We start from the raw sequence: 55622 nt of genomic DNA, 5'->3' as shown, positions 1-55622 counted from the left end.
ATCATTTTTGGCATAATAAATGGCAGAAACGTCGACTATTTTTGGGTTTATGAAGTACGTTTCTGCCACAGATATTTTATCAGATTTTAAAAAGACTGTCGACAGTCACTTTGTCAACAGTCTGAGAGATCGAGAAATCGATCTTTTTTTTCTGTTTTAATATTGTTTTCACATGAAAGGATTAGAATGAAGGTGTATGTGAAATTTTGTGATTTGTAGGTTGATTTGATAGGTATGTTATAATTAGTGATGTAGGTGATAAAAATGTTACTGTTTTTTAAGAGTTTACCAAGATTAGTACGCAGTGCCAATAAAGACATGCACCGTCATTTCTCGATGACCTTTTCTTCCATTGTATCGATTGGCATTGCTTTATTGATGGCTTTGTTTATATTTGTGATTTATATGAATGTCGGAAGATTTACGAGTCAAATTGAAAGTGAATTTATGATTCAAGTCTCTTTAAATCCAACACTAGAAGATGAAGGAATTAGTGAATTATCCGATTCAATTTCATCGCTTGCTTCCGTAAAAAAAGTAACGTATTCAAGTAAAGAAGAGGAATTGGATGCGTTGATTAAAGAAAACGGAGCTATGTTTAAACAATATAAGGGAGAGGACAAGAACCCTTTATATGACGTTTTGAATGTGGAATTAAAAGACAACACAAAAATTTCAAAAGTGACAAAGAAAATTGCTAAAATGGATGGTGTTGTTCAAGCTACATATGGAGGTAGTGCTATCAACACGACGATTCAACTGTTTAAAAATATCCGTGTATGGGGAAGTGTCTTTGTTGGATTGATGGTTTTGATCGCCGTATTCTTGATTCGAAATACTATTAAAATGACAATTTTAGTACGAAAAGATGAGATTGCGATCATGCGAACAGTTGGTGCCTATAACTGGTATATTTCTTTACCGTTTGTATTAGAAGGAATCTTTATCGGCTTTTGGGGTGCATTAGGCCCTGTTTTGATTTGTATATTTGGCTATACAGGACTTTACCACGTAATGAATGGTATGTTTTTTAGTGACTTGATGAGTATGCTGAAACCATATCCATTTGTATTGTGTACTTCAGGCGGCATTCTTTTGATTGGAATGGTTGTAGGAATGCTAGGAAGTTATTTAGCCGTTAGAAAATATTTGAGGTGGACAAGATGAGAAAATATAAATTCTGTGCAGGTTTTCTAAGTTTAGCTATGGCCTGCTCATTAATCATGCCTGTTTCAGCAGAAGACTATTCGGATACAGAAGCCTGGTATGCCAAGTGTAGTCAGGCACAAACTTCACAAGCTGGCGTAAAAGCTTGTCAGGGATTTCAGGAATATCAGAAGAATCGTAAACAAAGTCTGCAAAACAGTATTGAAGCTTATACTTCAAGCATCGCTTCTTTGCAGAGTGATACGACAAAAATGGAGCAGCTTGCCAAGGAACAAAAAGAATTGGTTTCCAATCTACAAACGCAGATAAGTGAAAAAGAAAAATCGATTGAATTGATTGAAAACAACATTAAAGAATTGGAAGAGAAGATTCAGGCAAAACAAGCTGAAATTGATGCTTGGAACGAACAAATCGAAAATCGTATGAAAAATGAACAAACAACGATTGGAACCAATATGATTATAGACTTGATCATGGGATCGGATAGTTTAAGTGATATGCTTCGCCGTATTTCTGGAGTTGAAAGAATCACAGAAGATGATCAGTCACAAATTAAAAAGTTAAATAAATTAAAGAAAGAACTTGTTTTGCAGCAAGATGAACAAAAACGTTTAGATGAGGACGCAAAAAGTCAAAAGGCAGAATTAGAATCGCAAAAACAGCAGGCCAGTGAATTAGAGGAATCTTATAATAAACTAGTTGAAGAATATCAGAAAAAAATTACAGAATTAGAAGCACAGAAACGTTCCGCACAAGTGGACATGAATAGCATTCGAGACTTTGTGATTTCAACAAACTTCTCAGGATCGATTGAATCCGTATCTGGATTTATACATCCTATACAAGGTGGAAGTAAAAGTGCAGGTACATGGGCATATCCTGGTGGAGGCATGCACTTAGGACTCGATTGGGCAGCTCCAATTGGTACAACTGTAGTAGCTCCGGCAAGCGGTGTTATTTTATATGCCGCAGCCCCTGTAGGAAGCAACTCAGGCTATTTGGGTAACTGGTCAGGATATCCTTATGGTGGTGGAAACACAATAGAAATGTTGTGTAATGTGAATGATACACTTTATGCCGTAAGTTTCTGTCACTTGTCGCAAACAATCTACGTAAGTGCAGGACAAAGCGTTTCACAAGGACAAGCAATCGCATTATCGGGAAATTCAGGAAATTCAAGTGGGCCACATACACATGTTGAAGTCTATAATCTAGGTTCAATGTCTGTAAGTGATGCGGTAGCTCGTTTTAGTGCGAGTGCTGATTTTGCGTGGGGAACAGGCTGGTCAGGCACAGGTACTTCTTGTGAAGCTGGCAAAGCAGCGCCTTGCAGGGAAAGACCAGAAAAGTTCTTTAGTTAGGAGGAACATTATGATTGATTTAAAAGATGTTTCAAAAGCATATCCCAATGGAGTACATGCTTTAAATCATGTCAATTTACATATTGATAAAGGTGAATTTGTTTATGTGATTGGAGCCACAGGTTCTGGTAAATCTACATTGATCAAAGTGCTAAATGGAGAAGAAGTTCCAGATGAAGGTACAGTTATTGTAGATGGTATTAATGTAGGGGCTTTAAAACATAGAAAAGTTCCATACTATAGACGTAATGTTGGCTGCGTATTTCAAGATTATCGTTTACTTCCAAAATTAACTGTCTTTGAAAATATTGCCTTTGCCCTAGAAGTTGTGGGTATGCCACGCAAACAAATTCGTAAACGTGTAATGGAAGTATTAGAGCTTGTTGATTTGAAAGAAAAGGCTAGAAGTTATCCAGACGAATTATCTGGAGGACAACAACAGCGTGTAACGATTGGCCGTGCCATTGCGAATAAACCAAAAGTTTTGATTGCGGATGAACCAACAGGAAATCTAGATCCCGAAAAGAGTTTAGAAATTATTTCATTATTAGAAAAGATCAACCAAAAACTAGATACAACAATCATGATGGTTACACATGATAAAGTATTGGTTGACCGCTTTAAAAAACGTACGATTATGTTAGATAAAGGATATGTGATTCACGATTCGAATAAAGGTGGGTATAAGAGTTTATGATGAAAGGTTTACGTACTTTTTTATACGAATTGAAGTATGCCTTTCTCCAAATGAAAAGACATATTATGTTGTGCTTTTCTGCCATTAGTGCCATTGGCATTACCCTACTTTTGATTGGTTCGATATTGATTATTGGATTACACGTTAATTATTTTTCGAATGATGTTCAAAAAGATTTGAGTATTCACGTTATTTTAAATGAGAATATTGATGATGAAACAGCTATATCAAGTATTCAGAGTGAAATATCTAAATTGAAGAATGTTTCAAAGGTAGAAGTATCCTCTAAAGATGATGAACTTGAACTTATGATCAAAGAAAAGGGAGATGCTTTTAAAGCCTATCGAGGAGAAACAAATCCCTTATCCAATGCTTTCTTTGTTTATGTAAAGAATGCTTCTTCTATCCGTAAAACAAGTGCGCAGATTCAAAAAATTGATGGCGTATCCAGCACGGCTTTTGGAGGAGACAGCGTTACAAGTTTAGTAGACATGTTGAATATGATTCAAAAGATTGGTTTAGGCATTGTTGCTTTATTGATTCTATTATCATTATATTTGATTTATAACACGATTCGAACGACAATTGATTCAAGAAGTGAGGAAATCATTATTATGCGTACAGTAGGTGCAACGAATGGTTTCATCAGTAATCCATTCATTGTCGAAGGTATTTTTATTGGACTACTTGGATCTATCGTTCCATATTTATTGGTGCATTTTGGATATGAAAAGCTGTACGAAAGTTTAGGCGGAAAACTATTCACACCTATGTTTGCCCTATTTAAACCAAGTACAATCAGCTTTCAAGTAGGACTCTCTATCATTCTTGCAGGAGCCTTGATTGGTGGGTTCGCATCCTTGTTTGCGGCAAGAAAATATTTGAAAATGAGACGATAAAAACATTGCAGAATAAAGGATTGTTTCGTATACTTTCTATATGGAATTATTGGGGCGAATGATTCGTCCCATTTTGTTTTAGAACAGGATGAGCTTATGAGAAAAAAAAGTCAAACAATATTGATTACACTACTATGCATTGCATGTTTTGGCGCAGGCATAAGTATACCAGTTATTTTAAATAAAAAAACGACAGGAAATAGTAAAGAACAAGAAAAATTTGATACCATTTATTCAATTTTGAATTCAGATTGGTATTATTCGAATAAAATCAAAAACTTGGATTCCAAACTTATGGAACAAGCTATTGATGGAATGACAACTCTAGACCAAGATGCTCATACAAACTATTTTGACTTAGAACAAGCCAAAGCCTTTTCGAGCAGTCTTGAAGGAAGTAATGTAGGATTAGGAATCTCCTTTTATTTAAATGAAAATAAAAACTTCGTCGTATCCAACGTATACATCAATTCAACAGCGGATAAGAAAGGCTTAAAACCCCAAGATGAAATCATTTCATTAGATGATTTAAAATGTAGTGAAAATGATTCGGACACAATCATTAAATATATTAAGGCGCATGAAGGACAGAATGTTAAGACAAAATATCTTCGTGATGGAAAAGAATATACGACAAATTTGATTCCAGGTACTTTTGATTCAACGGTCGTATGTAACGTATACGAAGATTATGGAGAAATTATTCTAACGAGTTTCTCAGAAAATAGTGGCAAAGATTTTTCAAAGGCAATGTCTAGCCTACAAGAAGTGGGGATCAAAAAGTTGGTCTTAGATTTACGTAATAATGGTGGCGGCTATTTAAATGCGGCATTGGAAATTTCGAGTTCTTTGATTCCGAAAAAGTCAGTTGTTTTCAAGGAAAAAGATAAAGATGGCAAGTTCACTAAACAAATGACAAAAGATGAATTCAATCAAGTAAAAATGGATAAGATTGTTGTTCTACAAAATGAAAATACGGCAAGTGCAGCCGAAGTTCTGATTGGTGCTTTAAAAGATAATTTAGGGGATACAGTGATTACGGTAGGAACAACATCTTACGGTAAAGGTACTGAACAAGTTACAGTACCATTCTCAGATGGAACAAGTTTTAAGTATACAGTGGCACGTTGGTATACGCCAAAAGGTACAAGCATCAATAAGAAGGGTTTTAAACCAGATGTTGAAGTAAAACTTGGAGAAGTGAAGACAACATCCTATTATAAAGTCAAGAAAAAGGATGTCATCAAAAAAGACAGCGTGGATGATAATGCCCAAGCTTTACAAGTATATCTGAAGTATTTAGGATATGATGTGGATCGAACAGATACATATTTTTCAAATACCAGCTCTCAAGCTTTGGCAAGTTTTCAACAGGACAATCGTTTAGAAGTAACGGGAGATTGTGATAAAAAGACGTGGGATCTTTTGATGGAAAAAGTATTGTTGAAGATGAATGAAACACCAAGTGATGATACGCAAAGACAAAAAGCGATAGAAGAGGCACAAAAGTAGGTATAAACCTACTTTTTGTGTATTATATATATATGAAGGATGTGAGCGTATGAAAAATCAGTTTGAATTAGTATCTGAATATAAACCGAGTGGAGATCAGCCAGAAGCTATTAAGGAATTGGTTTCTGGTTTAAAAGAAGATAAAAAGTTTCAAGTATTGTTGGGAGCTACAGGAACTGGAAAAACATTTACAATTTCGAATGTGATTGCCCAAGTGAATCGACCAACCTTGGTGTTTGCACATAATAAAACTTTGGCGGGACAGTTGTATTCTGAATTTAAAGAATTTTTTCCACATAATCGTGTGGAATATTTCGTCTCTTATTTTGATTATTACCAGCCAGAAGCCTATTTGCCAAAAACAGATACATATATTGATAAAAACACAAAGACCAATGAAGAATTGGATATGCTTAGAATGGCAGCAGTAAATAGTGTTTTAGAACGAAGAGATACGATTATTGTAGCCAGTGTTGCCTCTATTTATGGTGCTAGTAATCCAGAACAATATCGTCATATGATCTTTACTTTAAGAAGTGGACAGATCATTGAAAGAAATGAATTGATGCTAGCGTTAGTACATCAACAATATAAGCGTAATGATACAGATCCATTAAGAGGGACTTTTAGAGTACGTGGAGACGTCATTGAAATCACACCAGGTCATACGGATCGTTATTTAATCCGTATTGAAATGTTTGATGATGAAGTGGAAAGAATCTGTGAAGTGGATCCAGTAACAGGACATGTCAATCAATCTTATCAGCTGTATATTATTTATCCAGCTAACGGCTATGCGACAAGTATGGATATCATCAATCATGCAGCAGACACAATTCAAGAAGAATTGGATGAAAGATTGGCTTATTTTGATGAGCAGGGTAAACCATTAGAAAAAGAGCGTTTGGAACAACGATGTCGCTACGATATAGAAGCATTAAGAGAATTTGGCGTATGCCCAGGTATTGAAAACTATTCAAGGCATATTGATGGCAGAAAGCCAGGCGAAAGACCGTATACACTCTTTGATTATTTTCCAGATGATTTCTTACTTGTGGTAGATGAAAGTCATGTTTCCTTACCACAAATTCGTGGCATGTATAATGGAGACCGTGCAAGAAAACAAATATTGGTAGATTATGGCTTTAGACTTCCAAGTGCTTTAGATAATCGACCTTTGCGTTTTAATGAATTTGAGGGGTTGATTAAAAATGCCATCTTTGTATCTGCAACACCAGGAGATTATGAACTGGATCAAACGCATGGGGAAATTGTTGAACAAATCATTCGTCCAACAGGTCTTTTAGATCCGGAAGTCGAAGTGCGTCCTATTGAAGGCCAAATTGATGACTTAGTAGATGAAATTAAGGATCGTATTGAAAAACATGAAAGAACTCTGATTACGACGCTAACGGTTCGTATGGCCGAAGATTTAACTTCCTATTTAAAGAATATGGATTTAAAAGTAGCATGGCTACACCATGAAGTTACAACGATTGAACGTACGGAGATCATTCATGATTTACGCCAAGGTAAATATGATGTGCTTGTAGGTATCAACTTATTAAGAGAAGGTTTGGATATTCCAGAAGTCAGCTTGATTGCGATATTAGATGCGGATAAAGAAGGTTTCTTAAGATCAAGACGATCATTGATTCAGATTATTGGTCGTGCGGCACGTAATGCCCAAGGTAAAGTTATTATGTATGCCGATAAAATTACGGAAAGTATGCAGGAAGCCATAGATGAAACCGCAAGACGTAGATCGATTCAGATGGAATACAATGAAAAACATGGCATTGTTCCTAAGACAATCATCAAACCAATCCACGATGTAGTTCGTTCTAAGGAAACTAAGGAAATGGCGGCTAAGTATTTGAAGAAGAAAAAGTTGCCGGCAAAACAAAAGGAAAAGATGATCCAAGAATTAGAGCAGGAAATGAAAGAGGCAGCTCGTACTTTAGATTTCGAAAGAGCGGCGCAACTAAGAGATATCTTATTTGAGATGAAAGGTGAAAAATAATCATATTGTGAAAAAAATAGACGAACTAGTTACATAATGAAAATAAGTGTGTTATTTTATTTGCGAACATAGATTCAATGAGTTCTTCGGGGCAGGGTGCAATTCCCTACCGGCGGTAAAAGTCCGCGACCCACGCAAGTGGCTGACTTGGTGTAATTCCAAGACCGACAGTATAGTCTGGATGGTAGAAGACACAAAAGTATTTTTTGTATTTTTTAGACCCCGGGAAGATTTTTCTTGGGGTTTTCCTTTTGGAAGAGCTTATCCGAATCAAAAGGAGGTAAAAAGATGAAAAATAGAATGTTCAAACGATGGTATTAACGGCGATGCTTGTAGGTCTTGCAGGAGCTTTGATGTCACTGGAATTCTCTTTACCAATGATGCCACCATTCTACAAGATTGATTTTAGTGATGTACCAAGTATTATTGCTCTATTTAGTTTAGGTCCTGTATTTGCCGTTTTAGTAGAAGTTATTAAATTAATTGTAAAAGTTGTGACAGTAGGAACAAACACAGATTATGTGGGTGAACTCGCAAATCTTTTAGGCATTGTTCTATTTATTTTACCAACATGGTTTGTGTACAAGAAGATGAATAAGACAACAAAACTTTAATTGTTGGAATTCTAATTCGTACCGTATTCGCATGTTTCTGTAATGCATGTATTACCTTGCCACTATATGCCAAAGCTATGGGAATGCGTTAGATTCTGTTGTGCAGATGGTAGGTTCTGTAAATCCAAGCTTTAAGTTGATTTATGAGGCAAAATAAGTATGATTTATAAGTATCAAGAATTAACACGTTTAGAAATGGAACAAGTCGATCGAGAAAACACAATTGTTTTGATTCCATTAGGGGTGCATTAGAACAACATGGAAATCAAGCACCACTTGGTTCGGATACACTCATTGCCACAACTATGTGTGACTATATTGAAAAAGAGTTAAAGGCCGAGGACATAAATTTATTGTTGTTTCCAGTCGGATTGAGTACGGAACATAAAGAGTTTTATGGCTCCATTACATTTAAAACTATGGCTTACTATCATATGTTGTATGACATACGTGAAAGTCTAGCTTATCATAGCTTTAAAAAAATGGTTTTTCTTGTATGTCATGGTGGAAATGCACCGGTCGCAAATTTGATTTCTAGAGAAGTAAGAAGTGATTTTAAAGTGTATCCATTTGTATTAAACTCAGGAATCTTAGATCATCCAGCTGTAAAGGCAACGTTTTCTAAAGGGAAATACTTTTGGTTTTCATGGTGGTGAAATGGAAACATCTATGGTTATGGCAATAGATGAAGACTTGGTTAAATTAAAGACTAGTGAAAAAGGAATTCCCAAAAATACGGCAATGCAGACACATTTGTCATGGTTAGCTACAGATTGGGTCACAGAAAAGGGAAAACCAATTGGGATTGGTGGAGATCCTAGTAGAGCCATAAAGGAAAAGGGTAAAATCATTTTGAGTGTTAGCGCAAAAGAATTTGTTAAGGATTTGATTTTAATTCGTGACTTTAAAGAATAATATTTTGAAATGGTTTACATTTGATAAAAATGCGTTCACTCTTTATAATTATAAGTATGATAAAAGTAGCCCTATTAGAATATGAAAAAGAAACTAAGGACATCGTTTTTCAATTATCTAAATTGTTTACGCATGAGGATTGGTGTTTTCGTCATTACTTAAAGGCGAGTGATCTGGCAAAACGGATGAAGGAAGAAGAGTATCAATTATTTGTGTTTGATGAAATGTTTAAGACGAGTCGTATTGAAAGCGTATTTGTACATGATAATTCCAATGCGATTGTTATTTATGTTTGTGAAAATCCAATTAAGACGCGCGGCGATGATGAAAGAAGTCGTGTGTTCTATATTTCAAAAGAAAATATCGCAGCCGACATTTCAGCTTATGATCAAATGATTCGTTCGCAATGTATTCAAAGTCATGTGTATGAATTTAATTATGATGGAGTTCGTATGAATCTTTCGTATGAAGATATCTACTATTTGGAAAAGAATGAAAAGATGGTGTATTTCTATACAAAAAAAGGCATTTTCCATAAGCGTGACAGTATGAATGCATTAGAAGATATATTTAAGGAATTTGGCTTTTTACGAGTACACGTATCCTATATTGTGAATTCTAAATATATTGTTGCTTGGTATAAAGATGAAGTTGAGCTTATAAACAAGGTTCTGATTCCTGTTTCGAGAGGAAAAAAAAGAAAGATATCGATGAAATAACCGGTTTTACCAGTAAAAAGGCGAGTTTTACCACTTGCCTTTTCTTTTTGATTTTGTTGGTTATAATGAAAGTGTAAAGAGAAGTAAGAGCAGAGAAAACTTCTCTTAAGACAAAAAGAGAGCGGTGAGAAGATGACAATAACATAGAGTTGAAACGGAAAGTTTTAACTATAAAAAGTTGAAGCTATGGAGAAAAGACTCCAAAGGTTAAGCTAGAGGAACTCTAGAAAAAACATTCAATGGGACTTAACAAGAAAAGGAAATAGGATTTAGATAAAGGGTTTTTATCGAGTGAATAATCACAAAAAGGATAGAGTACTTGAAATGTTAAGGATATCATCCAATCTAGATCATGGAACTTAAAGATACTCATATATGGTCATGCTTGAGAAAATGCTTTAGGAAAATGAATAGAATAAAATCATAATGTGGATGATAAAAAAATTGGATAAGGTAGAAAAGTTATCCGGTTTAAAAAAAGTGAATAAATAAATCAGAGCAGATGGAATGTCTGCTCTAATTTTTGTATAATTGTCTCGGTGATGAAGATATGGAAATTAACTATTATGATAATCCATTCGTATCCAAAAGAACGAATGTGATTGCACGAAACGGAGTTGTCTGCACAGGAAATAATTTAGCTACACAAGCTGGCTTAAGAATGCTTATGCAGGGCGGAAATGCCGTAGACGCGGCCATTGCGACGGCAGCTTGTTTGACGGTTGTAGAACCATGTTCAAATGGGCTTGGATCCGATGGATTTGCGATTGTATGGATGAAAGATAAGATGTATGGTATGAATAGTTCAGGCCATTCTCCATATGCGATTTCGGCTGATAAAGTGGATGAAATTCCAAAACGAGGATGGATTCCAGTTACGGTGCCTGGTGCAGTCAAGGGTTGGAAAGCTTTAAGTGAAAGATTTGGTTCTTTGCCGTTTAAAAAGTTATTAGAACCTGCCATTGATTATGCAAGAAATGGATATCCAGTCAGTGCAGAGATTGCTCGTATGTGGAAAAAAGCATTAAATGCGATTCCAAATAGTGAGGAGTTTAAGAGCTGGCATGATACTTTTACTTTTGATGGAAAAACACCTGAACCAGGACAGATGATTTGCATGCCAAAACTTGCGGATGCACTAGAAAAGATTGCTGATACAAATACAGATGCTTTGTATTATGGAGAGTTGGCAGATCGTATTGATGAAGAATCTAAAAGATTTGGTGGATTCTTACGAAAACAAGATTTAGAAGATCACAAGGTTGAATGGGTCAATCCAATTCATGTAGATTATCATGGCTATCAAGTGTGGGAATTACCTCCTAATGGACAGGGCATTGTGGCTTTAATGGCTTTGAATGTTTTAAATAATTTTCAATTTAAAGATAGAGATGTCGATTGTATTCATACGCAGATGGAAGCTTTAAAAATGGCTTTTGCGGATGCCAAAGAATATGTTACAGATCCTAAATGTATGAATATGTCAGTGGATGATTTGATAAGTGTTGATTATGGTAAACAAAGAGCGAGTCAAATTGGTCATTCGGCTTTGCCACCAAGGGTAGATAAGCCGCATGGATCTGGTACAGTCTATTTGTGCACGGCAGATAAAGATGGCAATATGGTTTCATATATTCAATCAAACTATATGGGATTTGGTAGTGGCATTGTCGTAGATGGAGTTTCCTTACAAAATCGTGGATATGATTTTAGTTTAGAGCCATCTCACGTGAATTACTTGATGCCTCATAAAAAGACGTATCATACAATTATTCCTGGTTTTTTGACAAAAGATGATAAACCCGTAGGGCCTTTTGGTGTAATGGGAGGTTATATGCAGCCACAGGGACATATGCAAGTTGTCACAAACATGATTGATTTTCATTTAAATCCACAGATGGCTTTAGATGCCAAACGATTTCAGTGGATAGAGAATATGAAATTTATTGTTGAGCCAGGCTTTGATGAGAATATAATTACTGAATTAAAGAAACGTGGTCATGAAATTGAAATAGAGTCCGAATTATCAATGTTTGGGCGTGGACAAGTCATTATTCGATTAGAAAATGGTGTCTATGTTGCAGGATGTGAATCAAGGACGGATAGCAATATTGCTTGTTATTAAATGTATGTGATAAAATTATGATAAATAGAAAAGTTGAGGAACTACACATGAAGCTTTTAGCTACAGATTATGATGGTACATTGCGTTATGCACAGGATGTAATGCCAGAAGATTTAAAATCGATTGAAGAATGGAAAAATAAGGGGAACAAATTTGTGATTGTGACGGGTCGTTCTAAAGAATCGATTGATGCGCAAATCAAATTATTTAATTTACCATGTGATTATTTGATCACAAATAATGGTGGTATGGTTTTTGGTGAAAATGGAGATGTCTTGTTGTCGAATTATTTGAATTTTGATGTTTGTTTAGACATTTTACATAATGTAAAAAAAATAGACACTGTGATTAGTTATGTTGTAAACGATGGAATTCACCGTCATCGTATTGTATTGCAGCCAAATGCAGTGGATCATCGTTATCCAAATTTAAAACCAGATGTTACGGAAGCCGAATTGTTGGATATGACACATTTTGCGCAGATCGTATTATCAATGGAAGATACAGATTCAGCTTTAGAAGTGGCAAGTAAAATCAACGATTTGTATTATGAACAAGTTGTTGCTTATCCAAATAATTTCGTTGTTGATATTGTACCAAAGGGGATTTCTAAAGCGACAGGTTTAGATTTCTTGATTGAATATGCGGATATCAAAGAAGAAGATGTATATACAATTGGTGATGGGCATAATGATATTCCGTTGATTGAATTTGGTGTGCATGGTTCAGTTATGTCGTATGCAGATGAAGATGTAAAAGCACATGCTCAAGTTGAGTATGATTCAGTAAGTGATTTAATTTCAAAAAATTTATAAATAAAATAAGGGGGTATTTTAGATGAGTTTCAGCTTATCTGATATTACATTCCTAATTCGATTATTATTGGATATTTTAGTAGTATGGGGATTGATATATTCTGGACTAAGAATTGTGCGTAATAATTCACGTACGATCCAACTTGTGAAGGGTGTATTGATTATTGTTTTAATTAAGGCTTTTGCTGTATGGCTAGGCTTAAATGCTTTAAATTATTTGATTGAAATGTTCTTGAATTGGGGAGTTGTCGTTATTTTGGTTGTTTTCCAACCTGAAATTCGTGGTATGTTGGAGAAAGTTGGTAAAACAACAGCCATCTTAACAACGGATGTCTCCGTTTCACAAATTCAACAAATGATCAATGAATTGGTAGAGGCATGTACAGAAATGTCAAAATCAAAGACAGGAGCCTTGATTTCTATCGAAAGAACACAGAGCTTGTCCGATTTTATTCGTACAGGAATTGTGATGGATTCAGAAGTTTCAACTGAATTATTAGGAACAATATTTCAGTATGGAACACCAATGCATGATGGTGCCGTTATTATTCAGGGGAATAAAATAGCGTGTGCAGCCGCTTATTTTCCTCCAACCACAAAGGATCTTCCTAGTAAGTATGGAGCAAGACATAGAGCGGCTGTTGGTATTAGTGAAATTACAGACTCAATCACAATTATTGTGAGTGAAGAAACAGGAAATATTTCAGTTGCGGTCAATGGCCAGTTAACGCAATATCCACCAGAAGGTTTACAGCGTTATCTAACAAATATGTTAGTGACAGAATCAAGTCAAAATCCGTCTTCAATTCTTGTTCCCATGTTGTCTCAGGCCAAGTCCATGGGGAAACGTGCTAAAAAGCAGACTGAGGACGCAAATAAGGATGAGCGTGTGAAGGCAATTGAAATTGTGAATTTATATGAACAGAAAAAGGAGGGCAGTCAACATGGAATCTCCAAATAAGAAGAGCCCTTCTGTATGGTTTAATGAGTTGCGTGGTTTACTGACTTTGATATTTCAAAAAGTTAGTAAACTCGTAGACCGTGTATTATTTGATAAAAAAGGATCTGTAATTATTTCTTTGGTTTTATCCATCATGATTTGTGTTGTGGTAAACTATGAAGATATTAGTTTAAAATTGTTCAACGATACAAGAACAACTGTGGATCTTAGAAATGTAGCTGTTGAAGTACAAGCAGATACGGATAAATATGATGTGGCTGGTGTGCCAAGTACAGTAGATGTTTCATTAACTGGAGATGCGACAAGTATTCAGGTATTCCGTTCAAAGGGTAGTGTGCAAGTCGTAGCTGACTTGAAAAAATATTCGGAAGGTGAAAATATCATCAATTTAAAGGTAAAGAATTTGCCAGAAAAAATTGAAGCTGTTGTAGATCCTGCTACGATTGATGTTACACTTTCTAAAAAAGTTACAAAATCATTCACAATCCAACCAGAATTGTTGGTGGGATCAAACCAAAAGGTAACTGATTTTGAAACACCTACAATAGATGTGATGACAGTTAAGATTACGGCAAGCCAGAATCAATTGAATTCAATTCGAATTGTGAAGGCGTTGATTGACTGTACAGGTCAAATTCAAGATTTTGAGGCTAATGCAGCGTTGGCGGCTTATGATGCGAAGGGGAATCGAGTAAATGTTACACTATCACCAGAGACAGTACATGCAAGTGTGAAATTAGCTAAAAATACATCATCAGACAAGGAGGATTCAGAGTAATGGGTAAGTATTTTGGAACAGATGGAGTTCGTGGTAAGGCAAATGAGGGTTTAACTCTAGATATGTCTATTAAGATTGGACAATATTTAGGTTGGTATTATGGAAAAGAAAAACATGCGAAAATCTTGATTGGTAAAGACACAAGACTTAGTGGAGACATGTTTGAATTAGGTCTTGCGGCAGGTGCTACAAGCATGGGGGCTCAAGTCTATTTATTAGGTGTATGTCCAACTCCGGCTATTTCTTATTTGGTTCGTAAAGAACGCTTTGATTGTGGAATCATGGTAAGTGCAAGTCACAATCCATATTATGATAATGGAATCAAGTGTTTTAACCACAATGGAGAGAAGATGGAGGAAGAACTTCTTCTTGAAGTTGAAAAATATATGGATGGTTTAACCGATTTAGATCTAGTGACTGGAGATCACATTGGAGAATATTTTGAATGGGAAGATGGACTCGAAATCTATATGAGCTGGTTAAAAGAATGTGTTCCTGTAGACTTATCTGGCATGAAGATTCTTTGTGACTTGGCAAATGGGTCTGCGACAAGTACTGCGGTTGAAACATTGGATTCTTTAGGTGCTACAGTGGATGCCATCAACAATTCGCCAAATGGAATCAACATCAACAATAAGTGTGGATCTACACATCCTGAAGGACTACAAAGAATGATGCGTGAAGGGGACTATGATATTGGTTTGGCATTTGATGGCGATGCCGATCGTTTGATCATGGTGGATTCAGATGGAAAGCTTTGCGATGGAGACTACATCTTATATATTTGTTCTCGCTATATGAAATCAATCAATCATTTAAATAAGAATATGGTTGTCACAACGGTTATGGCAAACCTAGGTTTATATAAGGCTTTAGATGCCAATAAGATTGATTATATTCAAACGGCAGTAGGAGATAAGTATGTATTTGAAGAAATGCAGAAGAATGACTACTGGGTTGGTGGAGAACAAAGTGGACATATCATTTTCTTAGAACATGAAGTAACGGGTGATGGTTTAATGACGGCTTTAAAGATTCTAGAAATCATGAAAGCTACAGGAAAATCATTGAAGGAATTGAGTGAAGGATTGTTTATTTATCCACAGTTATTAAAGAATGTGACTGTAAAAGATAAGAATGCATGTCTAGAAAGTAAAGAACTACAAGAAGTTGTAGATGCCGTTGCGAATGATTTAGGAAATGAAGGACGAATCTTAGTTCGTCCAAGTGGAACAGAACCATTGATTCGTGTCATGGTGGAAGCGAAAACAGATGAGTTATGTGCTCAATATGTTAAGCGTGTTACAGATTTCTTAGAAGAAAATAATTTTTAGAAAGAGGGTGGCCCAATGAAAAGAGTCATTAGTATTGTTGAAGACGAGAAGGATATCAATAATCTAGTTGCCCAATACTTACGAAAAGAAGGATATGAGGTTCATTCTTACTATACATACGAAGAGGCAAGTGCACATGTTGCGGATGATGATGTGCATTTGTGGATCTTAGATATTATGTTGGATGATAAATCTGGTTTTGACTTGATAGAAGAAATTCGTCTTCAAGGACCGGAAACACCAGTTATCTTTATGTCTGCACGTGATAAAGAATTTGACCGTATCATTGGATTAGAGAAAGGTTGCGATGACTATATCACAAAACCATTTTCACCAAAAGAATTAGTATTAAGAGTCAACAATATCATTAAGCGTGCTTATCGTGATGATAATAATCGCATTAGTATTGATGGATATGAATTGGATGAAGAACAACGAAAAATCTATGCGGACAATGTAGAAATTGAATTAACGACAAAGGAATTTGACTTGTTGATGATGTTTATTAAAAACAAAGGAATTGCTTTCTCACGTGATAAAATTCTTGAAAATGTTTGGGATGAAAACTACTTTGGTAGTGATCGTGTCGTAGATGATACTTTGCGTCGTTTGCGTAAAAAACTTCCAAATTTAAACATTCATACAATCTATGGATATGGATATCGTTTAGGGTGATACAAATGTATCCCCTTTTCTTTTTCTTATGGTAAAATGTTTATGATGAGGTGATATTTTATGAAGGGACCTTCCTTTTATTTTCAAAAAATGTCATTAACGCGACAAATTTTAACAATTATTTTGACAGTTTTGATGTTTTTTATCATGTTTTTCTTTGTGTTTGTCAGCGATAATATTGATCGAACCATTACTAAACAAATGTACGAACTGATCTTAAATCGACAAACACCGATCGTTGGATTAGTGGATTCGAAACAAACAGATAGTATAGATGACATTTATGCTTTCTTAGCGAGTGACAGTGTTCAAACAAACTGTATTATTCAAGATGGTAAAATGAATGTGTTCTCAAATCAGAGTTCCAAAAGAAAACCAGTGAATCATAAAGTATATGAATATTTATTAGATCAATCCGAACAAATGAATTCTGAAAATGAAGAAGCACTACAGGGAACGATTACGGTCGCAAATTCGAAGTATTATTATCGTTTGATCTATTGTCATGACGGTATAATTTTGGCGAGTTTTATGGATGATACGTACGCGACACAGTTTAGAGATTCATTGATTGATTCTACGGTATACGTTATTGTGATTGCGTTTATGATTGTATTCCTGATTATTTTAATGTGGGTATTCTCTATTATTCATCCTTTGAATTTAATTCGAAATTATATAGAACAAATTAAAGATGGAAAAGAAGTAGAACTTCATTTAAATCGTGATGATGAAATTGGTGAAATGGCGACCGCGATTGTGAAGATGAATGATGAATTGAAAAAGCAGGATAAAGCCAAAGAAGATATGATTCATAATATTTCGCATGATTTAAAAACGCCGATTGCGACAATTAAATCGTATGCTGAATCTATTAAAGATGGTATCTATCCTTATGGAACTTTGGAAAGCAGTGTTGATGTCATCTTAGATAATGCACAGAGATTAGAAAATAAAGTACATTCTTTATTATATATGAATCGTGTTGAATACTTGGTTGCTAGTGATGCTGAGGGTGTAGTCACAAATATGAAGGATGTTGTGGAACAGGTTGTATTAAATGCAGCCGTGATTCGCCCTGAAATTCAAGTGATTACAGATGTAGAAGAAGTCTTCTTTGATGGTTTGATTGAAGCGTGGCGTGTAGCCATTGAAAACATTATGGAAAATGCATTCCGTTATGCGAAATCTTACATTAAGATTGAAGTAAGAGAAGACTGGTTGTGTATTAGTAATGATGGTCCAAAGATGCCTGAAGATCGCATTCAATCTTTATTTAGACCTTATGAAAAAGGCGAAGGTGGACGTTTCGGACTAGGATTATCCATTGTTTCTAAGGTTTGTAAGGCCAACCACTATATTGTGAAAGGTGAAAACAGCGAGGATGGAGTTCGCTTTATCATTTATCGTAAAACAAAAAAACAAAAGAAGAAAAAAGAAAATAACTGGGTAAAAAATAAAGGAGAAAAAGCATGATGAATGTCGCAACGATTGGCTCTGGTGTTATAGTAGAGCGCATGATTGAAGCTATGCGTTTAGATGGTCGATACAATTTATATTGTGTATATTCTAGAACAAAGAAGCGGGCTAAAGAATTTGCCGAAAAACATGGGGCTCAAAAGTATTACACGGATATGGAAGAAATGTTGAATGATGAAAATGTGGATATTGTTTATGTGGCAAGTCCAAACTCTTTACATTATTCACAATCAAAAATGGCGTTGGAACATAAAAAGCATGTTATTAATGAAAAACCATTTACGCCAACTTTAAAAGAGTGTAATGAACTATTTGAAATAGCTGAAAAAAAGGGTGTCTATATTTTTGAAGCCATCACAAATGTACATTTGCCAAATTATAAAATTATTAAAGAAAATTTGTCGAATTGCGGAGACATCAAGATGGTTCAGTGTAATTTCTCACAATATTCATCGAAGTATCAAAAGTATAAAGATCACGTTCAAACAAATGCCTTTGATCCAGCCTTCAATGGTGGAGCTTTAATGGATATCAATGTATATAATTTACATTTTGTGACGGGAATGTTTGGTAATCCGAGTGAGGTTCATTATTTTAAAAATGTTGGATACAACGGCATCGATACAAGTGGAGTTATAATTATGCAGTATCCCGATTTTATCGCAACTTGTACAGGTGCTAAAGATTGTTCAAGCCCTTATGCAGTATATGTACAAGGGGATCAAGGTACAATCATTGTCTCTGGTGCGAGCAGTGGTGTATGTAAAGACGTTTATTTTGATATGCCGAAAAAAGATCAGATTGGCAAAAAGGCAGCGGACACAAAAGAAAAAATCAGTATTGAACAACCAAATCACATGTTGTATGAGTGTCAGGACTTTATGGATATCATTCTAAATAAGGATGAAGAAGCTTATACAATGTATAAGGAACAAACCCAAATGGTTGTAGAACTATTAGAAAAGCTATCATGATGATAGCTTTTTTTTGAAAATATAATTTTTTTCAGTACTTTGACTCACATCATAAGTGTATCCTAAATCTGAAAAGTGAGTAATATCATTGATGTTTTCAATCTGATTTTCGGCAAGAAAGCGAACCATGGCTCCTCTTGCCATCTTGGCATAAACACCTTTTTCTTTTCCGTTTTCTTCGACAAAACGAACATCAATCAATGGTTTATATTTTCGAATGGTTTTGGCATATTCTTCACTTGCCAGATTTAAAATGGGTTCATCTATTTGATTGGCAAGATCGTCTTTCCAAAAATCATACAAAGAGAATGGGCATTTTGTCTGCATTTCTAAACGATAGGGTGTGATCGCATCCAGTGGTTTTAAAAGACCATAAAATCCAGAAAGAATGTAAAGATGTTCTTGAATATATTTGATTTGATCATCTGTAAATACATGGGGTGCCATATATTGATATTGTATGCCAGAATAGCTTAGTATGGCTGGTGTTGTATCTTTATTTAGACTCATGTTATGGAATTGATCATATGTAGTCTGGGCAATTGTGTCTGAACATTTTAAATAAGATTTTAATTCTGAATACTCTAAACTTTGAATATGATTTAAAAGTTCAGTTGTCTTGGATAAGAACATGGGTGTTGTACACTCTATGTTGATATCATCGATCATTTTCATTTTCTTAGCGGGTGAGATAATTATTTTCATAATAATATTGTATAATAGGTGTCAAGAAAAGGAAGTGAATATTATGGTGAAAACCGAAGAAATGTTAAAGAATTTAGAGGAATTGATCAATACACCGAGTGTGGTAGGGTTCTATCCTGAAATTCACAAAAAATTAGCGGAGATGGTTGGAAAGTTTGGTTATGAACTTGAGTTTGATAATAAACGAACTGCCTATGTTCGTGTACCAGGTAAAGATTCTAGTAAGATTGTATGTGTAGGAGCTCACTTAGATACGATTGGTATGCAGGTTCGTCATGTGATGGATAATGGATGGATCGAAGTAAAAAACTTGGGCGGAGTCAACTTTCATAATGTGGAAGGAGAGAATGTGTACATTCATACGCGTAGTGGAAAAACATATGAGGGTATGGTGATTTGTAAGTCGCACTCTACACATGTATTTGATGATGCGAGAAGTCGTGAACGTGATAAATTTAATGAAGCTATTTTATTGGATGAAGATGTTAGTTGTGCTAAAGATGTATATGATCTAGGAATTGAACATGGGGATTTGATTAGTGTAGAACCACGTTTTAGACGTACAGAATCTGGCTTTATTAAATCACGTCATATTGATGATAAGGCTATGGTTGCAGCCGTGATTGATGTATTGCGTCAATTGAAAGAAGAGAATCTAAAACCTGCTTATGATACTTTATTTGCGTTTCCTATTTATGAAGAGATTGGCCATGGAGGAGCTTATGTTCCTAGTGAAGTGAGTGAATATGTAGCTTTGGATATTGGCTTGATTGGACCGGATAATCATGGTTCTGAAAAGAAAGTTTCCATTGGGGCTAGCGATAACTATTCTCCTTATGATTGGGGATTAACAACTAAAATCATCAATTTGGCAAAAGCGAACAATATTAACTATTGTGTAGATACATATTATCGTTTTGGCTCAGATGCTACAGCGGCGATTCGTGCTGGAAACAATATTATGCCTGCTGTATTTGGGGTTGGTTGTATGAATTCGCATGGCTATGAAAGAACGAGTATTCAAGCTATTGAGGATTGTGCACGTCTAACATTGGCTTACGTATTAAGTGAGTAGAAAAAAGAGATATCTTTGCGATACCTCTTTTTTGGTTGAACTAAAATGTGAAATGGATTTGTTCAACCATATACATTCTAAATGATTTTCAAACGTATTCATAGACCAAAAAACGATAGATGGTCGATGAAAGAAGAAAAAATAAATATTTGTTAAAGAATTTCACATAATTCATATCCATTATGGATTTGATTCAACATTTTTTCTTTTGTTTGTTTAAATAAATCAAATTGTTTTTTAGCCTCATTCACGTTTTGATAGACCTTCCAATCTCCGACTAAGTAATAGGGCTTGTGTTCAATAAATCCAATTACATCATCTAAGGGATAACCAAGAAATACACCTATTTCATGAGGAAAGTTTTTTGTATTAAGTCTTTTTTTGAGTTCTTGTATACACAGTTCAAAAGTATTTGGCTATTGATAGGATTTTAGAAAATTTTGAACTGCATTTGAGGAAATATAGTCTTTAAGTTTGGAATTGTATACATAAATGGTGTATTGAGTTTCTTGTTCTATGAGGATAAAGAAGATCCCTTTTGAATTGAATTGTTGATTGTATTGTTTAATGAATGATCGAATACTATCATCGTCTTTTGGAAGGTGAAACATATTGGCATATTTATATTGCTTTAGTGCAGGTGCACAATAATTGGCCAATAATGATTCAAAACGTTGTTTTGGCATAATTAAGCTCCAATCGCTTTTTTGATGTTTTCAATATCTTCAGGTGTACCAGAATTTTCTACTTTATATAGAATTTCACAACCATAATCTTCACTGATTTTATCAGCTGCCTGACAATATGCGTCACCATAATTTGGATCTCCGGAGCAGACAACACCTTGAATCAATGTGCCATTGGCCATCAAAAAGTTTTCGACTTCAGCAGGTACATCTCCATAGCCATCTGTATAAGTAAATAAGATGTATGGTTCATCGATGCTTTCAGATCCATCATTGATGCGTAATGCATCAATACCTAATGAACTGATAATTTCTTCCACATTACCAGTACGACTTGCGAATGCATATTTCATGATTATACCTCCTTAATAGTTAGAAATAGCTAACTGTCATTAGTATAACTCTATAATAGTTAGTTGTAAATAACTTTTTTAAGAAATTTATTGAATATGATATACTATTTTTGTTTAATGGGAGAGGTTTTATGCAAGTAAAAGATATGACGAAGGGAAATGAATTAAAGTTGATTTTTTTGTTTTCTCTACCTTTAATGCTTGGAAATATATTTCAGCAGCTATATACAGTTTGTGATACTATCATTGTTTCTAGACACCTTGGTGTGAAGGCGTTAGCAGCTATAGGATGTTCGGATTGGCTAACATGGATGGGAATTGCAGTCGTGACTGGGCTTGCCCAAGGTTTTTCAATTCCGATAGCTCATGCGTTTGGTACTCATGATAAGAGGAATGTACAAAAATGTATTTCTACTTTAGTTGTGAATGCGATTATATCAACAGTGGTTTTATTAGCCGTGATTTATCCGCTTTTACCAAATATTTTGTTTTTATTAAAAACACCAGCTGATATTATGGATCGAGCTCTAGCGTATACGCACGTTATTTATATCGGTTTATTTGCGACTATGTTTTATAATGCGCTTGCCAGCATTTTACGTGCTTTTGGCAATTCTAAAACACCGCTACAAGCCATGATTATTGCCAGTATTTGTAACGTAGGCTTAGATGTACTATTCGTGATGGGCCTTGAGTGGGGAATCATTGGTGCTGGTGTTGCGACAGTTATTGCACAAATTCTAGCTGGCTGCTTCTGCTTATATCATGTATTAAAATTAAAAGAATATATGCCTACATCAATTTGTAAGGATGTAACATACTATAAAAATCAATTTAGATTAGGAATTCCTATGGCACTACAAAATGTCTTGATTTCGATTGGTGGTATGGTATTAACAAGTGCCGTAAATCGATATGGAACTTATTTCCTTGCTGGATTTACAGCTATGAACAAGCTATATGGAGTTCTTGAAATTTCAGCTGTCTCTTATGGCTATGCCATGGTTACATATACGGGACAAAATTATGGAGCACATCGTTATGATCGTATCAAGAGTGGTGTGAAAAAAGTTGTTTTATTATCTTTGGCTACTTCCATCTTGATTTCTATCATACTTTGGATTTTTGGACCATTCTTCTTATCTTGTTTTATATCAAAAACAAGTGAAGGTGCTCATGAAGCAATGACATATGGGTTGAATTTCTTACGATGTTTAACCGCTTGGCTTCCAATTTTATATATGTTACACGCCTATCGTTCTACTATACAGGGCTTGTCCAATGCCTTTATTCCTATGATATCTGGCTTATTTGAGTTGTTGATGCGGATCTCTGGAGCTTTGATTCTACCTATCTATTTTGGTAAAGCTGGCTTATATCCTGTAGAAGTGTTGGCATGGATTGGTGCTGTTATAATCTTGGTTCCTAGTTATTATCACATGGAAATAAATTTTCAAAAAGTTTCAGAAAAACATTGACAAATCGTTTCATGCAGAATAAAATACGTACATACATAAAGCAAAGGTGCTTATAGTTCATGAAATACATGAGCTGTATGTGCCTTTTTTCTTTTGTATAAGGGAGGGAATATTATGGAGAAGATTTTAACAGAGGTATTTGGAATATGGTACCTAATCGGAGCTGCATTTGTATTCTTTATGCAGGCTGGATTTGCGATGGTTGAAGCCGGATTTACAAGAGCCAAGAATGCCGGTAATATCATTATGAAAAACTTAATGGATTTCTGTTTAGGAACTGTCGCATTCTTGATTATTGGTTATAGCCTATTGATGGGACAAGATTTTATGGGACTTGTTGGATGGGGAGAAAGTCCATTGACAGATTTTGCCGGAACAAACTGGTCAAGTTTTACATTCAACTTAGTGTTCTGTGCTACAGCCGCTACCATTGTTTCTGGGGCTATGGCAGAAAGAACAAAATTTATCTCTTATTGTATCTATAGTTTTGTGATTAGTTTAATTGTATATCCAATTGAAGCACACTGGGTATGGGGTGGCGGTTGGCTAAGTAGCCTAGGCTTCCATGATTTTGCCGGAAGTGCTGCCATTCACTATGTTGGTGGTTTAACTGCTTTAATTGGTGCATGGATGTTAGGCCCAAGAATCGGTAAGTTTGATAAAGATGGAACTCCACGAGGAATTCCAGGTCACAGCTTAACAATTGGTGCACTTGGATGTTTCATCTTATGGTTTGGCTGGTATGGATTCAATGGTGCAGCGGCTACAAATGGTATTCAGTTAGCTACAATCTTTGCGACAACTACAGTAGCACCTGCCGTTGCGACATGTACAGTTATGTTGATTACTTGGATTAAATATGGAAAACCAGATGTTGCGATGTGTTTAAATGGTTCATTGGCAGGTTTAGTGGCGATTACTGCGGGATGTGATGCCGTAAACGTATTTGGATCATTTGTGATTGGCATCTTATCTGGATGTATGGTTTGTTTCATTGTATGGTTGTTGGATTATAAATTAAAAATAGACGATCCAGTAGGAGCTGTTGCCGTACACTTTGGTAATGGTTTATTAGGAACAATCTGTGTTGGATTATTTGCTTGTGGTACAGATACAATGCCTGAAGCACAAGGATTATTCTATGGTGGTGGATTCCATTTATTAGGTGTTCAATTATTAGGTTTATTGGCAATTGGTGCATGGACTGCTGTAACTATGTTTATTACTTTCTACATTATTAAAAAGACTGTTGGATTACGTGTTAGTGCACATGAAGAAATTGTGGGCCTTGATAAAATGGAACATGGATTGCAAAGTGCATATGCTGGTTTTGCCTTAGAAGCCGATGTTTCTGGTGATTATTTAGAAACAATTCAAGATTCTAGTTACACTCCAAGTGTAGAATTGGATGATGCCGTACCTACAAAAGTTATTCATGGTGATGGTTCTATTTCAAAGGTTGTTATTATTACTAAGGCTGAGAAATTTGATAAGATCAAGGCTGAATTGAATGAAATTGGTATTGGTGGTATGACTGTTACGAAAGTATCTGGTTGTGGTGTGCAAAAGGGCCAAACAAGCTACTATCGTGGCGCTAAAGTAAATATGGAATTGCTTCCTAAATTAAAAGTTGAAGTTGTTGTGAGTGAAGTGTCTGTGGCAGATGTTGTTAAGGCAGCTAAAAAGGCATTGTATACTGGAAATATTGGGGATGGAAAAATCTTTGTCTACGATGTTGCGGATGTTGTTCGTATCTCAACAGGAGCTCGTGGTAAAGATGCATTAAAATATGAAGAATAATATATCATGGCTTGTTGCTCTTTTCTCTTATTCGTTACAAGCCAAAGGAAAAGGATCGAAAAATCGATCCTTTTTAGTTTAATAAGTCTGTATCTAAAACATCATCATTTAATTCTTCATCAACCATTTGGAAAAGTAATTCTTCGATGTCCTTACCATTTTCTAATTCTTCAAATAAATCGGGTCTTTCATAGAACATCTTATTAAAGAAGAATCCAGAAACTAATTGATCATTTTGTTCTTCTAAAGTACGGTGTTCGTTTTCTTCTACCCAAGGTCCTTCATTTTGAGTTTCAATAATTTGAATGCGTTCTAATTCAATTTCTTTTTTATTCAGCTCTTCATTGATGAGTTTTCCAGTTACAGGATAAAATTCGTCTGTTTCAGAATCGAAGAAGGATAGTAAGAACATATCATTCTTTTCTAAACATAAATCGGCAATGGAACAAATCTGCATTTCTTCAGTAGAATAATCAATGCCTTCACAATTGATCATGAAATCGTAGCTGCATACAATGTCTAAACTAGACATCACAAAATATGTCATATCCGCTAATGGAAGTCGTTTAGGGAATGTGATGGTTCTTGTGATGTCGTCCAATTGAAACTGAATGGTACAAATTTGAAATCTTTCCTTTAAATAGTCCGTTTTTTCTTCTATACAAATCTTTATACCTTCTTCAAAAGAATAATCGTGGAATTCAGAATCAATATCTAATAATTCATGTAGATATTGATTGGCGATTTCATGAAGTAAGATGAATTGATATTTTTCATCTTGGGGTGCATATTTGAATAATTCATTTAATGCAGGTTCTAATTTCTTGTTGTTTGTGATGGCTTCCATTGTCATATTCATCATGGAATCCATTTGTTTTTGTAGTTCCTTTTTCATTTCATTACTCCATATCCATATGTTTTAACATATTAAAAATATCATCAATTTCTTCCAAATTATCTTTAACTAGAGGAATATCTAATTTCTCACAAATAAAATCAAGCCAATTTAGAATATATGGATTTCTGGCATATACATGTTTAGGCTTACCAAAATGTTCGATGGCACCTAAAAAATTATTCATAATGACTTCATAATCTTCTTGATCTGGGTGAATTAAATCAAAATGTAAAATTTTGTTATTTTTTAAATCAAATACTATATAGGCTAATGGATTGATGGGCCTTTCAAAACCTTCATCATTTGTGGGAACCATCATATAATCCATATCAATCGCAAGTTCTGAATCTCCATCCTTTATATTTTTAAAATAATCAATTAGATTTGAATCATTGACAAAAATCGTATTATAACGTTCTGGTTCCATAGGCCTGGGCACAGTATAAGAGAACCAATTTCCATCCTCATCTTTTTGCGTGTAGAGAATATCTCCTCCTTCAAAGATGGACTCTTGATAATCTTCATGTTTTAATGTTTCAATCAATCCTTTATAGGTTTCAATCAACATTTTGATTTCACCATAGTTTGGAAGGCTTGGAAAACTTTTCTTTTCAAAAGTTTTAAAATAAATCCAGTTTCCATTGCCACGAAAACGAAGACCTAATTGTTTGATAATTGAATACATTTCATCATCGATTTCATTACGATTTCCCCAATAACAAGTAATGCAGTTTTGATCGGACATCACAAACGTTGCAGGTACATTATAGTCGTCATTGCAGATTTGACAAAAATCACTATAACCTTCCAAACCTCGATAAACACTGATGCCTGTGCATGTTCCACTTTTACCCATAATGGATACGAAGTTTGGCTCTTCATTTTTCTTTGTTTCTACCGCAATTAAATCCATGTCCCAATATGAGTTCCAAGGCTTTAATTTTGTGATTTCAATAGCTAAATCATAGAGTTCTTTCCATTGTTCTAATGTTGCTGGTGTTGCCATAATAATTCCTCAACTTTATTGTATTAATAGTAACATTACTCCATGCTAAACTCAATTAAGATTCCTTAATGATTTTTCCAGATATACAATCAGGGATGAGTTCAAAACATTGTACACTAGGTCCGGAATATTTTAATTCATGATCAATATAATTTTGATCATTGGTAAATTTTGGACAGAGTTGCGTACACATTTCTTTGACTTTATCTGGATTATTTACCATTTTGATTTTTCCAAACACAATCACACTCTGATAATGAACGGCCCATTCACCATCTTTTTTAAAACTTTTATCCATGACACAAAAGCTTGCCTTATCAAATTGTTTTAAACAATCCATTTTATGTCCTTCTTTTGCTCCATGAAAATGGATATGTCCAGTTTTTTTTATCATACCAATGTGTGATAGGAAAACCATAGGGATATCCCGTATCATTGATTAAAGATAATACGCCATGAGGTTCAACGGTAAGTATCTCTATCCATTTTTCTTTAGATAATTTTTGTTTGAATCTTCGCATTGTCTTAAACATAGCTAGCTCCTTAAATGAAAAAGGGTGTAAATTGAATTACACCCTTATAAATTTGAATTCATAAATTCAATGATTCCGGCTTCAACTTCATTTTTGATTTCTGGATAATTATGAATTTCATGACGATAGCCAGAATATAATTTAGTAGTGACATGATGTCCAGTTTCTACAAGCCAGTTACTGACTTGACATACTCCTAGACCATATTCGCCAACTGGATCTTGATCACCAGCAATATTGTAAATAGGTAATTTTTTAGGTACTTTTTTGGCCCATTGAGTTCCTTCAATTGTAAGCATCATTTGGATAAAATCATAAATAGAACGATTGCTAGTAGGTCTTGTGAAGGCATCGAATGGATCTTGCGCATGGTCCTTTTGTACATATGGATCATGGCAAATCCATTCATTTCCAATTTGAACTTCACCACAACGTTCGCACATCCAGCCCATAAGTGAGCCTACAATATTTGGATTAGACTCTTCACCGTGGCCTGCATCAATGATTTCTTTCAATTTTTCTTTAACGTCTTTAGCACCACGGAAAATGCCTGTTGTACCACAAATTGTTGCACCATTTAATTCGTTTCCGTATTTTGCGATAAAATCTCTTGTGATAAATGAACCCATACTGTGACCAAATAAGAAGTAAGGTAAATTTGGATACTTCTCACATACAATTTTCTTTAATGTGTGCTCATCTTCCATCATGGTGTGACATCCTTTATCTCCCCAGTCACCCCAGACATTATTCACCATTGCGGTTTTTCCATGACCTACATGATCATCAGCGGCTACAATATAACCAGCATCTAGAAAAGCCGAAATCATATGGATATAGCGTCTTGAGTGTTCACCAAATCCATGAATTAATTGAACGATTCCATTCGGCTTACATGCTGGAACATAAATCCAAGCTTGCACTTGATCGCGTTCATTATAAGATGTAAAAGATACTTCGTGTAACATACAATAATCCTCCTTTTTGCGTAATGTTAACTCGTTTTATATCTGTTTTTATTATACTCCCATAAAAAAACTATTTTTTTGTAGACATAGTTTTTTTCATAAATTTATAAACAATGTACGCAAGCACAATACCTGCAAGAATATCCGTTGGATAATGAACGCCTACATAGAGTCTAGAAAACGCAACAAGGATTGCGAGTATGAAAACTAAAATACTATACTTCTTAGGAAGACCATCATATACCATAAAGGCACAAATAAAGGCAGATGCGGTGTGTCCAGATGGGAATGAATAATCAGATGGCTTATCCACTAATGGGATCAATTGACTGAACGCATCAAAGGGTCTTGGTCTTCGGAATATGAGTTTTAATACAACGAATAATAAGGTACAAATCAAAAAGGCAATAATTGTTTCTTTTGCGAGTCTTCTAGTATCTTCATTTTTCTTAAACATATAAATCAATACGATTCCTAGAAGTATATATAAAAAGTATTCGTTTGTGATCAAAGTGAAGAAGGGTGTGAGTATATAGTGGCGAATGTTTTCTTGTATAAACAATAAAATTTGAATATCCATAGAAATTTTCCTTTCGATAGGAGTATTATACATATATAAAGTTAGGAAGTGAAGTTATGCGACTTGAAAGAATGAGTTGGAAAGATTGCGAAGAATATTTTAAGGATCATGATATGGTGATACTTACAACGGGAAGTACCGAAAATCATGGAATCCACAATCCATTAGGAACAGATACTATGATTCCTAATAAGATTTTAGAACTAATTGAAAAACAAAGTGATGTATTGATTTGCCCAACCTTACCTTATGGGGATGCCGATTTTCATACTGAATACACGGGGACAATTTCAATCGGTAGTGATTTATTAGAAATGGTTATGAAAAGAATCAGTGATCGACTATATGATTGTGGTGCTCGACATTTTGTGTTCTTAAATGGACATGGAGGAAACACACATGCATTAAGTAAAGTATGTCGTCATTTATATAAGAAGGGAGCTGTGGGTACAATTTTTGACTGGTGGACTATTGCTGGAAAAATCAATCCAGAATGGGCCGGAGGCCATGGTGCAGGTCAGGAAACGGCAGCTATGTTGTATGTGGATGAAAGTCTAGTTCAAAAGGATAAGATTGAAGATTCAAATTTAAATCAGTTTACACCTCAATTAACAGCTTCTAATGCACAAACCGTGAACTTTAAAGGCGTGGATATTCCAGTTCCTAGAAGCAATCGCTTAAGCAGTGATAATGGCTGGTTTGGCAAGGATCATCCTAAATATGCAACGTATGAATGGGGTAAAGAAATGGTGGAAACAACGGCTGATTTTCTTGTGGAATATATGAAAGAATTTCAAAAGATGTAGTAATTCATTTCGAGTTGAACTATAATAAGTGTACAAATGGGGGACAAATATTTTTTGTCTCTTTTCTTTTCGTATGGAGGTTTTAATGGAAATCATTATTTTAATATTGTTAAGTATTGTGATTGTATGTTTGATTGTTTTGTTGATACAAAATAAGTCGAAAGAAGTAGAAACTTCGAATTCGGATTCTTTGATTCTACAAAAGAATTTTGAATATCTTTTAAAACAAGTACAGGATGTTCAAAAGAATCAGGCTACTTCAAAAGTGAGCTTAAATCAAATGGAAGAGTATTTATATCGTATGAATATGGTCATGACAAACACAAAACTTAGAGGAAACTGGGGAGAATATCAATTGGATATGCTTCTAAGTGTATATTGTGGTCAAAATCCATCTATCTATTCGATGCAGTATACTTTGCCAAATGGAAAGATTGCGGATTGTGCCTTTCATTTACCAGACACGAATAAAGTGTTGTGTATTGATTCAAAGTTTCCTATGGAAAATTATATGAATCTTCAGGAAGATATGGATACATATCTAAGACCTTTTAAGATGAATATGAAAAAACATATTGATGATGTAGCAAATAAATATATTAATATGGATACTATGCCTTATGCTTTATTGTTTGTGCCTAGTGAAGCAATTTATCAATTTGTTTGTGCTAAATGTGATGATTTATTTACATATGCCCTTCAAAAACATGTTATGTTGGTATCTCCAACTACACTTGTAGCGGAAGTGATGACTTTATTATCAAGTACAAAGGATTTTTATCGCACAAGCCATATGGAAGAAATCGAACGAAATATTTTGCTGCTGCAAGAGGATGCGAATCGTCTTGTAGAAAGAAGTATCAAGGCAGAAAAAACGTTGGAAACCTTGGCAACACAATTCCATGCGGTTTCTATTTCTGCACAAAAATTATCAAGTCGAATGACTAAGATGGGAGAAGACAAATGATTAGTACATTAAAAGGAAATATATCATTATTGGATTTTGATTTGATTGTTGATCCAACCAATCAACAAGTTTTACCAATGCAAGGAGTGAGCGCACAGATATTTTATCAGGCCGGAAGTGAAATGATGAAGGCTTGTCAGGCTTTAAATGGTTTAGAAGTCGGAAAAGCTAAGATGACAGAATCATTTAATTTGCCATGTAAAGCAGTTATTCATACGTGTGGCCCTCGTTATATAGATGGCGCTCATAATGAAGATGAATACTTGGCTGCATGTTATTGGAATAGTATGGCATTGGCTTATGATTATATGCGAAAAAATGATATGGAATCGATCAATATTGCCTTTCCATGTATTTCTACAGGTGTCAATGCATATCCAAATCATGAGGCTTGTGTAATTGCGATTCAAACCGTAAAACGATTAATGAACAAGTTTCCTGAGACAAAGGCTATTCATGTATGTTTTGTGTGTGATAAAACCGAAGATTATATGTTATATAAAGAGGCATTAAGACTACGATGAAATCCATGGTTGATTTATCCCATGAATTTTTAAAGCCAGTTCTTCATAAACAAGCAATATGTGTGGATGCGACATTAGGACAGGGAAAAGATACATATTTCTTTTTGTCGCAAAATGTGCATAAAGTCTATGGCTTCGAAATTCAAAGGGATGTTTTTGAAAGTACAAAAGAACAATTGGATGATCAAAAAACTTGTTTCTATAATGTTGGACATGAACATATGGAAGAATATATTCATGAAGAAGTGGATGCGATCATATTTAATTTTGGGTATTTTCCTCATGGTGATCATGGCATCACAACCCAATCTTCTTCAAGTGTAAGTGCAGTTAGACAAGCTTTAAAACTTTTAAAAGTAAAAGGAAGAATGGCGCTTGTGATGTATCCACATGAATCGGGACAAGAAGAAGCTAAATGTATGGAAGAGTTTTTAAAAACACAAACATCGATTCAGGTACAGAAAATACAAAATTTATTGGTGGATCATTGTCCATATCTATTATTAATTGAGAAAAGAAGATGATTTAGGTACTGTATATAGGTACCTTTTTCTGTTAAAATCATATAGAGAATTTTGAAATGAGGGAGTATATATGGAAGAAATAAAAGATACAGATTATTCATTAGAAGCGGTTCCAGAAAGTGCAAGAAAAGGGTTTCGAAGTATGTTTTTTGTCATGCTTGGATTTACCTTCTTTTCTGCAAGTATGAGTGTAGGAGCAAAACTAGGAAATGGTTTAGATTTTAGTGAATTTGTTTTAGCGTGTATCATTGGTGGAATTATTTTATCCATTTATTGTGGGATATTAGCCTATATAGGATCTGACACAGGACTAACAATGGATTTGCTTTGTCGAAAAGCTTTTGGTAAAAAAGGATCTTATTTATCAAGCTTAGTTCTAGGGTTTACACAAATTGGATGGTTTGGCGTTGGTGTAGCGATGTTTTCAATTCCAACAGCTCAACTTTTAGGTATCAATGAATGGGCATTGACAATCGCAGCTGGGTTATTGATGACTTTGACAGCTGCTACAGGTATGAAGGCATTAGAAGTCGTAAGTACGATATCTGTACCTTTAATTGTTGTATTGGGTGTTTATTCAATGGTTACTGCCACAACTGATGGTGGTGGTCTTGTGGCTGTGTTTGCACAATCGGCTGGAAAAATCAGTGTGTTTACAGGAATTGGATATGTGATTGGTTCCTTTATTTCTGGAGGGACAGCGACACCGAATTTTATTCGTTTTGCGAAAAATAATAAAATTGCGGTTTGGACTACAGTCATTGCGTTTTTTTTCGGGAATACATTAATGTTTTGTTTCGGTGCAATTGGAGGTGCTTTTACAGGCGCTGATGACATTTTCTATGTTATGATTGCACAAGGTTTGGCAATTCCTGCTATTATTGTTTTAGGAGCTAATATTTGGACAACAAATAATAACGCTCTTTATACAGGTGGTCTTGCGATTAGTAATATCACAAATATCCAAATGAAAATAACAACATGGATTGCAGGTGTTATTGGAACCATCTTATCCATTTGGTTGTATTACAATTTTACAGGTTGGCTTAACATACTGAATTGTGCTTTGCCGCCAATCGGAATTATTGTCATTCTAGATTTCTTTATGAAAAGAAAAAAATATAAAGACAATATGGATGTAGGTAATTTTAATAGTTTCAATATTGTTGGTGTTATTGTTGGAGCTATTGTTGCAAATATTCTTCCTTGGGGAATTGCAGCGGTAAATGCGATGGTTGTAGCATCAGTATGTTATTTTATAGGGTATATAAGAAAGAAAGAGGCATAAAATGTTAATAAAAAATGTGTGTATTGAAAATAATGAAGAATTAAAGTGTATCCGAATTGAAGATGGAAAATTCAAAGAAATAAGAAAAGATTTAGAACCATATGCACAAGAAGAAGTGATGGATCTAGAAGGAAAACTTGTCCTTCCTCCTTTTGTTGAATCTCATGTTCATTTAGATACTTGTTTGACAGCTGGTCAACCACATTGGAATATGTCGGGAACTTTATTTGAAGGTATTGAGCGTTGGGAAGAGCGTAAGGAATTTTTAACTAAAAAAGATGTAATGGATCGTGTGAATAAAGTCATTCGTATGCAGGCAAGTCATGGTGTTCAACATGTTCGTACGCATGTGGATATCAATGATCCAAATCTAACAGCTTTAGAAGCTATCTTGGAATTAAGAGAAGAAGTAAAGGATTTCATGAATATTCAAATTGTTGCGTTTCCTCAATATGGAATTTTGAGTTATCCAAAAGGAAAGGAATTGTTGGAAACAGCTTTGAAATTGGGGGCAGATGCAGCTGGAGCTATTCCTCACTTTGAATTTACGCGTGAATATTCGGTCGAATCTTTAAAAATTTGTTTTGAATTAGCACAAAAATATGGAAAGCTAATTGATATTCATTGTGATGAAATTGATGATGAAGCAAGTCGAGGACTTGAAACAGTTGCGACACTTGCTTATGAAACTGGTATGAAAGATCAGGTAACGGCAAGTCATACAACGGCAATGCATTCTTATAATAATGCGTATATGATTCGTTTGATGCGTATTTTAAAAATGTCAAATATTAACTTTGTAGCCAATCCTTGTGTGAATGTACATTTAGGTGGTCGTGCGGATACATATCCTAAACGTCGTGGATTAACACGAGTTAAAGAATTAACAGAAGCAGGATGCAATGTATCTTTTGGAACCGATGATATTTTTGATCCATGGAATCCAATGGGTAGTGGAAATATGCGTGATCCTGTTTTTATGGGAATCTATACTGGACATATGATGGGGTATGAAGAAATTTTAAATTCGTATAAATTTGTAACGACAAATGCAGCTAAAACTTTACACTTAGGGGATAGCTACGGAATTCAAGAAGGAAATCCAGCAAGTTTTGTGGTGATGGATGCAAAAAATTATCATGAAGCTTTAAATTTGGATGCTCCAGTATTAAAATCTTACAAAGATGGAAAATTGATCGCATCTTGTACACCGGCAACACGAAAGATTCTATTTTAAAAGGTCCTTATGGACCTTTTTTTCTTTTGCTTAATAATTTAGAAAGAGAAGAAGATGAATATCCGTATTATTGTTATGATAAAATTTAAGTAGAGATATCCGAATAGAAAAGAGGGGGACATGCATGTCTCTAACTATCTTTATCATAATAATCTTAGTATTCATCTTGTTAGAACTAGTTTCTATTAAAGATGAAATCAAAAAGAACAATGAACTTCTAATTAAATGTCTAAAGAAAAAAGAATAAGAGGCTAATTTAAAAAGCCTCTTATTTACTTTGTAGCATGAAATAATAGATTTCTGGTTTTGCCATAAAACGAAGATTTACGTGTGTGCATCCTACACCGGATGAAATGATGTATGGAAAGGCAAGACGTTTTGCGTAGGAACGATTCAGTGATTTTGCCCCATCTATCGATTTATATCCACCAAAAATAGGGAATGTGATTTGATTGCCATGAGAGTGTCCACATAATGCAAGGGATATTGATTTTGTGGATAATTCTTCATTAGTCAGTGTATCTGGCATGTGAGTGATGAGCAGATTGTATTGTTTGTCTGACGTTGAAATTTTACTTGGATCTGGAATATTTGATAATGCACTTAATGTAATGCCTTCCTCTTTTTTGTTTGTAAGAAGAATTGTTTCATTTTCTAATATTTCAAATTGTGCCTGATTTAAAATGGAACGAACTACGTCGCTGTTTGCATCATCCTTTTCACCTAAGACACAAAATTTACCTAGTGGAACATGCATCTTAGATAATTTATTGGTGATATAATCTATGTCTTCTTGAGTCATCTGACAGGTTTCATCAAATAGATCGCCACCAAAAATTAGAATGTCTGGATCTAAATGTTCAATTTTATTAAAGAGTTTATCGGCTCTTTTTTTATTTTCAAATTTACCATATTGCACATCCGTAAAATAAACAATGGATACATCATTCATTGAGGATGGAATTTTTTCATCTTTCAAGGTTTCATATTGTACGTTCAATTGTTCGGGTTCAACATTTTTTGCGATTTTCAAAGATCCTAGCATACTTAATACAATCGCAAATAATATGGCAATGATGATAAACATTTGTTTCTGTAACTTTGTCATGAAACTATTTTATCATAAAATAGAAAAGACATCACTAGGATGCCTTTGTTGCTCTTGGTTTTCTTGCATGGAAATTGTTCTTACGATTCTTTTGAAGTTCTTCCATTGTTTGTTTTGAATTCAAGATAACTGGAATTACAATCGGGTTTCGATGTGTCTTCTTGTATAAGAATGGTTCTAATGTAGAGCGTACACAGTTTTTGATTTCAGAGAAAGTGGTTTTTTCTTTCATCTTTTCCTGAAGAGAATTATTCACAATATATTCAGCTTCTTTGATCAATCCCTGTGAATCTTTAATGAAGACAAATCCACGTGATACGATAACTGGTCGCATTAAGATTTTGTTTTCTTTTGAATCGATAGCTAAGATAACGGCAACTAATCCATTATCAGCTAAGATACGACGATCTTTTAAAACGGCAGTGGATAATCCGGAAATATCATTTCCATCGACATAAATATCGTCACCTTGGTATCGCCAGTCACTTTGTAGTACTTTGTGATCTCTTAAAATTAAAATATCTCCATTTGCACATACAAAGATATTCTCTTTAGGAATACCTGTTTCCATTGCGGTTTGACGGTGTTGCATCAACATCTTATATTCACCATGAATTGGCATAAAATAGGTTGGACGAACTAACTGTAACATTAGTTTTTGTTCTTCTTTAGAAGCATGTCCTGTTGTATGCAAGTTATTTAAGATGGATTTTGTCAATACTGTAGCACCCGATCTAAATAAGTTATCAATAACGCGATTGACGCTTGATTGGTTTCCTGGAATTGGGTTGCTTGAGAATACGATTGTATCTCCAGGTTTTAAGTGAATAAAGCGGTGTGTACCATTCGCAATCCTTGATAGGGCAGCCAAAGGTTCACCCTGACTTCCTGTACAAATAATACAAACTTTATCATCTGGTGTATAAGCTAATTCTTCAGGACTTAAGAAGTCTGAATTTTTAACTTTGATTGTTCCCATCTTTCGTCCGATATCGACAACGTTTTCCATACTTCGACCAAATACGATTACTTTTCTACCAAATTTGGTAGCAGCTTCAATGATTTGGGCAACACGATGTACGTTGGATGCGAATGTCGCAACAATTAAACGCTTTTTTGTCTTACGCATAATGTCTTGGATTTCATTGGCAACTTTTCTTTCTGAAATAGAAAAGTCTTCAACTCCAGAATTTGTAGAATCTGACATTAATAAGTCTGGTTTTGTGACACCAATAAATGTCATTTTCTGGTAGTCTGCATTTGTTCCAACAGGAGTTAAGTCAAATTTGAAGTCACCTGTGTGGACAATAGATCCATTAGGACATGTGATATGTACACCTAAAGAATCGGGGATAGAGTGGATGGTATTGAAGAAACCAACTTTAAAGTATTTTGTTGAGATACTTGAGTTTTCATCAATTTCAATAATTTTTGTTTTTTCTAGTCCTTTATGTTCACTTAACTTTTTAAGAATCAAAGCCTTCGCAAAACGAGGTGCATAGATAGCATCAATTTGGACTTGTTTTAGTAAGAATGGAATTCCTCCAATATGATCCTCGTGACCATGGGTAATTACTAAAAACTTTCTTTTTTTGTTCATGCGAATCAAATGATGATAATCAGGAATTACATAGTCAACTCCTAATAGTTCATCACCTGGAAACAAAACGCCACAATCTACGATACAGATTTCATTTTCGTGTTCGTAGCAATACATATTTTTACCGACTTCGCCTAATCCCCCTAGGGCGTAAATCAAAGTATCACCTTTTTCAACGTGATTTTTTGCATGATATGGTTTTTTGTTCGATGCATGCCCAAACGCTTGTTCTTGTGTTTTTGGCATATTCGACCTCTTTCTATAATTTAATGACTCTATTGTTATTATAGCAAAGCTACGCGATTTAAAAAAGCAGAAGCTTAAATGACTTCTGCCTCATCATCACTTTTCCATGGATTATTGGCATCAATATGATCGTAGAAAAGAGTACCTGATAAGTGATCGATTTCGTGTTGAAGGCAAATTGCGAAATATCCTTCAGCTGAAATTGTTACATTTTTATCTTGAATCAAATCATAACCACGAACTTTAATTCTTGCATGACGGAAAACATGTCCTGGATGTTCGCCTTTTACGGATAAACAACCTTCTCCATTGTCTAAATATGCGTTTTGTACGGATTCGGAAATGATTTTAGGATTGACTAGTGCAACTTCATCTACACCATCTTCATAAGGAACCACAACCGCAATCATTTGTTTCAAAACACCAACTTGTACAGCTGCAATACCAACGGCAGGCTGTAAATCTTCGGCTTTAGCAATTTCATCATTTTGTGAATTACGCACATAATCTAACATGGCCTGTAAAAGTTCCCGATCCTCATTTGATAAAGGCAATTGAACAGGTTCACTTTGCATACGAATTCTTTCGTCTGTATCCAATATAATATCTTTGCTTGTTATTTTCATAGTAATCATCCTCGCAAACATTCTATAGCATTTTTGAATTATTGACAAATGATTTTTGAAAATATGCTAAAATAGAATTTATGATGGGGGGATTTACATGTCCGAACAAAAAAAGAAGGGAAAATTATCATTTTTCGCATTAGATCCAAAGTGTGATAAGTATATCAATTGGGCGGTGGCGCTTCTTTTGTTGATTGGAACATTTACGATTGTTTCAACCAATGTAGGAAAAACAACATATGCCCCTAACATTGTCCCAAAAGTAATTGTCAAACAAAGTATATTTTGCATATGTGGATATATTGCCATGTGGTTTATGAATCGCTTTTTTCGCTTTCGATGGTATTCAAAAATAGAATGGTTTATTGTTCCACTTTGTTTGTTCATAATGATACTTCCATTTGCGTTTCCAGAAATTGGAGGAAGCCATGCCTGGATTCAGATTGCCGGTATATCTTTGCAGCCAAGTGAATTCGCAAAACCATTATTGCTGATTATTTGTGCGACATGCTTGTATCGTGCAAAAAAGAAATCAATTATGTTAAAGGAAAAAGGTAGACTCTTTAAAAGGGCGTGGGCCGTATTTATTTGTGTATGTATCATTGTGCTTTGTCAAAAAGATACGGGAACCGCTGTTATCATTGGATTTATCTTTATATCTTGTATCATGATTCCAAAATATCCTGTTTTACAACATACACAACGAGTATTAAAAGTACTTATTTATGGAGGAATTGTTTTTGGTGTTGTTTTATTTGGATTTACAAATATAGGAAATGAAATCTTAAAACATACGTCATTTGCACATATTGCGGTGCGTGTTGAAAACTTCAAAGATCCATATAACGATGTTTATGGGGATGGATATCAACCAGCCAATTCTTTATATGGAATCGCAAGCTCCAATATTGTTGGAAAAGGTATTGGAAACTCGGCACGTAAATATGGTTATTTAACACAGGCTGATAATGACTATATTTTGGCTGTATTGATTGAAGAAACAGGTATCTTTGGTTTGTTTGGATTGGTTATTCTGTATGGAATTATTGAATTTCGCTTATTTTATTATGCCTTTAAAACAAATGAGAATATGTACAAAATAATATTAGGCGGCGCAGGCGTTTATCTATTTATGCACTTCTTTTTGAATGCTGGTGGTGTGGCTAGCCTGATTCCTTTTACCGGAGTACCCCTACTATTTATAAGTAGTGGAGGTACAAGCTTGATTTCAGTCATGTTGACAATGGGATTGGCACAAAACTGCATTTGTGCAATTCGAAGAAGGGAGATGGATCGATTATTATGAGAATTGTAGCGGGAAAATATGGGTCTAGATCATTAAAGAGTCCTAAAAATGATGCGACTAGACCGACACAAGATAAAATTAAAGGGGCCATCTTCTCAAGTTTGGGGAACATGTTTGCTGGTGGTAACTTTCTAGATTGTTACAGTGGAACTGGAAATATGGGGTTAGAAGCTGTGAGTCGCGGAATGGATCATGCGACTTTGGTGGACAATAATAAAGGGGCCATTTCTGTCATTAAAGAGAATGTAAAGAGTTTAAAGGCAGAAAAAGAGACCAAAATCATTTGTGGAAATATTTTTAGTGTATTGGAGCGTTTGACTTTAAAGTATGATGTAGTTTATATTGATCCTCCTTATGCGAAACAAGAAAATGAAAAGTTGATTCAAAAATTAGAGGATTTAGATATTGTAAAATCAGATGGAGTTATTGTGGTGGAAAGCCTGCAAGAAGAGGTGTGGCCAGAAAAAATAGCTTCATTCATAAAATATAAAGAGAAGACATATGGCATTACGCGTATTTCTTATTATCAAAAAGAGGAGAATGAAGAATGAAAATAGCAGCATTTTGCGGAACATTTGACCCAGTTACTTACGGTCATTTAGATATTATTGAAAGAGCGAGTAAGTTGTTTGATCAATTAGTGGTCTTTATTTCGCCAAACTCAGATAAAAATAATGAGTTTACAGAGGAAAAAAGATTAAAATGGTTGAATGAATCAACGAAGCACTTGTCAAACGTAACATGTAAGATTCAATCGGGATTAGTTGTCGAGGCATGCAAAAGTGTGAATGCGACTGTGCTGGTACGTGGAATTCGTAATGGTGTGGATTGTACATACGAGCAAAACATGGCGTTTATGAACGCAAGATTGAATGAGGACATTGAGACAGTATGTTTATTTACTCGTCCTGAATATAGTTTGTACTCAAGTTCAAACGTAAGAGAACTGTTTAAATATGGTCAGGACATTTCGGGATTTGTTCCTGCTTGTGTATTAGAAGATCTTAAAAAAGGAGAAGAATAAAATGGAAAAGTTTATTGATTGGTTAAAGGCAAATGGATATCAATATAAAGATGAAGATATTTATCTAGAAGCTTGTACCCACTCTTCGTATGCCAATGAACATCATCGTGAAATGGGAGACAATGAGCGCTTAGAATTTATGGGAGATTCTGTTTTACAAATTTGGAGTGCCACACAATTATTTTTGATGGAACCTAAAATGCGTGAAGGACAAATGACAACACTTCGTGCACAGACAGTGTGTGAATCTACATTAGCCGTATTGAATAGACAATTAGGATGGTATGAATTCTTGCGTCTAGGTGTTGGTGAAGAAAAAACGGGTGGACGCCATAGAGAAAGTATTTTGGCCGATCAATTTGAAGCTTGTATTGGAGCTATCTATATTGATCAGGGATATGCTGTTTGTGACGAGATTTTGACAAAATATATGAAGCCAGTATTTAAACAAGAAAAGAGTGAGGCTGTTACAGACTATAAAACACATTTACAAGAGGTGATTCAGGCAGATTCTAGAAAGACAATTCAATATAAATTGTTAGAAGAAAAAGGTCCAAGCAATGCACCAACCTTCACAATGGGTGTGTATTTAGATGATATTTTATTAGGTCAGGGAACGAGCAGCACAAAGAAAAAGGCGGAACAAAAAGCAGCTAAAGATGCTTTTGAAAAGATGGCAAAATAAAATGGAAGTATTTGAGAAATTACTAGATCCGGAATTATATGCGTATTTTAAAAATGCAACTTTTTATGAGAATCCTGTATTTCATACAGCGCATAAAATGGTTGATTTTTACATTGAGTTTGAGAATGTAATTCCTTTGGAAATTTATGAACAGATCATTACTAAGCTTCAGCTTTCTTTGCATGCTCATGTAAAGTTGCATATGCACACAAAGAATAGCGTTATTGAAATGGATGAACTGGATCGTTATGTAAATTATTTTGTGGAAAAATATAGTGATGTGAAGGATTTTCGCTTTCTACATCCTTATTTAGAAAATGATACAATCTGTTTTTCTACACGCGATGAGTCTCGTCTTGCTGCTTTAAATTTGGCTTTACCTTCATTAATGGAGAAGTTAGAGGATGTAGGGATTACGCAGGAAATTGTGTGTAAAAAAGTTGAGGATGATATTGAAATTGAAACGGCAAAGGTTCAAGTGAATGCACCTGTTGTGAAACAAGAGCCAGTAAAGAAGCAGTATCCTTCTTCAAATAGCTATAAGAAGGAATCAGCTACAACATATAAGATTGCAGATTTACGAGTGGGCTATTCAAATGTTCAAATTGAAGGACATATTTTCGATATTGATAATCGTGTTATGAAGAGTGGTAAAACTTTGCAGATGTTGTATATCAGTGATTACGATGATGCGATCGTTGCCAAACGTTTTGAAGGGGCAAAATGTCCTATTGAAGAGATTCAATCGGTAAAAAAAGGCATGCACGTTGTATTAACGGGTGAAGTTGTTTATGATTCATTCTCAAAGTGCGACTCGTTTATGGTTCGTAAATTAGAAATCACAAAGGAAAAGAAAAGAGAAGATCATGCGAAAGTAAAAAGAACAGAATGGCATGTTCACTCTAATTTTTCAGAAATGGATGGTGTTTGTGCAATCGAAGAATTTATTCAGACTGCCTATGACTGGGGGATGGATTCTATCGGTGTGTGTGATCACCAGGTCGTACAGGCATTTCCAATGGCACAACATAAGATTGAGGCTTTGGTCAAACAAGATCCGAATCGTGAATTTAAAATGTTGTATGGTTGTGAAATGCTTGTGGCAGATTCTAAATATCATATTGTATATAATAATGATCATCGCAAACTTGAAGATGCAACATTTGTCGTGTTTGACTTGGAAACAACGGGCCTTTCGAATACGCGTGATGAAATTATTGAATTTGGTGGGGTTAAAATCAAAAATCGTGAAGAGGTTGGGCGTTTACAGATGTTCATTAATCCAAAACGTACGATTCCTGCCCACATTTCAAATTTAACGCATATTACACAAAATGATGTAGATCGTGCAAAACCTATTGAAGACGCTTTAGATGAGTTGTTAGAATTTATTGGAGATTCTATTTTAGTAGCGCATAACGCAACGTTTGACGTTGGCTTTATGAATGCAGCTTGCAGAAAAACAGGTCGTGATGAACTGACAAATCCTGTGATTGATACATTGCCACTATCGTATGCGATGCTTCCGGATGATCAAAAGCGATTTAATCTAGGAAGTGTATGTCGTCATTATCGTGTGAGTTATGATGGTGAAGGTGCGCACCGTGCGGACTATGATGCGGATGTACTTTCTCAAGTCATGTATAATATGATGAATCAATTAGGACATGAAGCTACTTTAGATACATTAGTTGATATGGAAAGTGGATGTGAGAAATACGCTTCGAAAAAACCTTATGAGAGAAATCGTCCATATCATATGACGGTATTCGCAAAGAATAAGGATGGCTTAAAAGAATTGTTTGAATTGATTACTTTATCACATACACAATATTTGGTGAGTATGGGTAAAGAAAATGGTCAGCCTCGTATTATTAAGGAGGAAATCTCAAAGAAGTGGGATAACGGCAACTTATTAATTGGTTCTTCTTGTCAAAATGGTGAAATTTTTGAATTGGCGCATACGCGAAGTAAAAAAGAATTATTGGAAGCTATGGGCTTTTATGACTATATTGAGTTACAGCCATTAGAGTGTTATAAGAATTTATTGGATCGTGGAAGCATTACAGATGTGGATGATTTGAAGTGGTATTTGCAGTTTATCTATGATACCGCAAAAGAAGCGGGTAGGATGGTGATTGCTTCAAGTGATGCACACTATGTGAATCCTAATGAGAAACGTCTTCGTGATGTATATATAAATGCCAAGGCAATTGGTAATGCTAGACATCCTCTCTATATTTATAACAAGCAAGCGCGTAAAGCTACGAGCAATCCAAATCAGCATTTGTTGACGACAGATGAGATGTTGAAGGCATTTGAATGGATGGGTGAAGATGTAGCATATGAGGTTGTTGTGGAAAACACAAATAAATTGAAGTTATTAACAGAGCCTATTTTTCCAATCAAAGATAAGTTGTATCCACCTGACATTGAGGGGTCTGACCAAAAGCTGCGTGATATTTGTTTTGAAACAGCTCACCAATGGTATGGAAATGATTTGCCAGACATTGTAGAGAAACGTTTAACTCGTGAGTTAGATAGTATTATTGGTCATGGTTACTATGTAGTATATTATATTTCACACTTACTTGTTAAAAAGAGTAATGATGATGGATATCTTGTAGGTTCGCGTGGATCTGTAGGATCTAGTTTTGTTGCGACAATGTCCAATATTACTGAGGTAAACCCATTAACACCTCACTATGTATGTAAAAATTGTCAGCACTATGAGTTTTTAGAGGGGGACGAAGCTAAGTCTGGTTTTGATTTACCAGATAAGGTGTGTCCGGTTTGTGGTGAAATCATGCGTGGAGATGGTCAGGATATTCCGTTTGAAACATTCTTAGGTTTTGAGGGGGATAAAGTTCCCGATATCGATTTGAATTTTTCAGGTGAATATCAACCGAATGCCCATGCCTATACAAAAGAAGTATTTGGAGATGATCACGTCTTTAGAGCAGGTACTGTAGGTACGGTTCAGGAGAAGACGGCGTATGGTTATGTCAAAGGATATGAAGAAGAGATGGAGTGTGAGCCTTTTAATGAGGCAAAGCGTGTAGATTTGGCTAAGGGTTGTGAAGGTGTAAAAAGAACAACGGGTCAGCATCCGGGTGGTATTGTCGTTGTGCCATTGGATATGGATGTGCATGATTTTACGCCTGTTCAATATCCTGCAAACAATCCAAATGCGACTTGGAAAACAACACACTTCGATTTCCATCAGATTCATGATAATATCTTAAAATTTGATATTTTAGGTCATGTCGATCCTACGGCGATGAAAATGTTGGAGAGAATAACGGGGGTGAATGTTCGTCAGATTCCTATGAATGATCAGGCAACTATGGCTATATTCTCAACAACGGAATCACTAAAAATCGATACGACAAAATATAATGAAGTTACAGGAGCAGCGGGGATTCCTGAGTTTGGTACACCATTTGTTCGTGGTATTCTTGAACTTACAAAGCCTACAACGTTTGCGGAATTAGTCACAATTTCTGGTTTGTCTCATGGTACTGATGTTTGGTTGGGAAATGCCAAAGATCTAATTGATAATGGTACTTGTAAGTTGAATGAAGTTATTGGTTGTCGTGACGATATCATGGTTGATTTGATGGGGTATGGTGTTAAACCAAAATTATCATTTACGATCATGGAAAGTGTTCGTAAGGGTAAAGGTTTAAAAGATGAGTGGGTTACCGAAATGAAAGCGAACAATGTACCAGAATGGTTTATTGATTCTTGTACAAAAATTAAATACATGTTCCCTAAAGCCCATGCGGTTGCCTATGTAATGATGGCTGTGCGTATTGCGTGGTTTAAAGTGCATATGCCAGTACATTATTATTGTATGTATTTTAGTATTCGTTGTGATGCTTATGATGTGCAGACCATGATTCAGGGTGAGGCTGCAATTCGCCAAAGAATGGCGGATATCAAACATATGAAAGAGGATAAAACACAAAAACCAAGTGATAAAGAGTTAGCTATTTATGATACGTTAGAACTTGCTTTAGAGATGGTATTGCGTGGTTTTAGATTCTCGAATATTAGTATTAATCGTAGTGCAGCCACCGAATTTATTGTGGATCCAGATGATCCAAAAGCAATTATTCCGCCTTTCACAAGTATTGATGGCTTGGGTTCAAACGTAGGTTTGTCTGTCGTTAAGGCTAGAGACGAAAAACCATTTCTATCTAAGGAAGATGTATTGAAGCGTACACAGCTTTCAAAGACTTTAGTTGAAAAGTTAGCGGATATGAATGCTTTAGAGGGATTGGATGAAGAAAATCAGATGACACTGTTTTAGGCAGTGTCTTTTTTTGTGCACGTGTAAATTTTTATATTTATGTAATTATGTGGTAAAATATTTTACATTATTGGAGGAGAGTTATGAAAAAAAAAGGATATAATATAACACTTGGTATTTTCATTGGCTTGATTGCAGGTGTTATTGTTGGAATTATTATGCCGGAATGGGCAAATACCGCATTGAGCGTTGTTGCTTCCATATATATGTCGGCATTAAAAATGATGATTTTCCCACTTGTATTTACAAGTTTAGTGATGGGGATCATTGGCATTGGGGATATTGCCAAAACGGGTAAGGTAGGTTTACATGCCTTATTATGGTATACAGGTACAACAGCTTTAGCTTCGGGTCTAGGTTTGGTTTTGCCTCGCATGTTACATTTGGGTAAGAATGCGCATATTGTTGCGACAAAAACACAAGTGGAGGCTGCGACCTTTAATGGGTTGTTGGATACGTTACAGAATATTATTCCATCGAATCCAGTAGAGGCTTTCGCAACGGGAAATATGCTTCAAGTTCTTGCGTTTGCCGTGATTATTGGACTTGCATGTTTGGCTATTCAGGAAAAAGCGGACCCATTTATTAATTTGTGTGATTCGATTTATCAAATTTCTATTTTTATTATAAGTAAGATCATGTATGTGACTCCATTTGGGGTATTCGCATGTATCGCTACAGTTATGTATTCAAATGGTGTGGATACAATGCTTCAATTAGGACAGGTATTATTGGCGTTGTATATTACATTCTATTTATATGCGTTTATTATTTATGGTGGTATGGTCAAATTCTTTGGAAAATACAATCCAATTCAATTTTTTAAAGATATTGCACCAGCAGGATTGAATGCATTTGGAACTTGTTCAAGTAGTGCTACGATCCCTATTTCATTAAGGTGTGCAACAGAAAAGATTGGTATTCCTGAAGAAATCACTTCGTTGACTCTTCCTTTAGGAGCAACGATCAATATGGATGCTGTTTCGATTTTGATGTCATTTATGATTACATTCTTTGCGACAGCTTTAGGTATTGATTTAAGTATTGGAACAATGGTTACAGTACTTGCTTGTAACGTATTGTTAAGTATTGGTACTCCAGGCGTTCCAGGTGGTGCGATTGCTGCTTTTGCGGCTTTATGTCCAATTGCAGGAATTCCAACAAATCAAATCTTGGGTGTTTATATTTCTGTAAATACTTTGTGTGACATGGGAGCTACTTGTGTGAATGTCATTGGTGACTTGGCTTGTTCTACTGTTTTGAAACAAACTTTGCATTTTGATAAGAAAAAATAAATGAAGCCAAATAAAACAATCAGTGAATTTAAAGAGTTTATTGCCAAAGGCAATGTGATGGATATGGCTGTGGGTGTCATTATTGGTGGTGCCTTTGGGAAAATCGTTACTTCCTTGGCAAATGATATATTGATGCCGATTGTGGGTATTTTGATTGGTGGACTTGATTTTACAGGTTTAAAAATTCAAGTAGGCACAGCTACAATTACGTATGGTAATTTTATTCAAAATGTTGTGGACTTTTTAATTGTTGCGGCATGCATCTTTGCAATGCTGAAGTTGTTGCACATTTTAAAAAGACAACAAATGAACAACTTGATCAGGAAGAACCTAAAAAAGATGATACTGTTGTCTTATTAGAAGAGATTCGTGATTTGTTAAAGAAGATAGATAAAGTAAATTAAATATGTCACTAACAAGAGTATGCCGGCTTTTTTGCCGAGTACTCTTGTTTTTTTAGTGCAAATATAAAGGACAAGACCAATCAATATTGCGACAAAGGAATCGATGATAAAGTTAGGCTCAAAAGGTACGGGAGTAATAAGTGCACTAGAACCTACGACAAATAGGATATTAAAGATATTCGATCCTATGATGTTTCCAATCGCAATATCGGCGTTGCCTTTTTTGGCGGCCGTTACCGAAGTGACAAGTTCAGGTAAAGATGTTCCTAAGGCAACAATGGTTAGTCCGATAAATCTTTGGCTAACACCTAGTGAAATGGCAATGTTTGTGGCTGCATCTACCGCAAAGTTACTTCCAATCATTAAACATACCAGTCCGAGTGGAATAAATAATGGGTTTGTCTTTTTGATTTCTGCTTCTTCGATTTGATTTTTTGTCATTCTGAAAATGTAGTATAAGTAACCAAGGAAGAATAACCATAAGATAATACCATCAAAGCGTGAAATAGTATTGTTTATGCCTTGTAGAATGAGTACTAGTGTTACAAGCATCATAAATGGCATTTCATATTTGATTGTACTATTTTGAATATGTAATGGACGAATGAGTGCTGTAATGCCAAGAATGATTCCTACATTTAAAATATTACTTCCAACAACATTTCCGATTGTGATGGCCGCATTCGATTTTAAAGCAGCTGTAATAGAAACGAAGGCTTCTGGTAGACTCGTTCCCATCGCAACGATAGTAAGTCCAATAATCAGTTGGGGTATGCCAAAGCGTGATGCGATACTGCTTGATCCATCGACAAACCAATCGGCTCCTTTTAGTAGTAGAATAAATCCTAATACTAATAAAATTATGTTCATATAGTTCCTCCTGGACCAGATAAAATAAAAAGACTCTGGTCTTATGTACCAAAGTCTTGCCATTTCATCACAGTCCGGATTTAATATCGTATTGACGAAGCTGTAAACACATATATGTGCAGGCTACTCCCTTTATGGGCTTATTATACATATTTTGTGCAAGAAATTCTATATTTTAACGTAAAAATTTTTTAACAAATGCAAGTTTTCTAGAGAAACCTCCATTTATTTCGTATATGAGATAGGGGTGATGAAATCACATGAATAAATCAAAAGACAAAATTATGAAGGAGTTTTTAGAAAACAATGCCTATTTTGTCGACTTCTTTAATGCGTACTTCTTTGATGGAGAAAGAGTTCTTAAACCTGAAAACTGTATGGAACTCGATTCAAAGATGAATGATTCGAATATGGATCTAGAAAAGCATGTGGATGTGATTCGTAAGTACAATGATGGAAATCTTAATAGTGCATTCATTATTGAGAATCAAAGTTATGTGGATATGTCCATGGTTGTAAGAGCGGTCGTATATGAATATGTAGCTTATGAGCGAATGTTAAAGAAGTCGAAAAAGAATAAGTCGAAAGAAAAACTACCAATGGTGCACATTCTAGTATTCTATACAGGTGAAAGGCCTTGGAATGCAGCAAGACAGCTTTCTGAGCTAGTCGAGGTGGATGAAAGATTTGAATCCTATTTCCATGACTACAAAATGAATCTGATTGAAATCACAGGAAATACTTCATATAATTTTAATGAAGAAGACGTGTATAATCTATTCTACATATGTCGAAGTATTTATGATCAGTCTATTTATGAAGGAACGAGTAATCATTTTGGACTTGTGAAAAGCAGTGTGTTAAAAGTCGTCAAGACATTAACGGATGTAGAATGGTTGGATTTAGAAGAATTAGAGGAAAAGGAGGAAATTGAAATGTGTGAAGCTGAAAAGAGATGGCTGGAAGTAAAGTCAAAGGAATGGAAAGCTGAAGGAATTGAGTTAGGAATAAAACAAGGCATTGAACAGGGGTCGAATTGGGACAAGTTCTTTTGTACAAGACTATGACAAAGAATGGAATGAGTGTTAATGAGATTTCTAAGGTTTATTCAATATCTGTTGAGAGTCTAAAACGAGTATTAAGTGATTGATAAGAAGAGAAAAAATCTCTTTTTTTATTTTAAGCCTGTGATATAATAAGGTGAATTTGAAAGGATTGAGAAAATGGTATTTCTTTTATTAGTATTAGGTATGGTCCTTTTAATGAAGGGTGCAGACTTGTTTGTGGATGGCAGTGCAAGTGTGGCCCGTAAATTAAAAGTGCCTTCAGTTATTATTGGTTTGACAATTGTAGCACTTGGAACAAGCTTACCAGAAGCGAGTGTGAGTATTACGGCTGGCTTAATGGGCAGTAATGAAATTGCGATTTCAAATATTGTGGGTTCTAATATTTTCAACACGTTGGTTGTGGTTGGAACTAGTGCAGTGATTACTCCGTTTTTAATGGATAAGGATATTTTGAATCGTGATCTAAAACTCAATATTTTAGTGAGCATCTTACTTTCTATTTTTGTGTTAAATGGAATGTTGAATCGCTTTGAAGGAATTATCTTCTTGGTTGGTTTGGTATTGTTTATTTTAAACTTGATTCGTAGTGCTAAAAAGAATCGTGTTGAGGATGAGAAAGTTCAAACTTTATCGGGAATCAAATGCTTGATTTATATCGTGATTGGAGTTGCGTGTATTATTTGGGGTGGAGACATCACTGTAGATAGTGCAAAACAGATTGCAGCTATGCTTGGTATGAGTGATACGTTGATTGGTTTAACTGTCGTATCTATTGGAACTTCATTGCCTGAGTTAGTAACAAGTGTTGTTGCAGCAAGAAAAGGTGAGAGTGGTTTATCTTTAGGAAATGCGATTGGAAGTAACATAATGAATATTTTATTTATTTTGGGTGCTTCAAGTACAATCCATCCAATTGCGGCTACTTCACAGAATATTATTGATACTTTTGTCTTGATTGGTGTTTCTCTATTAATTTATGGTATTGCGAAAAAGGGAGATACAATGACAAGAAAAAAAGGGATCTTTGTGATCCTTGTATATGTCATTTATATGATTTATATTATTGTACGCTAGGTTTGTCCTAGCTTTTTTTCTTTCCTTGGGAAAGGATAGCTCGAATGGAATCGAAAAGAATAGGTTTATATTCTTCGATAGGAAGGGGTTGACTGTGAAGAATACTGTTGTAGCAAGTACTTCCTGTAAGTTCAACTATTAAGTAGAGTATGACTTCTGAATTTTCAAATTCATATCCATTTGCGGTCGCAATTTCGTTAAATTCTTTTATAAGATTGAAACTATCATTGTCGATTGCTGTATTTAATTGGGTATGGAACACGCCCCAAGATAGGTTTCTTTCAACGAATTTTAAGATCAATGGATTGTTTTCTAGTCGAATCAATACTTGATTAATCAAGAAGATAACTGAGTCTTCAAAATTACGAATATCATTCTTTTCTAATTGTTTGTGGGCTTCTTCAAATAGGCGATGTGCTTCTTTTTGAATTAGAATATCGCGTATTTGGTATTTATCTTTGAAATAAAGATAGAAAGTTCCTTTTGCGACTCCCGCGTTTTTTACAATATCATTAACAGAGACATTTGTGATGTCTTCTTTTGTGAATAGATTAAAGGCAGCCTGTAAGAGGTTGTTTTCTTTTATTTTCTTGTTTTCGATTATCTTACTTTTCATGCTTATCACCATCCTTATTATAAACAATAATTTAGAAAATACAAATAAAAATGACCGATTGAACATATTAAAACAATTGTATATTAGGAATTTTAAAAAAATAAAACAAAATATTGACTAGCGGTCAGTTTGGTACTATACTCTTCACGTAGTAAAGGAAAGGATAGAAAAAAAGGTGATTCGATATGGATAAGATGTCAAAATGGATAGTTAAATATCGTAATATGATTTTGGCTGTGGCCATTGTTCTTTTGATTCCAAGTGCAATTGGTTATTTCAATACAAATATTAATTACGATTTATTATCTTATTTACCTTCGACTTCAGAATCTATGAAAACACAAAAGATTCTTGGAGATGATTTTAACTTATCGAGTGTAGACTTCTTGGTTGTCAACAACAAGACAGATCAAGAGGCCGCAAAAATTAAGGAAGAGATCAATAAAATTGATGGAGTTGAAAAATGTATTTGGAGAGATGATGTATTAGATATCTCTGTTCCAAAACAGGCAATTCCAGAAAGCATTCAGGATATGCTATATTCTGGTGACAGTACAATGATGATTGTTACATTTAAAGAGCCAACATCGTCAATGCGTACAATGAATGCGATTAGTAAAATAAAAAAATATACAAAAGATGATTGTTACTTAGGTGGTATGTCAGCCATCAGTGAAGATACTAAAGATCAAACAGAACACGATACGCCAATCTATGCAGGTATTGCGGTTGTATTATGTATGATCGTATTGTTCTTAGGATTAGAGAGTACGATTGCTCTAGTTGTATTTATGTTAGGAATGATTTTCCCAATCGTTTATAACTTTGGTACAAACGTATTCTTAGGTGAAATTAGTTATATCACAAAGGCTTTGGCTGTTGTATTACAGTTAGCTGTAACATTGGATTATTCCATCTTCTTATTACATAGATATCAAGAAGAAAAACAAAAACTTCCAAATGAAGAAGCTATGGCTAAGGCTATCAAAGCTACGTTTACTTCAATTACTTCAAGTTCAATCACAACAATTGCTGGTTTCGTAGCCTTGTGTGTAATGCAGTTAACACTAGGTAGAGATATTGGTATCGTTATGGCCAAAGGTGTTGTTCTTGGTGTATTATCAACTATCTTCATTTTGCCAAGCTTGTTGATGTTCTTTGATAAGACGATTGAAAAGTACAAACATAAAACAATTTTGAATGAGTTACATAGAGTTCCTCGTTTTGTGATGCGTCACTATAAAAAGATTCTTGTTGCCTTCGTATTGATTTTCATTCCATTTGGATATGGTCAGGCACATACAAATGTCTATTATGATTTGATTTCTGGTATGCCAGGTGATTTTGCGAGTATCATTGGTACAAATCAGTTAAAAGATAAATTTGATATGACAACAACACATTTCGTTTTAGTGGATGACAAATTAACAACGAATGAAATTCAGAATATGTGTTCTGAAATCAAAGATTTAAAAGGAATTCATAACGTATTAGCGTATGAAGAATTTGTGGGTCCAGGACTTGCATCCAACTTTACTCCAAGTGTAGTAAAGGATATTTTCCAAAATGGTGGAAAGAAATTAATTGTTGTGAACAGTGATTATAAAGCTGCAACCGATGAATTAAATACACAGTTAGATAAAATGGATACCATCATTCATAAATATGATAAGAAGGGTATGATTGGTGGAGAAGGAAGTATGACACGTGATTTGATCACAACAACAAATACAGACTTTGCGATGGTTAACGTATTATCTGTCATTATGATCTTTATCATTGTTGCCTTAACATTTAAATCATTTGCACTTCCAGTCATCTTAGTACTAACCATTGAATTTGCGATCACAATCAATATGGGTATTCCATTCTTTACAGGAACTACACTTCCATTTATCGCAAATATGGTTATCGGAACTATTCAATTGGGTGCCACAGTAGACTATGCCATCTTAATGACAACGCGTTTTAAAGAAGAATTATCGCATGGTAAGAAGGTTAAGGAAGCGGCTTTGATTGCGATGGAAAAATCGAGTGTTTCCATTATGACAAGTGGATTCTCATTCTTTGCCGCATGTATCGGTGTAAGCTTTGTAGCTAAGATGGATTTAATTAAATCATTAGTTATCTTATTAGCGCGTGGTGCATTAATTTCAGTCGTAAGTATCTTATTAGTATTGCCTTCATTGTTGATTTTCTGCCACAAGTTCATTGAAAAGACGACAAAGAATTGGCCAGAATCAAACATGGAAGCGAAAGGAGAATAAATATGAATTTAAATCATACAGTAAAAGTAGTTGGTAGTGTATTGTTAAGTGCAGTTATGGCAGGAAGTATGATGCCTGTGACTGTATTTGCGCAAAGTAATGATGAAAATCCTACAGAAAAAACAGAAACTGTTTATTCTGTATTAAACTCAGATGGTTCCATCAGCGATACAATCGTATCTAGCTGGTTACATGATGAGGATGGAATTAATAATATTAAAGAAACTTTAAATTTAACAGATGTTAAGAACATTAAATCAAATGAAAAACCTTCAAAAGACGGAAATACATATACATGGAATGCGAAAGGTAATGACGTATATTATGAAGGAACAGCCACAAAACAACTTCCTGTGTCTGTTAAGATTCGTTATGAATTAGATGGTCAAGAAATGTCTGCAAAAGATATGGAAGGTAAGTCTGGTCATTTGAAATTAATGATTTCTTTCACAAATAACTATTCAGAAGTTAAAAATATCAATGGCAAATCCATTGTAATTCACCCTAGTTATTTAGCTGGTGGTATGTTGAATATGAGTACTGGCAAGTTCTCAAATGTGAAGTGTGAATCTGGTAAGATCGTAAATGACGGAACAAATGAAATGTTGGCATTTGCGAATATTCCAGGCTTGAATGAAACATTAAAATCTGCAGGTTTAGACAAAGTAAATAATCAATTGGGAATCAGTGATGATGTAACAGTAGAAGCGGATGTCAATGATTTTGATTTAGGATCTATCATGGTTGGTATGACAAATGAAATTGATTTGGCAAGTGAATTAGGTGAAATTGGTTCTGTATCTGAATTAACAGATGGCGTTAACCAACTAATTGAAGCCGACAATCAATTGATTGATGGATCAAAACAATTGTATGATGGAACAACTCAATTAAAAGAACAAGCTGCTCCATTAACAGGTTCATCTAATCAAGTAAGACAATTATCTGCAGGTGCTATCCAATTAAATGATGGTGTTAAAGCCTTACAAACAGGATTAACTGCTTATACAAATGGTGTGGATACTTTAGCTGCTGGAAGTCAACAATTATATGGAATTCCTCAAGGTGTATCTCAAATTCAAACTGGAGTTTCAGGTAACTTAGGTCAAGGAAAAACTAATTTATTAGATGGTGCAACTCAATTAAATGAAGGTTTAAAACAATTAGAAGCACAAGTAAACACATTAAATCCAAATGAACTAGATACTATGCAGAGCCAAATCCAAACTGCCATGAATACTTTAGGTGGTATGCAAAAAACTATCACTGATGATAGTGCGACATTAGGTGATTTAAGTAATAGTCTTAATACTGCTTCAGATGCAATTACAGACATTACCAAATATAATGAGGACTTGAAATCTGATGTGGAAACATTAAAAAAAGATGTGTCTGATTTAAAAGACCAGATTTCAAATAAAAACAAAGAAATTGATGAAAAAAATAATGAAATTAAAGAACAAATTAAATTAATAAATGATCAAATAAATAAGATTAATCAAGCTACTAAAGATGCTAATAGCAATATTGATACTGCATATACAACTGCAGTTAATGCATTGAATGAAGCAAAATCAGCAACTGATAATGTTGAAAAGCAGGGAGAAATTCAAGCTGCTATTGATAAATTGCAGCAAAATAAGCCTTCTGCTGGATCTGATGTATTAGCAAGTTTGATTCCAGAAAGCTTTACTGTTAGTGATATTGATAATCTAGATCAATACGTTAAAAATGTAGAAAAAGATCAAAATAACATTTCAGAATTAGTAAATAAATTAGTTGGTACAACTTCAAGTGTAACATCAGGTTTAAAAGATGCTCAAAAAACATTAGTTGGTGAAGATGGTAAAGGTGGCTTGAAAAAAGATTTAAGTGATGCGCAAGGTACATTAAGTAAAATGGATGCATTATTGAGCCAATATACTGATCCAAGTACTCCAACGGTGAAAAATGCTAAAAACTTCAAAGAGTTGGTAACTGGTTTACAAGCTGCTGCTAAGAAATTATCTGCAGGTTCTGAAGGAATCTTAGGTGGAGTTCAACAAGTCAATGCTGGATTAACTCAACTTCAAAAGAAATCAGAGGCTGGAATTACTCAAGTAGCTGAGGGAAGTAAAACATTATCTTCAAATAGTGCTACATTAAATGGTGGTGCTAGTGCATTATCACAAGCAACAGGAACACTTGCTGGACAAAGTGGAACATTCAATGAAATGGCTGATGGATTAGATACATTAGGTAAGGCATTTGAAACATTGAATTCAGGTGCTAAAGAATTATACGAAGGTAACGAAAAATTCAAGTCTGAAGGATTGGATCAATTAAAAGAAAAGGTTGATTTAGGTGTTGGAGAACTTGAAACATTACAAAGTGTAATGGATGAAATCAAAGCTATGAATAAAGAATATGCTTCATACTCTGGTGCTCCAGAAGGTGCTACAGTAACGAGTCGTTATGTATTCCGTACTAAGGAAGAAAGTTCTAAATAGTTTATAAAGGTATTCTTCGGAATGCCTTAGTAGTTACGCATGAAAAATAAAATGGCTTAAATAAACAAAATCGGAAACTCTATTAAAGAATTTCCGATTTTTTTTATGGGTTGAGAAGGCAATATTAAAAACATCGACAGATTAGCGTTTCTTT

At 34.8% G+C, this 55622-nt stretch carries 52 protein-coding genes, 1 pseudogene and 1 riboswitch; of the genes and pseudogenes, 39 read left to right on the top strand and 14 right to left on the bottom strand.

The annotated features are described in order from the left end of the window. Nucleotides 1-264: 264 nt before the first annotated feature. The 18 genes from ftsX (FYJ55_RS02040) to FYJ55_RS01960 all read left to right on the top strand — a co-directional run bounded on the left by ftsX (FYJ55_RS02040) (nucleotide 265) and on the right by FYJ55_RS01960 (nucleotide 19048). Complete coding sequence (gene ftsX / locus FYJ55_RS02040) at nucleotides 265-1167, top strand: permease-like cell division protein FtsX (RefSeq protein WP_154555417.1); 903 nt, start codon at nucleotides 265-267, stop codon at nucleotides 1165-1167. Then, nucleotides 1164-2528: a murein hydrolase activator EnvC family protein gene (locus FYJ55_RS02035; protein ID WP_154555416.1), complete on the top strand. Its 1365-nt coding sequence runs from the start codon at nucleotides 1164-1166 to the stop codon at nucleotides 2526-2528. The genes ftsX (FYJ55_RS02040) and FYJ55_RS02035 overlap by 4 nt, the downstream gene beginning before the upstream one ends. A 10-nt stretch (nucleotides 2529-2538) precedes the next feature. Then, nucleotides 2539-3225 (top strand): cell division ATP-binding protein FtsE, encoded by a 687-nt coding sequence (gene ftsE / locus FYJ55_RS02030; RefSeq protein WP_118115381.1) that lies wholly within the window; start codon nucleotides 2539-2541, stop codon nucleotides 3223-3225. Continuing rightward, nucleotides 3222-4124, top strand: a complete 903-nt coding sequence (gene ftsX / locus FYJ55_RS02025) for a permease-like cell division protein FtsX (RefSeq protein ID WP_229771034.1) — start codon at nucleotides 3222-3224, stop codon at nucleotides 4122-4124. Before ftsE ends, ftsX (FYJ55_RS02025) begins: the two co-directional genes overlap by 4 nt. A 96-nt stretch (nucleotides 4125-4220) precedes the next feature. Continuing rightward, entirely contained in the window at nucleotides 4221-5636 is a 1416-nt protein-coding gene (locus FYJ55_RS02020) for a S41 family peptidase (protein ID WP_154555415.1), read from the top strand. Nucleotides 5637-5685: 49 nt separating this feature from the next. Next, complete coding sequence (gene uvrB, locus FYJ55_RS02015) at nucleotides 5686-7659, top strand: excinuclease ABC subunit UvrB (RefSeq protein WP_154555414.1); 1974 nt, start codon at nucleotides 5686-5688, stop codon at nucleotides 7657-7659. Between the two features lie 78 nt (nucleotides 7660-7737). Next, a riboswitch (FMN riboswitch) is annotated at nucleotides 7738-7856 on the top strand. 114 nt (nucleotides 7857-7970) lie between these two features. Continuing rightward, a complete protein-coding gene (locus FYJ55_RS02010) occupies nucleotides 7971-8273 on the top strand; it encodes an ECF transporter S component (RefSeq protein WP_229771033.1) in 303 nt (100 codons plus the stop codon). A 236-nt stretch (nucleotides 8274-8509) separates the two neighbouring features. Continuing rightward, entirely contained in the window at nucleotides 8510-8929 is a 420-nt protein-coding gene (locus FYJ55_RS11250) for a creatininase family protein (protein ID WP_326831830.1), read from the top strand. A 1-nt stretch (nucleotide 8930) separates the two neighbouring features. Continuing rightward, the gene (locus FYJ55_RS11245) at nucleotides 8931-9188 is read left to right on the top strand and encodes a creatininase family protein (protein WP_268234126.1); all 258 of its coding nucleotides are present in this window, start codon (nucleotides 8931-8933) and stop codon (nucleotides 9186-9188) included. A 56-nt stretch (nucleotides 9189-9244) separates the two neighbouring features. After that, nucleotides 9245-9907 (top strand): LytR/AlgR family response regulator transcription factor, encoded by a 663-nt coding sequence (locus FYJ55_RS02000; RefSeq protein ID WP_154555413.1) that lies wholly within the window; start codon nucleotides 9245-9247, stop codon nucleotides 9905-9907. A gap of 550 nt (nucleotides 9908-10457) precedes the next feature. Beyond that, the gene (gene ggt, locus FYJ55_RS01995) at nucleotides 10458-12032 is read left to right on the top strand and encodes a gamma-glutamyltransferase (protein WP_154555412.1); all 1575 of its coding nucleotides are present in this window, start codon (nucleotides 10458-10460) and stop codon (nucleotides 12030-12032) included. 47 nt (nucleotides 12033-12079) lie between these two features. Further along, nucleotides 12080-12847, top strand: a complete 768-nt coding sequence (locus FYJ55_RS01990) for an HAD-IIB family hydrolase (protein ID WP_229771032.1) — start codon at nucleotides 12080-12082, stop codon at nucleotides 12845-12847. Nucleotides 12848-12869: 22 nt separating this feature from the next. After that, nucleotides 12870-13808, top strand: a complete 939-nt coding sequence (gene cdaA, locus FYJ55_RS01985) for a diadenylate cyclase CdaA (RefSeq protein ID WP_154555410.1) — start codon at nucleotides 12870-12872, stop codon at nucleotides 13806-13808. Then, on the top strand, nucleotides 13792-14586 hold the full coding sequence (locus FYJ55_RS01980; protein ID WP_154555409.1) for a CdaR family protein: 795 nt from the start codon (nucleotides 13792-13794) through the stop codon (nucleotides 14584-14586). Before cdaA ends, FYJ55_RS01980 begins: the two co-directional genes overlap by 17 nt. Continuing rightward, complete coding sequence (gene glmM / locus FYJ55_RS01975; protein WP_154555408.1) at nucleotides 14586-15920, top strand: phosphoglucosamine mutase; 1335 nt, start codon at nucleotides 14586-14588, stop codon at nucleotides 15918-15920. The genes FYJ55_RS01980 and glmM overlap by 1 nt, the downstream gene beginning before the upstream one ends. Before the next feature lie 15 nt (nucleotides 15921-15935). Continuing rightward, a complete protein-coding gene (locus FYJ55_RS01970) occupies nucleotides 15936-16595 on the top strand; it encodes a response regulator transcription factor (RefSeq protein WP_117570991.1) in 660 nt (219 codons plus the stop codon). Between the two features lie 60 nt (nucleotides 16596-16655). Then, nucleotides 16656-18071 carry a HAMP domain-containing sensor histidine kinase gene (locus tag FYJ55_RS01965; protein WP_154555407.1) on the top strand — a complete coding sequence of 472 codons (1416 nt, stop codon included), beginning with the start codon at nucleotides 16656-16658 and terminating at the stop codon, nucleotides 18069-18071. Beyond that, nucleotides 18068-19048, top strand: a complete 981-nt coding sequence (locus FYJ55_RS01960) for a Gfo/Idh/MocA family protein (RefSeq protein ID WP_154555406.1) — start codon at nucleotides 18068-18070, stop codon at nucleotides 19046-19048. The genes FYJ55_RS01965 and FYJ55_RS01960 overlap by 4 nt, the downstream gene beginning before the upstream one ends. On the opposite strand, the gene yaaA is transcribed toward FYJ55_RS01960, so the two are convergent. Next, nucleotides 19043-19753, bottom strand: a complete 711-nt coding sequence (yaaA, locus tag FYJ55_RS01955) for a peroxide stress protein YaaA (protein ID WP_154555405.1) — start codon at nucleotides 19751-19753, stop codon at nucleotides 19043-19045. The two genes, FYJ55_RS01960 and yaaA, sit on opposite strands and share 6 nt — an antisense overlap. A 43-nt stretch (nucleotides 19754-19796) precedes the next feature. On the opposite strand from yaaA, the gene FYJ55_RS01950 reads away from it, so the two are divergent. After that, complete coding sequence (locus FYJ55_RS01950) at nucleotides 19797-20828, top strand: M42 family metallopeptidase (RefSeq protein ID WP_154555404.1); 1032 nt, start codon at nucleotides 19797-19799, stop codon at nucleotides 20826-20828. A gap of 152 nt (nucleotides 20829-20980) precedes the next feature. Here the strand turns inward: FYJ55_RS01950 and FYJ55_RS10930 are convergent. Beyond that, nucleotides 20981-21514 (bottom strand): annotated as a pseudogene (locus tag FYJ55_RS10930) (DUF3793 family protein). Nucleotides 21515-21516: 2 nt separating this feature from the next. Then, on the bottom strand, nucleotides 21517-21867 hold the full coding sequence (nrdI, locus tag FYJ55_RS01935) for a class Ib ribonucleoside-diphosphate reductase assembly flavoprotein NrdI (RefSeq protein ID WP_154555401.1): 351 nt from the start codon (nucleotides 21865-21867) through the stop codon (nucleotides 21517-21519). 131 nt (nucleotides 21868-21998) lie between these two features. Here nrdI and FYJ55_RS01930 point away from each other — a divergent pair, with 131 nt between their 5' ends. Next, nucleotides 21999-23345, top strand: a complete 1347-nt coding sequence (locus tag FYJ55_RS01930; protein WP_154555400.1) for an MATE family efflux transporter — start codon at nucleotides 21999-22001, stop codon at nucleotides 23343-23345. 114 nt (nucleotides 23346-23459) lie between these two features. Continuing rightward, nucleotides 23460-25145 (top strand): ammonium transporter, encoded by a 1686-nt coding sequence (locus FYJ55_RS11390; RefSeq protein ID WP_154555399.1) that lies wholly within the window; start codon nucleotides 23460-23462, stop codon nucleotides 25143-25145. Between the two features lie 73 nt (nucleotides 25146-25218). On the opposite strand, the gene FYJ55_RS01920 is transcribed toward FYJ55_RS11390, so the two are convergent. From FYJ55_RS01920 to FYJ55_RS01900, 6 genes are all read right to left on the bottom strand, one after another. Further along, nucleotides 25219-26040, bottom strand: a complete 822-nt coding sequence (locus tag FYJ55_RS01920) for a hypothetical protein (protein ID WP_154555398.1) — start codon at nucleotides 26038-26040, stop codon at nucleotides 25219-25221. 4 nt (nucleotides 26041-26044) lie between these two features. Continuing rightward, nucleotides 26045-27049, bottom strand: a complete 1005-nt coding sequence (locus FYJ55_RS01915) for a DUF7309 domain-containing protein (RefSeq protein ID WP_154555397.1) — start codon at nucleotides 27047-27049, stop codon at nucleotides 26045-26047. A 55-nt stretch (nucleotides 27050-27104) separates the two neighbouring features. After that, entirely contained in the window at nucleotides 27105-27389 is a 285-nt protein-coding gene (locus tag FYJ55_RS10915) for a hypothetical protein (protein WP_229771031.1), read from the bottom strand. A gap of 1 nt (nucleotide 27390) precedes the next feature. Next, nucleotides 27391-27582, bottom strand: coding sequence for a hypothetical protein (locus tag FYJ55_RS10910; RefSeq protein WP_229771030.1), 192 nt, complete (start codon nucleotides 27580-27582; stop codon nucleotides 27391-27393). A 44-nt stretch (nucleotides 27583-27626) separates the two neighbouring features. Next, nucleotides 27627-28550: an alpha/beta fold hydrolase gene (locus FYJ55_RS01905; RefSeq protein WP_154555396.1), complete on the bottom strand. Its 924-nt coding sequence runs from the start codon at nucleotides 28548-28550 to the stop codon at nucleotides 27627-27629. A gap of 70 nt (nucleotides 28551-28620) precedes the next feature. Further along, nucleotides 28621-29130, bottom strand: a complete 510-nt coding sequence (locus tag FYJ55_RS01900) for a phosphatase PAP2 family protein (RefSeq protein ID WP_195836637.1) — start codon at nucleotides 29128-29130, stop codon at nucleotides 28621-28623. A 56-nt stretch (nucleotides 29131-29186) separates the two neighbouring features. Here FYJ55_RS01900 and FYJ55_RS01895 point away from each other — a divergent pair, with 56 nt between their 5' ends. From FYJ55_RS01895 to codA, 6 genes are all read left to right on the top strand, one after another. Further along, nucleotides 29187-29936 carry a creatininase family protein gene (locus FYJ55_RS01895; RefSeq protein WP_154555394.1) on the top strand — a complete coding sequence of 250 codons (750 nt, stop codon included), beginning with the start codon at nucleotides 29187-29189 and terminating at the stop codon, nucleotides 29934-29936. 85 nt (nucleotides 29937-30021) lie between these two features. After that, on the top strand, nucleotides 30022-30903 hold the full coding sequence (rmuC, locus tag FYJ55_RS01890) for a DNA recombination protein RmuC (RefSeq protein ID WP_154555393.1): 882 nt from the start codon (nucleotides 30022-30024) through the stop codon (nucleotides 30901-30903). Further along, nucleotides 30900-31427, top strand: coding sequence for a macro domain-containing protein (locus tag FYJ55_RS01885; protein ID WP_154555392.1), 528 nt, complete (start codon nucleotides 30900-30902; stop codon nucleotides 31425-31427). The genes rmuC and FYJ55_RS01885 overlap by 4 nt, the downstream gene beginning before the upstream one ends. Continuing rightward, the gene (locus FYJ55_RS01880; protein ID WP_154555391.1) at nucleotides 31424-31951 is read left to right on the top strand and encodes a tRNA (mnm(5)s(2)U34)-methyltransferase; all 528 of its coding nucleotides are present in this window, start codon (nucleotides 31424-31426) and stop codon (nucleotides 31949-31951) included. The genes FYJ55_RS01885 and FYJ55_RS01880 overlap by 4 nt, the downstream gene beginning before the upstream one ends. 70 nt (nucleotides 31952-32021) lie before the next feature. After that, nucleotides 32022-33239 carry a cytosine permease gene (gene codB / locus FYJ55_RS01875; protein ID WP_154555390.1) on the top strand — a complete coding sequence of 406 codons (1218 nt, stop codon included), beginning with the start codon at nucleotides 32022-32024 and terminating at the stop codon, nucleotides 33237-33239. Nucleotide 33240: 1 nt separating this feature from the next. Then, the gene (gene codA / locus FYJ55_RS01870) at nucleotides 33241-34476 is read left to right on the top strand and encodes a cytosine deaminase (RefSeq protein ID WP_154555389.1); all 1236 of its coding nucleotides are present in this window, start codon (nucleotides 33241-33243) and stop codon (nucleotides 34474-34476) included. Nucleotides 34477-34744: 268 nt separating this feature from the next. Here the strand turns inward: codA and FYJ55_RS01865 are convergent, their stop codons facing one another. The 3 genes from FYJ55_RS01865 to def form a co-directional block, all read right to left on the bottom strand. Continuing rightward, on the bottom strand, nucleotides 34745-35584 hold the full coding sequence (locus tag FYJ55_RS01865; RefSeq protein WP_154555388.1) for a metallophosphoesterase: 840 nt from the start codon (nucleotides 35582-35584) through the stop codon (nucleotides 34745-34747). A gap of 34 nt (nucleotides 35585-35618) precedes the next feature. Continuing rightward, nucleotides 35619-37430, bottom strand: a complete 1812-nt coding sequence (locus FYJ55_RS01860; protein WP_154555387.1) for a ribonuclease J — start codon at nucleotides 37428-37430, stop codon at nucleotides 35619-35621. A gap of 74 nt (nucleotides 37431-37504) precedes the next feature. Further along, nucleotides 37505-38056, bottom strand: a complete 552-nt coding sequence (gene def / locus FYJ55_RS01855) for a peptide deformylase (protein ID WP_154555386.1) — start codon at nucleotides 38054-38056, stop codon at nucleotides 37505-37507. A gap of 97 nt (nucleotides 38057-38153) precedes the next feature. On the opposite strand from def, the gene FYJ55_RS01850 reads away from it, so the two are divergent. The 7 genes from FYJ55_RS01850 (at nucleotide 38154) to mscL (ending at nucleotide 47041) form a co-directional block, all read left to right on the top strand. After that, entirely contained in the window at nucleotides 38154-39362 is a 1209-nt protein-coding gene (locus FYJ55_RS01850; RefSeq protein ID WP_154555385.1) for an FtsW/RodA/SpoVE family cell cycle protein, read from the top strand. After that, on the top strand, nucleotides 39359-39913 hold the full coding sequence (gene rsmD / locus FYJ55_RS01845) for a 16S rRNA (guanine(966)-N(2))-methyltransferase RsmD (RefSeq protein ID WP_154555384.1): 555 nt from the start codon (nucleotides 39359-39361) through the stop codon (nucleotides 39911-39913). Before FYJ55_RS01850 ends, rsmD begins: the two co-directional genes overlap by 4 nt. After that, nucleotides 39910-40386 carry a pantetheine-phosphate adenylyltransferase gene (coaD, locus tag FYJ55_RS01840; protein ID WP_118114671.1) on the top strand — a complete coding sequence of 159 codons (477 nt, stop codon included), beginning with the start codon at nucleotides 39910-39912 and terminating at the stop codon, nucleotides 40384-40386. The genes rsmD and coaD overlap by 4 nt, the downstream gene beginning before the upstream one ends. Nucleotide 40387: 1 nt before the next feature. After that, a complete protein-coding gene (gene rnc, locus FYJ55_RS01835) occupies nucleotides 40388-41071 on the top strand; it encodes a ribonuclease III (protein ID WP_117924560.1) in 684 nt (227 codons plus the stop codon). Nucleotide 41072: 1 nt separating this feature from the next. Further along, nucleotides 41073-45386, top strand: coding sequence for a PolC-type DNA polymerase III (locus FYJ55_RS01830; RefSeq protein ID WP_229771029.1), 4314 nt, complete (start codon nucleotides 41073-41075; stop codon nucleotides 45384-45386). A gap of 83 nt (nucleotides 45387-45469) precedes the next feature. Next, complete coding sequence (locus tag FYJ55_RS01825) at nucleotides 45470-46681, top strand: dicarboxylate/amino acid:cation symporter (protein WP_154555382.1); 1212 nt, start codon at nucleotides 45470-45472, stop codon at nucleotides 46679-46681. Next, entirely contained in the window at nucleotides 46682-47041 is a 360-nt protein-coding gene (mscL, locus tag FYJ55_RS01820) for a large conductance mechanosensitive channel protein MscL (RefSeq protein WP_154555381.1), read from the top strand. A 17-nt stretch (nucleotides 47042-47058) separates the two neighbouring features. On the opposite strand, the gene FYJ55_RS01815 is transcribed toward mscL, so the two are convergent. After that, nucleotides 47059-47955: a calcium/sodium antiporter gene (locus FYJ55_RS01815; protein ID WP_154555380.1), complete on the bottom strand. Its 897-nt coding sequence runs from the start codon at nucleotides 47953-47955 to the stop codon at nucleotides 47059-47061. Nucleotides 47956-48215: 260 nt separating this feature from the next. Here FYJ55_RS01815 and FYJ55_RS01810 point away from each other — a divergent pair, with 260 nt between their 5' ends. The 3 genes from FYJ55_RS01810 (at nucleotide 48216) to FYJ55_RS01800 (ending at nucleotide 50096) form a co-directional block, all read left to right on the top strand. After that, nucleotides 48216-49022 (top strand): Rpn family recombination-promoting nuclease/putative transposase, encoded by an 807-nt coding sequence (locus FYJ55_RS01810; protein ID WP_154555379.1) that lies wholly within the window; start codon nucleotides 48216-48218, stop codon nucleotides 49020-49022. Further along, a complete protein-coding gene (locus tag FYJ55_RS11445; RefSeq protein WP_407651011.1) occupies nucleotides 49019-49105 on the top strand; it encodes a hypothetical protein in 87 nt (28 codons plus the stop codon). Before FYJ55_RS01810 ends, FYJ55_RS11445 begins: the two co-directional genes overlap by 4 nt. A 73-nt stretch (nucleotides 49106-49178) precedes the next feature. Then, nucleotides 49179-50096 (top strand): calcium/sodium antiporter, encoded by a 918-nt coding sequence (locus tag FYJ55_RS01800; RefSeq protein ID WP_154555377.1) that lies wholly within the window; start codon nucleotides 49179-49181, stop codon nucleotides 50094-50096. 7 nt (nucleotides 50097-50103) lie between these two features. Here FYJ55_RS01800 and FYJ55_RS01795 read toward each other — a convergent pair whose 3' ends face one another. Beyond that, nucleotides 50104-50712, bottom strand: coding sequence for a TetR/AcrR family transcriptional regulator (locus FYJ55_RS01795; protein WP_229771028.1), 609 nt, complete (start codon nucleotides 50710-50712; stop codon nucleotides 50104-50106). A 185-nt stretch (nucleotides 50713-50897) separates the two neighbouring features. On the opposite strand from FYJ55_RS01795, the gene FYJ55_RS01790 reads away from it, so the two are divergent. Then, nucleotides 50898-52979 (top strand): efflux RND transporter permease subunit, encoded by a 2082-nt coding sequence (locus tag FYJ55_RS01790; RefSeq protein ID WP_154555375.1) that lies wholly within the window; start codon nucleotides 50898-50900, stop codon nucleotides 52977-52979. 2 nt (nucleotides 52980-52981) lie between these two features. Next, nucleotides 52982-55468 (top strand): YhgE/Pip domain-containing protein, encoded by a 2487-nt coding sequence (locus FYJ55_RS01785; protein WP_154555374.1) that lies wholly within the window; start codon nucleotides 52982-52984, stop codon nucleotides 55466-55468. Nucleotides 55469-55622 lie beyond the last annotated feature (154 nt).

The organism is Holdemanella porci, from assembly GCF_009696075.1.
Taxonomy (GTDB): domain Bacteria; phylum Bacillota_I; class Bacilli_A; order Erysipelotrichales; family Erysipelotrichaceae; genus Holdemanella; species Holdemanella porci.
Note: the sequence above shows the minus strand (reverse complement) of the source record. Positions and strands in the feature narration are given on the sequence as shown.

What these genes read in the sequence shown, in the direction of transcription:
- mscL (WP_154555381.1), top strand. Translation starts at nt 46,682, where the DNA reads ATGAAGCCAAATAAAACAATCAGTGAATTTAAAGAGTTTATTGCCAAA.
- FYJ55_RS01915 (WP_154555397.1), bottom strand. Translation starts at nt 27,049, where the DNA reads ATGGCAACACCAGCAACATTAGAACAATGGAAAGAACTCTATGATTTA.
- cdaA (WP_154555410.1), top strand. Translation starts at nt 12,870, where the DNA reads ATGAGTTTCAGCTTATCTGATATTACATTCCTAATTCGATTATTATTG.
- ftsX (WP_229771034.1), top strand. Translation starts at nt 3,222, where the DNA reads ATGATGAAAGGTTTACGTACTTTTTTATACGAATTGAAGTATGCCTTT.
- yaaA (WP_154555405.1), bottom strand. Translation starts at nt 19,753, where the DNA reads ATGAAAATAATTATCTCACCCGCTAAGAAAATGAAAATGATCGATGAT.
- FYJ55_RS11245 (WP_268234126.1), top strand. Translation starts at nt 8,931, where the DNA reads ATGGAAACATCTATGGTTATGGCAATAGATGAAGACTTGGTTAAATTA.
- FYJ55_RS01900 (WP_195836637.1), bottom strand. Translation starts at nt 29,130, where the DNA reads ATGGATATTCAAATTTTATTGTTTATACAAGAAAACATTCGCCACTAT.
- FYJ55_RS01815 (WP_154555380.1), bottom strand. Translation starts at nt 47,955, where the DNA reads ATGAACATAATTTTATTAGTATTAGGATTTATTCTACTACTAAAAGGA.
- FYJ55_RS02020 (WP_154555415.1), top strand. Translation starts at nt 4,221, where the DNA reads ATGAGAAAAAAAAGTCAAACAATATTGATTACACTACTATGCATTGCA.
- rsmD (WP_154555384.1), top strand. Translation starts at nt 39,359, where the DNA reads ATGAGAATTGTAGCGGGAAAATATGGGTCTAGATCATTAAAGAGTCCT.
- FYJ55_RS01905 (WP_154555396.1), bottom strand. Translation starts at nt 28,550, where the DNA reads ATGTTACACGAAGTATCTTTTACATCTTATAATGAACGCGATCAAGTG.
- FYJ55_RS10915 (WP_229771031.1), bottom strand. Translation starts at nt 27,389, where the DNA reads ATGGATTGTTTAAAACAATTTGATAAGGCAAGCTTTTGTGTCATGGAT.
- ftsE (WP_118115381.1), top strand. Translation starts at nt 2,539, where the DNA reads ATGATTGATTTAAAAGATGTTTCAAAAGCATATCCCAATGGAGTACAT.
- FYJ55_RS01860 (WP_154555387.1), bottom strand. Translation starts at nt 37,430, where the DNA reads ATGCCAAAAACACAAGAACAAGCGTTTGGGCATGCATCGAACAAAAAA.
- FYJ55_RS01980 (WP_154555409.1), top strand. Translation starts at nt 13,792, where the DNA reads ATGGAATCTCCAAATAAGAAGAGCCCTTCTGTATGGTTTAATGAGTTG.
- FYJ55_RS02010 (WP_229771033.1), top strand. Translation starts at nt 7,971, where the DNA reads ATGGTATTAACGGCGATGCTTGTAGGTCTTGCAGGAGCTTTGATGTCA.
- FYJ55_RS01830 (WP_229771029.1), top strand. Translation starts at nt 41,073, where the DNA reads ATGGAAGTATTTGAGAAATTACTAGATCCGGAATTATATGCGTATTTT.
- FYJ55_RS01790 (WP_154555375.1), top strand. Translation starts at nt 50,898, where the DNA reads ATGGATAAGATGTCAAAATGGATAGTTAAATATCGTAATATGATTTTG.
- ftsX (WP_154555417.1), top strand. Translation starts at nt 265, where the DNA reads ATGTTACTGTTTTTTAAGAGTTTACCAAGATTAGTACGCAGTGCCAAT.
- FYJ55_RS11390 (WP_154555399.1), top strand. Translation starts at nt 23,460, where the DNA reads ATGGAGAAGATTTTAACAGAGGTATTTGGAATATGGTACCTAATCGGA.
- FYJ55_RS01965 (WP_154555407.1), top strand. Translation starts at nt 16,656, where the DNA reads ATGAAGGGACCTTCCTTTTATTTTCAAAAAATGTCATTAACGCGACAA.
- FYJ55_RS01795 (WP_229771028.1), bottom strand. Translation starts at nt 50,712, where the DNA reads ATGAAAAGTAAGATAATCGAAAACAAGAAAATAAAAGAAAACAACCTC.
- FYJ55_RS01990 (WP_229771032.1), top strand. Translation starts at nt 12,080, where the DNA reads ATGAAGCTTTTAGCTACAGATTATGATGGTACATTGCGTTATGCACAG.
- FYJ55_RS01865 (WP_154555388.1), bottom strand. Translation starts at nt 35,584, where the DNA reads ATGACAAAGTTACAGAAACAAATGTTTATCATCATTGCCATATTATTT.
- coaD (WP_118114671.1), top strand. Translation starts at nt 39,910, where the DNA reads ATGAAAATAGCAGCATTTTGCGGAACATTTGACCCAGTTACTTACGGT.
- FYJ55_RS01825 (WP_154555382.1), top strand. Translation starts at nt 45,470, where the DNA reads ATGAAAAAAAAAGGATATAATATAACACTTGGTATTTTCATTGGCTTG.
- FYJ55_RS01950 (WP_154555404.1), top strand. Translation starts at nt 19,797, where the DNA reads ATGGTGAAAACCGAAGAAATGTTAAAGAATTTAGAGGAATTGATCAAT.
- FYJ55_RS02000 (WP_154555413.1), top strand. Translation starts at nt 9,245, where the DNA reads ATGATAAAAGTAGCCCTATTAGAATATGAAAAAGAAACTAAGGACATC.
- codA (WP_154555389.1), top strand. Translation starts at nt 33,241, where the DNA reads ATGTTAATAAAAAATGTGTGTATTGAAAATAATGAAGAATTAAAGTGT.
- codB (WP_154555390.1), top strand. Translation starts at nt 32,022, where the DNA reads ATGGAAGAAATAAAAGATACAGATTATTCATTAGAAGCGGTTCCAGAA.
- FYJ55_RS11445 (WP_407651011.1), top strand. Translation starts at nt 49,019, where the DNA reads ATGACAAAGAATGGAATGAGTGTTAATGAGATTTCTAAGGTTTATTCA.
- FYJ55_RS01895 (WP_154555394.1), top strand. Translation starts at nt 29,187, where the DNA reads ATGCGACTTGAAAGAATGAGTTGGAAAGATTGCGAAGAATATTTTAAG.
- FYJ55_RS01885 (WP_154555392.1), top strand. Translation starts at nt 30,900, where the DNA reads ATGATTAGTACATTAAAAGGAAATATATCATTATTGGATTTTGATTTG.
- uvrB (WP_154555414.1), top strand. Translation starts at nt 5,686, where the DNA reads ATGAAAAATCAGTTTGAATTAGTATCTGAATATAAACCGAGTGGAGAT.
- FYJ55_RS01800 (WP_154555377.1), top strand. Translation starts at nt 49,179, where the DNA reads ATGGTATTTCTTTTATTAGTATTAGGTATGGTCCTTTTAATGAAGGGT.
- FYJ55_RS01785 (WP_154555374.1), top strand. Translation starts at nt 52,982, where the DNA reads ATGAATTTAAATCATACAGTAAAAGTAGTTGGTAGTGTATTGTTAAGT.
- FYJ55_RS10910 (WP_229771030.1), bottom strand. Translation starts at nt 27,582, where the DNA reads ATGTTTAAGACAATGCGAAGATTCAAACAAAAATTATCTAAAGAAAAA.
- FYJ55_RS01880 (WP_154555391.1), top strand. Translation starts at nt 31,424, where the DNA reads ATGAAATCCATGGTTGATTTATCCCATGAATTTTTAAAGCCAGTTCTT.
- FYJ55_RS01960 (WP_154555406.1), top strand. Translation starts at nt 18,068, where the DNA reads ATGATGAATGTCGCAACGATTGGCTCTGGTGTTATAGTAGAGCGCATG.
- rmuC (WP_154555393.1), top strand. Translation starts at nt 30,022, where the DNA reads ATGGAAATCATTATTTTAATATTGTTAAGTATTGTGATTGTATGTTTG.
- glmM (WP_154555408.1), top strand. Translation starts at nt 14,586, where the DNA reads ATGGGTAAGTATTTTGGAACAGATGGAGTTCGTGGTAAGGCAAATGAG.
- FYJ55_RS01970 (WP_117570991.1), top strand. Translation starts at nt 15,936, where the DNA reads ATGAAAAGAGTCATTAGTATTGTTGAAGACGAGAAGGATATCAATAAT.
- rnc (WP_117924560.1), top strand. Translation starts at nt 40,388, where the DNA reads ATGGAAAAGTTTATTGATTGGTTAAAGGCAAATGGATATCAATATAAA.
- nrdI (WP_154555401.1), bottom strand. Translation starts at nt 21,867, where the DNA reads ATGAAATATGCATTCGCAAGTCGTACTGGTAATGTGGAAGAAATTATC.
- FYJ55_RS01920 (WP_154555398.1), bottom strand. Translation starts at nt 26,040, where the DNA reads ATGAAAAAGGAACTACAAAAACAAATGGATTCCATGATGAATATGACA.
- FYJ55_RS02035 (WP_154555416.1), top strand. Translation starts at nt 1,164, where the DNA reads ATGAGAAAATATAAATTCTGTGCAGGTTTTCTAAGTTTAGCTATGGCC.
- ggt (WP_154555412.1), top strand. Translation starts at nt 10,458, where the DNA reads ATGGAAATTAACTATTATGATAATCCATTCGTATCCAAAAGAACGAAT.
- FYJ55_RS01810 (WP_154555379.1), top strand. Translation starts at nt 48,216, where the DNA reads ATGAATAAATCAAAAGACAAAATTATGAAGGAGTTTTTAGAAAACAAT.
- FYJ55_RS01850 (WP_154555385.1), top strand. Translation starts at nt 38,154, where the DNA reads ATGTCCGAACAAAAAAAGAAGGGAAAATTATCATTTTTCGCATTAGAT.
- def (WP_154555386.1), bottom strand. Translation starts at nt 38,056, where the DNA reads ATGAAAATAACAAGCAAAGATATTATATTGGATACAGACGAAAGAATT.
- FYJ55_RS01930 (WP_154555400.1), top strand. Translation starts at nt 21,999, where the DNA reads ATGCAAGTAAAAGATATGACGAAGGGAAATGAATTAAAGTTGATTTTT.